The following is a 56,449-nucleotide window of genomic DNA, read 5'->3' on the forward strand; positions in this document are numbered from 1 at the left end:
CCGCGACCAGCGGTGCTCGCCGATGCACGCGTCGCAGGCGGAGCTCGGCGCGGTGTTCTTCGAGACCGGCGGCTGGGAGCGCCCGCACTGGTACGAGTCCAACGCCGGTCTCCTCGAGCGGTACGGCGACGCCGTGATGCCCCGCGAGCACGAGTGGGACGCCCGCTGGTGGAGCCCGATCATCAACGCCGAGCACCTGCGCATGCGCGAGGCCGCGGGCGTCATCGACCTCTCGGCGTTCGAGGTCTTCGACATCGCCGGGCCGGGCGCCCTCGAGACCGTGCAGACCGTCTGCGTGGCCCAGTGCGACGTACCGGTCGGCAAGGTCGTCTACACGCCGGTGCTCGACCCGGGGGGTGGCTTCCGCTCCGACCTCACCGTGATGCGACTCGGGGACCGGCACTTCCGCGTCGTCACGGGTGCGGCGCACGGCCCGGCCGACCGCAAGTGGTTCGGCGACCACGTGCCGGCCGACGGCGTCACCACGCTGACCAACCGCACCGCCGACGTCGTCACACTCGGGCTCTGGGGCCCGCGGTCGCGCGACATCCTCGCCTCGCTCACCTCCGACGACGTGAGCGACGCGGGGTTCGGGTTCCTCACCTGCCGCGACCTCCAGGTCAAGGGCACGCCGGTGCTCGCGTCGCGGATCTCCTACGTGGGCGAGCTCGGCTGGGAGCTGTACGTCGGGGCCGACGACGCCGCCGGACTGTGGGACACCCTCCTCGACGCCGGCGCCGCGCACGGCGCGGTCCCGGTCGGCATCGGCGTCTACGGCACGACCGGCCGCATCGAGAAGAGCTACCGCGCGTTCGGGTTCGAGCTCGACGGCGAGCGCAGCATCGTCGAGGCCGGCATGCAACGACCCAAGGTGAAGGCGGCCGACTTCGTCGGCAGGGCGGCGTACCTGGCCCAACGTGAGAGTGCCCCGGAGACGGTGCTGTGCACGCTGGTCGTCGACGACCACACGTCGGCGTCGGGCATCAAGCGGTACATGCTCGGCGGCGAGCCGGTCCTGACCCGGTCTGGCGAGTCCCTGACCGACGGGCACGGCCACCACCCGTACGTCACGTCGGCCGGCTCCGCGCCCTCGCTCGGCAGGCACCTGCTGCTGGCCTACCTGCCCCCGAGCGAGGCGGTGATCGGCAACGAGCTCGCCGTGTCCTACATGGAGGAGCTCTACCCGGTGACCGTCGGCTCGGTCGACGCGACCCCGCTGCTCGACCCGACCAACGAGCGCATTCGATGAACACCCCCGTTCGCCTCGGGGGACTGTCATGACTTCCGTACTGGTCTGCGTCAAGCGGGTCGTCGACAGCTCCAGCGAGGTGGTGCTGACCGACGACGGCCAGGCCGTCGACGGCCGGTACGCCGGCTTCACGATGAGCGCCCACGAGGAGTGTGCCGTCGAGCTGGCCGTCCAGATCGGCGACGCACGGGTGGTCACCCTCGGTGACGCCGACGCCGTCGAGCAGCTGCGTGCCGCGCTCGCCGTCGGCTGCACCGCGGCGACGCACGTCGTGGCCGACCCGCAGACGTTCGGCCCCGCCGACGTCGCGCGCGAGCTGGCCGCAGTCGTCCGCGAGCACGATCACGACCTCGTCCTGCTCGGCAACGACGCCGCCGACAGCGGGGACTTCCAGGTCGGCATCCGGCTCGCCTACGAGCTCGGCTGGCCGGTGGTCAACGGCGTCGCGACCGTGTCGGTGCAGGACGGCACCATCGTCGCCGACGGCGCCGGACCGAACGGCCACGAGACCTACCGGCTGCCGCTCCCGGCGGTCGTCACCGTGCTCGAGGGCGGGGTGGAGCCGCGCTACCCGACCGTCCCCGGCCGGATGAAGGCCAAGAAGGTGCCGATCGACGAGCGGCAGCCCACCGCCGAGCCCGCCGGGCCGGGCCGGGTGCGCCTGCTGCTGCCGCCCCCGGCGCCCTCCGACGTGCAGGTCCTGGGCAAGGGCGCGGAGGCCGCGCCGGCCGTGGTCGACCTCTTCGAGCGGCTGGGGGTGCTCGCGCGATGATCGTGGTGCTGGTCGAGACCGACCTGTCCGGCGCCGCCGTCGAGGTCTCGCGGGAGGCGGTGACCTTCGCGCGCTCCCTGTCCGACGCGGGCGGCGGCGTGCCGATCGACGCCGTCGTCGTCGGTGAGCCGTCGGCCGCGCTCGTCGACCAGCTCGCGGCGTACGGCGTGCGCGACGTCCACGCGCTCACCGGCGAGGCGTTCGACTCGTTCGCGGGGGCGGCCTGGGCGTCCGGCGTCCTCGGCGTCCGCACCGCCAAGAACGCCGTCGTCGTGATGGCGGCCGGCACCCCGCGCGGCAACGAGGTGATGGCGCACGTCGCCGCCCGCGCCGGGGTCGCGATGGCGGCCAACGTGCTGTCGTTCTCCGGGCTCTCGCCGTTCACGGTCACCCGCCAGGTCGTCGGCGGTGCCGCCCTCGAGGAGATGCGGCTGGCGGATCGCCCGGCCGTGTTCACGGTCGCCGGCCACGCCGTCGAGGCCGCGCCTGCGGCCGCCGCCGGCGGGGCGCACGTCGTCGTCGAGCGACCGGATGTGGACCCCGCCGACCTGGTCGCGCGCGTGGTGTCGACGCAAGCGCCGGAGCCCGACCTGTCGGGCAGCCTGAAGTCCGCGAAGGTCGTCGTCGGGGCGGGCCGCGGCGCCGGCTCGGCCGACGGGTTCGCCGACCTGCTGGAGCTGACCGAGCTGCTCGACGGCTCGCTCGGCGTCTCGCGCGTCGTCACGTCGCTGGGCTGGCGGCCGCACCACGAGCAGGTCGGCCAGACCGGCTCGCGGATCTCGCCCGACCTCTACATCCCCTGCGGCATCAGCGGCGCCATCCAGCACTGGGCCGGCTGCTCGTCGGCCAAGGCGATCCTCGCGATCAACACCGACGCCGAGGCCCCCATGGTCACCAAGGCGACGTACGCCGTGATCGGCGACCTGCACGAGGTCGTGCCCGCGATCAACGCGGAGATCCGGCGCCGCCGGGCCGGCTGAGCGCCCGGGGCGACGCCCGCCGTGTCGAACACCCCCCTTGCGGGAACAAGGGGGGTGTCGACCCTCCCGTGCCGACGCGACCGAAAGGGGGCTCCGCGTGGAGAACGAGGACAGGACCATCGCCATGGCGGCTCGCTCCGACGACAACCCGCCTCCGGCCTGGGAGCCGCGGGCCGTCACCCGGGCCCGCGGTCTCGCGGAGCTCCTGGTGCGCCGGCCCGAGCTGAGCGGCGTCTACTCGCCGGCCGACGTCACGGCCGAGGGCGTGCGCTGGTCGGCCTGAGCCTGGCGGGCCGGCCGCCTACCCTTGGTCCGGTGAGGCCGGGGGAGGACGAGTGACGGGGCGACTGCGTGCCGCAGCGCTCGCGCTCGTGCTGCTCGCGAGCGGGACGGCGACCGCGTGCGACGGCTCGTCGCGCGCCGACGACCAGCCGGCGGACCCGTCGTCCGCCGCGCACACGGCGACGCCGCCCAGCGGCCCGACCCTCGACCCCGAGCACGCGGTCGAGCCCCCCGGGCGCCGTACCGGCGTCGTCGGCTATCCCGACATCGTGGTCACCAGCGCCCGGACGATCGAACCGAGCACGGCGGCCGCGATCCGGGCGGTCCCCGGGGTGCTCGACGTCGCGTCGATCTCCCTCGCCCAGGTCGTCGTGCAGAACCGGGCGCTCCAGGTCGCGGCGGTCGACCCCGCGACGTACCGGAACTACACGCTGCGGGAGGTGGCCGAGAGCCAGGAGGTCTGGCGCCGGGTCGCGGCCGGTGAGCTGGCCGTCGACCCGCGGCTGGTACGCCGGGTGCCCGTCGACGACCACGGGTTCGTCGACCTCGGCAGCACGAAGGCGGCGCCGGCGGTCCACATCGGCGCGCACGCCGAGCAGGCCCCGCTGGTCGATGCGGTCGTCAACGAGACCTGGATCCCCGACCTCGAGATGACCGAAGGCAACGCGCTCCTGATCCGCACCGGCGGCCGCTCGCCCGACACGCTGCGCAGGCCCATCCAGCGCGCGCTCAGCGGGGCGGACGCCTCGGTCCAGATGACCGACGTCGTGGCCCGGGAGGGCCTGGACCCCGACGTCGTGCAGACCGCCGTCGTGGTCGGCACCGTCGCCGACGCGGTCGGCATCTACCGCTACTCGGTGCTGGGCGGCGGCCGGATCGCCCCCGAGCCCGCCTGGGTCGCGTCGCACATCACCACCGAGCAGGTGCCGATCCTGGGGGCCGTCACCTGCAACCGGCTGATCTTCCCGCAGCTGCGGGCCGCCCTGCAGGAGGTCGTCGACCGCGGCCTGGCCGACGAGATCCACCCCGGTGAGTACGCCGGCTGCTACTACCCGCGCTTCATCGCCGGGTCCACCAAGCTCTCCAACCACGCCTTCGGCCTCGCCCTCGACCTCAACGTCCCCGGCAACCAGCGCGGCACGGTCGGCGAGATGGACCGCGGCGTCGTCGCCGCCTTCGAGCACTGGGGCTTCACCTGGGGCGGACGCTGGGGCTACACCGACCCGATGCACTTCGAGATGCGTGAGCTGGTCAATCCCGGCTGACGTTACTGTCGGGTCCCATGCGAGCCGTCCAGGTCGTCCAGCCCACCGGTCCCGCCGACGTCGTCGTCACCGACGTCCCCGAGCCGACACCGAAGGACGGGGAGGTCCTCGTCGACGTGCACCGGGTCGGGATCTCGTTCCCCGACCTGCTGCTGAGCAAGGGGCAGTACCAGCTCCGGCCGGAGCCGCCGTTCACGCTCGGCGTCGACTTCGCCGGCGTGGTCGTGTCGGGGCCCGCGGGGTTCGAGCCGGGTCAGCGGGTCGCCGGCGTCGCGGGCCACGGCAACGCCGCCGAGCGGGTGGCCAGCCCCGCCGACACGACGTTCGCGCTGCCCGACAGCCTGTCCTTCGACGAGGGCGCGGCCCTGCCGATGAACTACCTGACCGCCCAGTTCGCGCTCGCCGAGCGCGGCCGGCTCCGCGAGGGCGAGACCGTGCTCGTGCACGGGGCCGCGGGCGGAGTGGGCACGGCGACGATCCAGGTCGCGAAGGGGTACGGCGCGCGCGCGATCGCCGTCGTCAGCACCAAGGAGAAGGCGGCGATCGCCAGGGCCGCCGGTGCCGACGAGGCCGTGCTGCTCGACGGCTTCAAGGACGCCGCGCTCGAGCTCACCGGCGGACGCGGGGTCGACGTCGTCGTCGACGTGGTCGGGGGCGCGGTCTTCACCGACTCGCTGCGCGCCCTGGCGACCCAGGGCCGCCTGCTGGTGGTCGGGTTCGCGGCCGGGCAGGGCATCCCGGAGGTCAAGGTCAACCGGCTGCTGCTCAACAACGTCGACGTCCGCGGCGTCGGCTGGGGCGCCTTCGCCATGGTGCGCCCCGGCTACATGCAGCAGCAGTGGTCCGCGCTGCTGCCGATGATGGAGTCCGGCGTCGTCAAGCCGCCGATCGGCTCGACGTACGAGCTCGAGGGGTTCGGCCGGGCGCTGATCGACATGGAGGAGCGCCGGACGCTCGGTAAATCGGTGGTGCGGGTGCGGGACTGACCGCTACCAAGGCTGCATGTCGCGTGACCTCGCCGCCGGCACGACGTACCGGGCGCTCGGGTGACCCGATGGAGGCACCGCGGGCGGTCGTGCTGGTCGAGGGGGACAGCGACCGGCACGCCCTGCACACCCTCGCCCGCCGCGTCGGGCGCGACCTCGCGGCCGACGGCGTCGAGGTCGTGGTGCTCGGCGGCATCACGAACATCCGGTCGTTCGCGCTGCGCTACGGGCCGTGCGGGCTCGGCGTACCCCTTGCCGGCCTGTACGACGCGCCCGCCGAGCCCATCGTGCGGCGCGGACTGACCGCGGCCGGCGTCCCGGTCGACGGCTTCTTCCGGTGCACGGCGGACCTCGAGGACGAGCTGATCCGGGCACTCGGCGTCGCGGGCGTCGAAGACGTGATCGCCGCCGCCGGCGAGGCCCGGTCGCTGGAGCTCCTCGCCGGCATGCCCGCCCAGCGGCTGTGGACGCGCGACGCGGTGCTGCGCCGGTTCATGGGGTCGCAGGCCGGGCGCAAGCACCGCTACGCGGCGTTGCTCGTGGAGGCGCTGGAGCCCGACCGGCTGCCCGCCCCGCTCACGGGCGTGCTCCGGCACGCGATCGAGCTGGGGTCGTCTGCCTGACACGCGCGATTCCGCGTCGTCGGGCACACGTGGGTCGGGAGGGTGATCCGCGACGTGGGTTCGCGGGCTAGTGTCGCTCCGTGAGCATTCTCGAGGACGCCCGCGAGGGCATGGACCCCGCCATCCGGCCGCAGGACGACCTGTTCGGTCACGTCAACGGTCGCTGGCTCGAGGAGTCCGAGATCCCGTCCGACCGCTCGAGCTGGGGACCCTTCGTCCAGCTGGCCGAGGTCGCCGAGGAGCAGGTGCACGCGATCATCGAGGACCTCGCGCGGCGCGTCGCCGCGGGCGACGACGTCGACGAGGACGCGCGCAAGATCGGTGACCTCTTCCACTCGTTCATGGACACCGAGACGATCGCCGCCAAGGGCCTCGCGCCGGTGCGGCCGCTGCTGAAGGCGGTCGCCGGCCTGCGCGACGTGCGCGACCTCGCGGCGTTCCTCGGCGAGTTCGAGCGCGCCGGCGGGCACGGCCTCTTCGGCTCCTACGTCGACACCGACAGCAAGAACTCCGACCGCTACCTCTTCAACCTCGTCCAGGGTGGCCTCGGCCTGCCCGACGAGTCCTACTACCGCGACGAGAAGTTCGCCGAGGTCCGGGAGAAGTACGTCGCCTACCTGACCCGACTCTTCACGCTGGCCGGCCACGCCTCGCCGGAGGCCGCGGCGGCCACCGTGCTGGAGATCGACACCAGGCTCGCCGCCGGCCACTGGGAGCGCGCGGAGACCCGCGAGGTCCAGAAGACCTACAACCTGAGGACGAAGGCGGAGCTCGCCGAGATCTGCCCGAGCTTCGACTGGGACGCCTACGTCACCAACCTCGGCGGCAGCGACGAGACGCTGGCCGAGGTGTGCGTGCGGCAGCCGTCGTACTTCACGCACCTCTCGACCGTCCTCGACGAGGTCCCGATCGACGCCTGGCGCGAGTGGCTGCTCTCCCACGTGCTGCGCGCGGCGGCCGGTTACCTGACCGACGACTTCGTCGAGACCAACTTCGACTTCTACGGCCGCACGCTCAACGGCACCCCGGAGCTGCGCGCACGCTGGAAGCGCGGTGTCGCGTTCGTCGAGGGCGCGATCGGCGAGGCCGTCGGCAAGGAGTACGTCGCGCGGCACTTCCCGCCGCGGTCCAAGGCGATGATGGACGAGCTGGTCGCCAACCTGCTCGCCGCCTACCGCCAATCGATCTCCCGCCTCGACTGGATGACCGAGGAGACCAAGCAGCGGGCGTACCAGAAGCTCGACACGTTCCGCCCGAAGATCGGCTACCCGGAGAAGTTCCGCGACTACTCGCGGCTCCAGGTGACCCGCGACGACCTGATCGGCAACGTCGCGGCGGCGTCGGCGTTCGAGACCGACCGCGAGCTCGCGAAGATCGGCGCGCCGGTCGACCGCGACGAGTGGTTCATGCTGCCGCAGACGGTCAACGCCTACTACAACCCGGGCACCAACGAGATCTGCTTCCCCGCGGGCATCCTGCAGAAGCCGTTCTTCTCCGCCGACGCCGAGGACGCCGAGAACTACGGCGGCATCGGCGCCGTCATCGGTCACGAGATCGGTCACGGCTTCGACGACCAGGGCGCGCAGTACGACGGCGCGGGCAACCTCAACGACTGGTGGACGCCCGACGACAAGTCCGCCTTCGAGGTGAAGTCGAAGAAGCTCGTCGAGCAGTACGACGGCTTCGAGCCCCGCAACCTGCCCGGCGAGCGCGTCAACGGCTCCCTCACCGTCGGTGAGAACATCGGCGACCTGGGCGGGCTGACGATCGGCCACACGGCGTACCTCATCGCCCGCGGTGGCGCGGCCTCGGTCGAGGAGCGGCGCCGGCTCTTCATGAACTGGGCCTACTGCTGGCGCACCAAGCGGCGCAAGGAGCTCGACCAGCAGTACCTCACGATCGACCCGCACAGCCCGCCGGAGTTCCGCGCCAACATCGTGCGCAACCTCGACGAGTTCCACGAGGTCTTCGAGACCGCGGCGGGCGACGGCCTCTGGCTCGACCCGGCCGACCGCGTGCGCATCTGGTGATCACGACCGCGACAGTGCCGCCCCGGTCCAGGCCTCGTCGAGCGTGACCTCCTCGATGACGTCCAGGCCCGCCGGGACGTCATCGACCGGCTGGTCACCGCCGTCGACCTCGGCGAGCAGGGTGCCGTCCGGGAGCTCGTCGACGGCGACGTGCCGACCGTCGAGGTGGACGTGGTGTCGCCGCTTGTGCAGCACGGTCGCCGGCAGCCGCGCCAGCACCGCCCACTCGGCGTCGTCGAGGTAGACCGACGTGCACGCGATCCGCTGGGGCCCCGGGCCGAGTCGCACCTTGTGGCCGAGCTTGCGCACGAGGCGCCCGTCCGGCTCGGCGACCTCGCGCAGCCTGATCCGGGTGCCGGTGAGGTAGCGGTCGGTGATCGCGGTCGTCCGCTCGACCCCCGCGGGCAGCGACCTCACCAGGAAGCGGCGTTCGGACTCGACCACGGCGTACTTCATCGGATGCTCCACGCGATCAGTATCGGCGGGAGGGGGCGGGTGTCCCGCACCGATGGGCATGGCGCAGGGACACCCACCCGGGTGTGACCCCTGCCAGCGGCACACCCCGTGTTGTGCGCTGGCGACCCTCAGGAGCGCGCCGACGCGCGGCAGATACGCGGGTCCTGACGATTCCTGTGGAGGGCCGTGACGCGCAGTCGGCAGGCGCTGGTAGACAGGCGGCATGAACACCCCGCGGAATCGCACGCCTCCCCCGCTGCGCTCCCCCGGCGCACGATTCCGCGGGGACCCCGCGTGAGCACCCCTACCGCGACCGACGTACGCCGCAGCGCGGAGGCGCACCTGCGCGCTCTGGTCGGACCCCGGGAGGGGCAGGGCGACGCCGTGCTGCGCGAGGACCAGTGGGCGGCGATCGAGGCCCTCGCGGTGCACCGGCGGCGGGCCCTGGTCGTGCAGAAGACCGGCTGGGGCAAGTCGGCGGTCTACTTCGTGGCGACGCTGCTGCTGCGCGAGCAGGGCGCCGGCCCGACCGTGATCGTGTCGCCCCTGCTCGCGCTGATGCGCAACCAGATCGCGGCGGCCGAGCGGGCGGGCATCCGGGCGGTGACGATCAACTCCACCAACATGGAGGACTGGGAGCCGATCCAGGAGTCGATCCGGGCCGGCGAGGTCGACGTGCTGCTGGTCAGCCCCGAGCGGCTCAACAACCCCGGCTTCCGCGACGAGGTGCTGCCCCGGCTGGCGGCGACCTGCGGCCTGCTGGTCGTCGACGAGGCCCACTGCATCTCCGACTGGGGCCACGACTTCCGCCCCGACTACCGGCGCATCCGCACGCTCCTCGGCGACCTCCCCGACGGCATCCCGGTGCTGGCGACGACCGCGACGGCCAACGCCCGGGTCACCCAGGACGTCGCCGAGCAGATGGGCACCGATGTCCTGGTCCTCCGCGGCTCCCTCGACCGGGAGTCGCTGCGGCTCGGCGTGGTCCGCATGAAGACCCCCGAGCAGCGGCTCGCCTGGCTCGCCGACCACCTCGCCGAGCAGCCCGGCTCCGGCATCGTCTACTGCCTGACGGTCGCCGCCACCCAGGAGGTGGCCGACTACCTCCGCGCGCGCGGCCACGACGTCGCGGCGTACTCCGGCCAGACCGAGACCACCGAGCGGCACGCCCTCGAGCAGGACCTCGCGGCCGGGCGGGTCAAGGCGCTCATCGCGACGAGCGCGCTCGGGATGGGCTTCGACGCGACGCTCGGGTTCGTGGTCAACCTCGGGGCGCCGGCGTCGCCGGTGTCCTACTACCAGCAGGTCGGCCGTGCGGGCCGTGCACTCCCCCCGGATCAGGAGAGCGCCACGGTCGTGCTGCTGCCCGCGATCGAGGACCGCGACATCTGGGCCTACTTCGCGTCGCTCGCCTTCCCGCGCGAGGAGCAGGTGCGCCGCACCCTCGAGGTGCTGGCCGACGAGGGGCGCCCGCTGAGCACGCCCGCGCTCGAGACCTACGTCGACCTCAACCGCAACCGGCTCGAGACGATGCTCAAGGTGCTCGACGTCGACGGTGCCGTCCGTCGGGTGCGCGGTGGCTGGGAGGCGACCGGTCGGGCCTGGACCTACGACGAGGAGCGCTACCGACGGGTCCGCGAGGCGCGAGAGCGCGAGCAGCAGGCGATGCTCGACTACCTCACGACCGACGCCTGCCGGATGCGCTACCTGCGCGAGCAGCTCGACGACCCCGAAGCCACCGACTGCGGGCGCTGCGACAACTGCGGCGGACTGTCCCTCGCCGACGAGGTCTCGGCCGCCGCCGTCGAGGAGGCCCAGGACCGGCTCGCGCGGCCCGGCGTGGTGGTCGAGCCGCGCAAGATGTGGCCCACCGCTCTGACCAACCTGGGAGTCGACCTCAAGGGCAAGATCGGCGAGGGCGCCGAGGAGGGGCGGGCCGTCGCCCGGCTGACCGACCTGGGCTACGGCAACGCGCTGCGCGAGCTGTTCGCGCCGGCGACCCCGGACGGGCCGGTCCCGGTGCCGCTGGTCCGGGCGGTCGTCGAGGTGCTCGCCGACTGGCGGCCGCCGGTCGACGGCATCGTCGTGGTCGAGTCCGCGACCCGGCCGACGCTCACCGCCGACCTGGCCGCCGGACTGTCCCGCTACCTCGAGGTGCCCGTCGTCGGGCGCTGGGCGATCGTCGACCCGGACGTCGCACCCGAGCAGGGGGCGGCCAACTCAGCCCAGCGGATCGCCGCCGTCGGGCGCCGCTTCGACCTGCACGCCGAGGTCCCCGAGGGGGCCCGGATGCTGCTCGTCGACGACCGGGTCGGCACCGGCTGGACGCTCACCCTGGCGGCCCGTGCGGTCCGCTCGGCGGGGGCCGCGGAGGTGCGGCCGCTGGTCCTCGCCGCGACCACCTGACCCCAGCCGACGCCGACCCGCCGAAACTTTCGGGCGGGTCGGCGTCTGGTGGGATCAGTGACCGGCCAACAGGGCCGGGTCGACCGGGTGCTCGATCTTCTTGCGGGGCAGGAAGAACGCCGGGACCAGGACCAGTGCGACCATCACCGTCGCAACCACGAACACGTCGGCGAACGCGTCGGCGAGGCCGGGGACGAACGTGGCCGGGTCGGTCGGGTCGAGGTCGATGGTGCCGTTGGTCAGCAGCACGGAGAAGACCGCGGTGCCGATCGACGCGGCGACCTGCTGGACGATGTTCATCAGCGTCGAGCCGCGCGCGATCGTGTGCTCCTTCAGCGTGGCCAGCGCCGCCGACATGATCGGCATCATCGTGCCGCCCATGCCCAGACCCATGATGAACAGGGCCGCCAGCAGGTAGGTGTAGGAGGTGTCCGCCTCGAGCTGGGTGAACATCGCCATCCCGACCGTGATCACGGCGATGCCGGTGAGCACGATCTTGCCGGGACCGATCTTGTCGGCGAGCATGCCCGCGACCGGCATCGTGAGCATCGCCCCGATGCCCTGCGGCGCCAGCAGCAGGCCGGCGTCCATGGCGTCCTCGCCCCGCACCGACTGGAAGTAGAGCGGGAACAGCAGGCTGGCGCCGAAGAAGGCGATCGCGAACAGCGACATCGCGACCACGGCGATCGTCATCGTCTTGTTGGCGAACAGCCGCAGGTCGACCAGCGGGTGGATGTTCTTGCGGTTGAGCGCCCAGGGGACGAACGCCGCGATCAGCAGGAGGCCGACGACGGCCGGGCCGACCACTTGGGCGGTCCACACGGTCCCGTCCTCCTCCTTCGCCGCGGGGATCGACGAGACGCCGTACAGGAACGCGGCCAGGCCCGGGGAGAGCAGCACCATGCCGAGCCAGTCGAAGGTCTCCGACGGCTCGACGTGGTCCTTCGGGAGCACGACCGAGGCGTAGACGAGCGCGACGATGCCGATCGGCAGGTTGATCAGGAAGATCCAGTGCCAGCTGGCGGAGTCGATCAGCGCGCCGCCGAGGATCGGGCCGAAGATCGGGCCGAGCAGCATCGGGATGCCCATGATCGCCATGACGCGACCCACCCGCTCGGGGCCGGCGGCGCGGGTCAGGATCGTCATGCCGAGCGGCATCAGCATGCCGCCGCCGAGGCCCTGGAGGACGCGGAACGTCACCAGCATCTCGAGCGACGTCGCCGCCGCGCACAGCACGGAGCCGAGCGTGAAGAGCAGCACGGCCAGCATGTAGAGCCGCTTGGTGCCGAACCGGTCGGCGGCCCAGCCGGTCAGCGGGATGACGGTGGCGAGCGCCAGCGTGTAGCCGGTCATCGTCCACGCCACCTGGGCCGAGGTCGCGTCGAACTCGCGCTGGAAGGTCTGCAGCGCGACCGACACGACCGTGATGTCGAGGATCGACATGATGGCGCCGAGCACGACGACGCCCGCGGTCAGCAGGACGCCGCGGTCGAGCTTGTCAGAGCCTCCCGAGGTGGCGGAAGGGGGAGGGGTGGGGGTGGTCTCCGTGGTCACCCATCGAGGCTAGGTGGCGCCGCCGACACAGGCATCCGACTTTCGTCGCGACGGCGCGTGCGCTGCGTCACCGTGGACGCGCCGATCCGCCCCTGATCAGCCCCTGATCAGCCCCGCGATCAGCCCAGCTGGGCCTCGATCGCGCCCACGACCTGCGGGTCGTCGGGCACGACGCCGGGCCGGAACCGGGCCACCACGGCTCCGTCGCCGGAGATCAGGAACTTCTCGAAGTTCCACTGGACGTCGCCGGCCTCGCCCTCGCCGTCGGCCGTCTCCGTCAGCGTCCGGTAGATCTCGTGGCGGTCGTCGCCGTTGACCTCGATCTTCTCGGTCATCGGGAAGGTGACGCCGTACGTCGCGGAGCAGAACTCCTGGATCTCCTCGGCGGACCCGGGCTCCTGCCCCATGAACTGGTTGCAGGGCAGCCCGACGACGGTGAACCCGCGCTCGGCGTACCTCTCCTGCAGCTGCTCCAGGCCGGTGTACTGGGGGGTCAGCCCGCACTTGGAGGCGACGTTGACCAACAGTGCCGGTCGACCGCCGGTGATCTGACCGATGGTCGAAGGGGTGCCGTCGAGGCGCGCGATCGGGGAGTCGAGGAGGCTCATGCCTCCGAGCCTACGGTCCGGTCCACGCCGCGGCAGCCGCGTCGTTCCGGTGGTCGACGTCCTTGTCACGGAGCGCGGGGGTTCCCTACGTTGAGTCGCATGACCGACACGTCTCGGGCAGGTTTGGACGGTCCCGGCAGCGACACGCTGCTGAAGGCGGGGCGCTTCTTCACCCGGTGGGAGGAGACCGACGACGGGCGGGCGGTCTTCCGCGAGGGCGGGCGCGCCGGCGACGTGTTCTACCGCGACCGGTGGAGCCACGACAAGGTCGTGCGCTCGACCCACGGCGTGAACTGCACGGGATCCTGCTCGTGGAAGGTCTACGTCAAGGACGGGATCATCACCTGGGAGAGCCAGGAGACCGACTACCCGTCCGTCGGACCGGACCGTCCCGAGTACGAGCCGCGCGGCTGCCCCCGCGGCGCGGCGTTCTCCTGGTACACCTACTCGCCGACCCGCGTGCGCTACCCCTACGCCCGCGGGGTGCTCGTCGAGATGTTCCGCGAGGCCCGCGACCGGCTCGGCGACTCCGTCGAGGCCTGGGCAGAGATCGTGACGGACCCGGTCAAGCGGAGGAGGTACCAGCAGGCCCGCGGCAAGGGCGGCCTGGTGCGCGTCAGCTGGCGCGACGCGGTCGACATGGTCGCCGCGGCGCACGTGCACACGATCAGGACCCACGGGCCGGACCGCTGCACCGGGTTCTCGCCGATCCCGGCGATGTCGATGGTGTCCCACTGCGTCGGCACCCGCTTCGTCCAGCTCATCGGCGGCGTGATGACGTCGTTCTACGACTGGTACGCCGACCTGCCCGTCGCCAGCCCGCAGGTCTTCGGCGACCAGACCGACGTGCCGGAGTCCGGCGACTGGTGGGACGCGACGTACCTGATGATGTGGGGCTCCAACGTCCCCGTCACCCGGACCCCGGACGCGCACTGGATGGCCGAGGTGCGCTACCGCGGCACCAAGGTCGTCACGGTCAGCCCCGACTACGCCGACAACACCAAGTTCGCCGACGAGTGGATGCCCGCGCAGGCCGGGACCGACGCGGCGCTCGCGATGGCGATGGGCCACGTGATCCTCAAGGAGTTCCTCGTCGACCGGCGCACGCCGTTCTTCGTCGACTACGTGCAGCAGTACACCGACCTGCCGTTCCTGATCCGCCTCGAGGAGCACGAGGAGCAGGGCGGCCTCGTGCCCGGCAGGTTCCTCACCGCGGCCGATCTCGGGGGTGCGGCCGACGAGGACGCGTGGAAGACCGTGCTGATGGACGGCGCCACCGGGCAGCCGGTCGTGCCCAACGGCTCCATGGGATTCCGGTACGCCGAGTCCGGCAGGGGCCGGTGGAACCTCGAGCTCGAGGGCGTCAGCCCGTCGCTCACGCTCGCCGGCGACGACAGCGAGGCCGTGGAGGTGCTGCTGCCGGCCTTCACCGAGGACGACGGCTCCGGCTCCGTCCTCCGGCGCGGCGTGCCGACCCGGGTCGTCGGCGGCCACCGCGTCACCACGGTCTTCGACCTGATGCTCGCCCAGTACGGCGTGGGGCGCACCGTCAACGGGCAGAGCCTGCCCGGCGAGTGGCCGACCGGGTACGACGACGCGAGCACGCCGTACACCCCCGCCTGGCAGGCCGAGCGCACCAGCGTGCCGGCCGAGCAGTGCATCCGCATCGCCCGCGAGTTCGCGCGCAACGCCGAGGACTCCGGCGGCCGCTCGATGATCATCATGGGCGCGGGCATCTGCCAGTGGTTCCACGGCGACGCGACCTACCGCGCGATCCTCTCGCTGCTGATCCTCACCGGCTCGATGGGCCGCAACGGCGGCGGCTGGGCGCACTACGTCGGTCAGGAGAAGTGCCGCCCGATCACCGGCTGGATCTCGCTGGCCAACGGGCTCGACTGGAGCCGGCCGCCGCGGACGATGGCCGGCACGTCGTTCTGGTACATGCACACCGGCCAGTGGCGCACCGACGGCTACTCGGCCGACTCCCTGAACTCCCCGCTCGCCCGGGGGCATCTCGCCGGGAAGCACACCGCCGACGTCATCGCGGAGTCCGCGCGCAAGGGCTGGATGCCCTTCTACCCGCAGTTCGACAAGAGCTCGCTCGACGTCGGCGAGGCCGCGGCGGCGACCGCCGACCCGGCCCAGTACGTGAAGGACGCGCTGGCGGACGGCAGCCTGAAGCCCGCGATCGCCGACATCGACGCGCCGGAGTCCTGGCCGCGCACGCTGGTGCTCTGGCGCTCCAACCTCTTCGGCTCCTCGGCCAAGGGCAACGAGTACTTCCTCAAGAACCTGCTGGGCACCCACTCCAACGTGCTCGGCAGCGAGAACCCGGCCGCCCCGCGTCCCAGCGAGGTGGCCTGGCACGACGAGGCACCCGAGGGCAAGCTCGACCTGCTCGTCTCCGCCGACTTCCGGATGACCTCGACGACGCTGCTCTCCGACGTCGTGCTGCCGGCGGCCACCTGGTACGAGAAGCACGACCTCTCCTCGACCGACATGCACCCCTTCGTGCACGCGTTCAGCCCCGCGATCGACCCTCCGTGGGAGGCGCGCACCGACTTCGAGGCGTTCCACGCGATCGCGCAGCGGCTCTCCGAGCTGTCGGCGAAGCACCTCGGCACGCGCAAGGACCTGGTCAGCGTCCCGCTCCAGCACGACACCCCGGGCGAGACGCCGCGAGACCCGTACGACACGTCGCCGGTCTTCCAGGTCGTCGAGCGCGACTACACGGCGATCGCCGACAAGCTCGCCAGCGTCGGTCCGCTCGCCGACGAGCTCGGATTCACGGTCAAGAACGTCACCTACCGGCTCGAGGAGCAGGTGGCCGGCCTGGCAGGCACCAACGGCGTCATGTCGCACGGCGCGGGCGCCGGCCGGCCGGCGATCGACACCGACAAGAAGCTGGCCGAGGCGATCCTGCGCTTCTCCGGCACGACGAACGGCGCCCTCGCCGTCCAGGGCTTCCACACCCTCGAGGAGCGGGTGGGCACGAGGCTGCACGACCTGGCCGAGGGCTCGGAGGAGAAGCGGATCACCTTCGCCGACACCCAGGCCGCGCCCGTGCCGGTGATCACCTCGCCGGAGTGGTCGGGCTCGGAGACCGGCGGGCGCCGCTACGCGCCGTTCACCGTCAACATCGAGCGGCTCAAGCCGTTCCACACCCTGACCGGCCGGATGCACTTCTACCTCGACCACGACTGGATGACCGACGTCGGCGAGGCGCTCCCGACGTACCGGCCACCGCTCGACATGCAGCGGCTCTTCGGCGAGCCGGCGCTCGGCGCGGACGGGGCGCTGCAGATCACCGTGCGCTACCTGACGCCGCACTCGAAGTGGTCGATCCACTCGGAGTACCAGGACAACCTCTTCATGCTGTCGCTCAGCCGCGGCGGACCGACGGTCTGGATGAGTCCGCAGGACGCGGCCGCGATCGACGTGCACGACAACGACTGGATCGAGTGCGTCAACGAGAACGGCGTGCTGGTGGCCCGGGCGATCCTCAGCCACCGGATGCCGGAGGGCGTCGTCTACGTCTACCACGCCCAGGAGCGCACCATCGACGTCCCGAAGTCCGAGGCGACCGGCCGGCGCGGCGGCATCCACAACTCCGTGACCCGCCTGCTGGTGAAGCCGACGCACCTGATCGGCGGCTACGCCCAGCTGTCCTACACGTTCAACTACCTCGGACCCACCGGCAACCAGCGCGACATGGTGACCACGGTCCGCAAGCGCTCGCAGGAGGTGACCTACTGATGCGCGTCATGGCCCAGATGGGCATGGTGATGAACCTCGACAAGTGCATCGGGTGCCAGACCTGTTCGGTGACGTGCAAGCAGGCGTGGACCAACCGCGCCGGCACCGAGTACGTGTGGTTCAACAACGTCGAGACCCGGCCCGGCCAGGGCTACCCGCGACGCTACGAGGACCAGGAGCAGTGGCGCGGCGGCTGGGAGGTCAACCGGCGCGGCCGGCTGCAGCTCAAGACCGGCGGCCGGCTCAAGCGGCTGCTGTCGATCTTCGCCAGCCCGGTGCAGCCCGAGCTGGAGGACTACTACGAGCCGTGGACCTACGACTACAAGACCCTGGTCGAGGCGCCGCTCGGCGACGACTTCCCGGTCGCGCGGCCCAAGTCGCTGATCACCGGGGAGGACACCAAGGTCACCTGGTCGGCCAACTGGGACGACAACCTCGCCGGCGCCTCGGAGATGGGCCACCTCGACCCGATCGTCCAGCGGATCCGCAAGGAGTCCGAGGACAAGATCAAGTTCGAGTTCGAGCAGACCTTCATGTTCTACCTGCCGCGGATCTGCGAGCACTGCCTCAACCCGTCGTGCATGGCGTCCTGCCCGTCCGGCGCGATCTACAAGCGCGCCGAGGACGGCATCGTGCTCGTCGACCAGGACCGCTGCCGCGGCTGGCGCCAGTGCATCACCGGCTGCCCCTACAAGAAGATCTACTTCAACCACAAGTCCGGCAAGGCCGAGAAGTGCACGTTCTGCTACCCGCGGATCGAGGTCGGCATCCCGACGGTCTGCGCCGAGACGTGCGTCGGCCGGCTGCGCTACCTCGGCCTCTTCCTGTACGACGCGGACGCGGTCACGGCCGCCGCCTCGGTCCCCGACGAAAAGGACCTCTACGAGGCGCAGATGGACCTGCTCCTCGACCCGACCGACCCGGCGGTCGTCGCCGCCGCGCGTGAGCAGGGCATCCCCGAGGACTGGCTGGACGCCGCCCGCCGGTCGCCGGTCTACGCGCTGGCGAAGAAGTACCGGGTCGCGCTGCCGCTGCACCCGGAGTACCGCACGATGCCGATGGTCTGGTACGTCCCGCCGCTCTCCCCGGTCGTCGACCTGCTCGCCGAGCAGGGCCACGACGCCGAGGACCGCGACGTGCTCTTCGGCGCGATCGAGGCGCTGCGGATCCCGATCGAGTACCTCGCCGAGCTCTTCACCGCCGGCGACACCGACGTGGTCGACGGCGTCCTCCGCAAGCTCGCCGCGATGCGCGCCTACATGCGCGGCATCAACCTCGGGCGCGACCCCGACGACTCGATCCCCGCCTCGGTCGGGATGACCGGCGAGGCGATGTACGAGATGTACCGCCTGATGGCGATCGCGAAGTACGACGAGCGCTACGTGATCCCGAAGGCGCACGTCGAGCAGGCCCACGACCTCGAGGAGCTCGGCTGCTCGCTGGACTTCGAGGACGGGCCGGGCACGTACGGCTCGGGCCCGTTCGGCGAGGCCAGCGGCCGGCCGGTCCCGGTGGCCGTCGAGACGTTCCAGGCGCTCAAGCAGCGGCAGACCAGCGACGAGCCCACCGGCGACGAGGAGCTCCGCGGCCGGGTCAACCTCCTCAACTGGGACGGCAACGGCACCCCACCGGGGCTCTTCCCCGAGAAGCGTCAGGAGCCGACGTCATGAGGGCACGGGGTGGTTTCGAGACAGGACTTCGTCCTTCCTCAACCACCGAGACACGGACACGCGTCGTGCGGCAGGCCGCGTCGTACCTCCTGGCCTATCCGGACCAGGCGCTGCTCGACCGGCTCCCCGTCATCCGGGCGGCGCTCGCCGAGCAGCGGGTGACGTCGCTCGACCCCTTCCTCGACCAGGTCGAGCGAACGCCGCTGCGCGAGCTCGAGCGCCAGTACGTCGACGTCTTCGACCTCTCGCGCCGGCACGCGCTCTACCTGTCCTACTGGACCGACGGCGACACCCGCCGCCGGGGCGAGGTGCTGGGTCGGTTCAAGGCGGCCTACCGCGCGTCCGGCTTCTTGGTCGACACGAGCGGCGAGCTGCCCGACTACCTACCGATGGTGCTGGAGTTCGCGGCCGTCGCCGACCCCGACGGCGGCGAGATGCTGCTGCGGGAGTACCGGCCGAGTCTCGAGATGCTCCGGATCGGGCTGGTCGAGGACGGCACGCCGTACGCCGCGGTCGTGGCGGCGGTGTGCGCGACGCTGCCCGGCCCCTCGCCGAAGGACCGGGCCGCGGTGCAGGCGATGGTGAACGGGACGCCGCCCACCGAGACGGTCGGACTCGAGTCGATTGGTCTGGAGCCGATCGGGGGCTACCGGTGAACGTGCTGCTGTGGGGCGTGCTGCCCTATCTCGTGATCGCGACGCTCGTGCTCGGCACGGTCTGGCGCTACCGCTACGACAAGTTCGGCTGGACCACCCGGTCCTCGCAGCTCTACGAGTCCCGGCTGCTGCGCATCGGGTCGCCGCTCTTCCACTTCGGCATCCTCGTGGTGTTCATCGGCCACGTCGGCGGCCTGGTGATCCCCGAGGACTGGACGGAGGCGGTCGGGGTCACCGAGGAGATCTACCACTTCAACGCGCTGCTCTTCGGCGGCATCGCCGGCTTCTGCACGCTCGCCGGCATCGTCATCCTGATCATCCGTCGGCGTACGACGGGCCCGGTGTTCATGGCGACCACCGTCAACGACAAGGTGATGTACGTGCTGCTCGTCGGCGCCATCACCCTCGGCCTGTGGACCACCCTGGTCGCGGTCGGCGCCGGCCACGAGGCCCACAACTACCGCGAGACGGTGTCGCCGTGGTTCCGCTCGATCTGGCGGCTCAACCCCGACGTCGACGCGATGGCCGAGGCGCCGATCCAGTTCCACGTGCACGTCCTGGTCGGGATGCTGCTCTTCGCCGCCTGGCCGTTCACCCGCCTCGTGCACGCGTTCACGGCTCCGGTGCACTACCTGTTCCGTCCCTACATCGTCTACCGGAGCCGCGACGCCCGGGAGCCGGCGCCGACCGGTCGGCCGCGGGCGGGCTGGAGCCCCGTCGGCACGTCCGACCGTGACAGGAGCAGTCGATGACCGACACCACCGGCGGCACGGCGCCCGCCGTACCCGATCTCCGCCGGGGGCAGGGCCGCAACCTCGCGCTCGCCACCCTCGCCTTCACAATCAGCTTCTGGGCGTGGAACATGATCGGCCCGCTCGGGGTCCGGTACGCCGAGCCGATGGGTCTCTCCGCGGGGGAGAAGTCGCTGCTGGTGTCGATCCCCGTACTGGTCGGGTCGCTCGGCCGGATCCTGGTGGGCGCGCTGACCGACCGGTTCGGCGGTCGGCTGATGTTCACGGTGCTCCTCCTCGCGAGCGCGCCGTTCGTGCTGCTGGTGGCGTTCGCGGGCAACCGCGACTCCTACGGGCTGATGCTGCTCTTCGGGTTCTTCCTCGGCATCGCCGGCACGACGTTCGCGGTCGGCATCCCGTTCGTGAACGCCTGGTTCTCGGCCGACCGCCGGGGCTTCGCGACGGGCGTCTTCGGCGCCGGCATGGGCGGGACCGCGCTCTCGGCGTTCTTCACGGCGCGCTTCGTCGACTGGTTCGGCTACACCACCACCCACGTGATCATCGCCGTCGCCCTCGTGGTCGTCGCGTTCCTGGTGTGGACGGCGATGCGGGACTCGCCCGCCTGGTCGCCGAACACCGACCCGGTCGCCCCCAAGCTGGTCGGGGCCTTGAAGCTGCCGATCACCTGGCAGATGTCCTTCCTGTACGCCGTGGCGTTCGGCGGGTTCGTGGCGTTCTCGACCTACCTGCCGACCTACCTCAAGGACGTCTACGAGTTCGACCTCACCGAGGCCGGCACGCGCACCGCCGGCTTCGCGATCGCGGCGGTGATCTGCCGGCCGATCGGCGGCGTGCTCTCCGACCGGATCGGTCCCCGCACGGTCGCGGCCATCTCCTTCGCCGGGGCCGCGGTGCTGGCCGTCGTGGAGACGTTCCAGCCCGAGCCCGAGGTGCCCGCCGGCGTGTCGTTCGTCCTGCTCGCCGCGTTCCTCGGCCTCGGCACCGGCGGCGTCTTCGCATGGGTCGCGACGGCGGCGCCCAGGGAGCGCGTCGGCAGCGTGTCCGGGATCGTCGGCGCCGCCGGCGGCCTGGGCGGGTTCTTCCCGCCGCTGGTGATGGGCGCGACGTACGACGAGGTCGACCACAGCTACACCATCGGCCTGATGCTGCTGTGCGCCACCGCCCTCGTCGCCCTCCTCTACACGCTCTTCGGCATCAGGAGGAGGACGGAGCCTGCCGTCCGCTGACGTCAGCCGCCGTCGACACCGACGAGACCGTTCGCCGCAGTGCGGTCCGGGCCGTCAAGTTCGTCCAGGTCGACGCGCGCGTGGCGCACCGCTCGGTCAGCCGCTCGGCGGTGAGCACCGCGGCAGACGACGACGGATGGGGTTGGGTGGCTTCTTCATGTCCACCACGGTCCCTTCCGCGGGGGCCCTCGCTCCTCAGCCCACGATCCACGCTCCGTCTCCCCCCAGGTCGGAGGACGATGCCGACGGCGACCGGGGCAGGTGGGTGCCGCGGGCTAACGTCGCCCTGTGTCCTTCGTCCCCCTCTCCGGCCCGGCGACGTTCCGAGCGGGCGACCCACCGCGCGCGGGGGTGGTGGAGTTCAGCGACGAGCGGCGCACGGTGGCGCTGCCGATCCGGGCCGCGATCCCGGTGCTCACCCGGGCCCGCAACCGCGAGGACCTGCACCCGACCGTCGGACTGCTGAGCGGAGCCGCGCTGCTCGGCATGCGCCTCGTCGCGGCCGGGAAGTTCGCGCCCGGCCCCGCCGTCGCGGGCGGTACGCCGAGCTGGCGGGTCAGCGGGCTCGACTCCGACGACGAGGACCGCATCGAGATGCTGGCCCGCGCCCAGCGGGAGGACGAGGGGCTGGTGCGCGACCTGATCGACGCGATCGCCGACGCGATGCCGCGGCAGCCGCCGGTCGAGGTGCCGGAGCGGGCGCCGACGAGTCCGCGTCGACCCTCGTTCGAGGAGCGGCTGCAGGCCCGGCTCGCCCGGCACCGGCGCGTGGAGGCCAGCGACCTCCCGCAGCTGGTGCGGCTCTCGATCCGGGTCGAGGCCGACGAGGAGGAGCTCGTCGCGGGCGCCGTACGCCTGGTCCCGCAGGTGCACGACGAGCAGAACGCCCTGCACCTCAGCGACCTCGCCGTGCTGTGGACCCACGGGCCGGAGGAGCACGGGTTCGGCGAGCGGGCCCGCACCCACGCGACGATCGCGCTGCGCGCTGCCGCGGACGCGTGGCCGGTGCTCGACCGGCTGCTTGCGCTGCGGGTGCCCGACCAGATCACCCTCGACACCGACGAGCTCGTGAGCCTGCTCGACGAGGGGGTCGCCGCGCTGCGTGACCGCGACGTCGACGTGATGTGGCCGCGCAGCCTGGGCCGCGACCTGAGCGCGACCGCGACCCTCGACCGGACCGCCACGGGCGGGCCGGGCCCGGTCCGCGAGGAACCGCTCAACGAGCCGCTGCTCGGCACCGAGTCGCTCTTCGCCTTCACGTGGCAGGTCGCGCTGCACGGCGATCCCCTGACCGAGGCGGAGATGGACCAGCTGGCCTCGTCGGCCACGCCCTTGATGAGGCTGCGCGGCAACTGGACGGTCGTCGACCCGTCGATCGCGCGGAAGGCGCGCAAGCGGCTGCTGCGCACGGTCAGGCCCGCCGAGGCGGTCGCGTCGGCGCTCACCGGCACCGTCGAGGTCGCCGAGACCCAGGAGCAGGTCATCGTCGGCGCCAGCCTGCTGAAGGTGCGCGAGCGGCTGCTGACGGCCGCCACCCGGGAGCCCGTCGAGCCGCCGGTCGCCCTGGCCGCGTCGCTGCGCGAGTACCAGCAGCACGGTCTCACCTGGCTGGCCGAGCTCACCTCGCTCGGGCTCGGCGCCTGCCTCGCCGACGACATGGGCCTCGGCAAGACGATCACGCTGATCGCGCTGCACCTGCACCGCCACGAGCGCGGCGCCACCGGGCCGACGCTGGTCGTGTGTCCCGCCAGCCTGCTCGGCAACTGGGAGGACGAGGTACGCCGCTTCGCCCCCGGCACGCCCGTGACCCGCTTCCACGGAAGCGACCGGGAGCTCGACTCGATCGCGGACGGGTTCGTGCTCACGACGTACGGCACCATGCAGCGCGACGCCGAGCGGCTCGCGTCCGTCGCATGGGACCTGGTCGTCGCCGACGAGGCGCAGCACGTGAAGAACCCGCGCACGTCGACCGCCCGCGCGCTGCGCACGATCCCGTGCCGGGCACGGGTCGCGCTCACCGGCACGCCGGTCGAGAACAACCTGACGGAGCTGTGGGCGATCCTCGACTGGGCGATCCCGGGGCTGCTCGGCAGCCGCAACGCCTTCCGCAAGGTGTGGGCCGGCCCCATCGAGTCGGGACGCGAGCCGACGAAGGCCCGGCAGTTCGCCGACCTGATCGGCCCCTTCCTGCTGCGCCGCCGCAAGTCCGACCCCGGCATCGCGCCGGAGCTGCCGGCGAAGACCGAGACCGACCACCGGATCGGGCTGACCCGTGAGCAGGTCGTGCTCTACGAGTCGTTCGTCCGCGACATCATGGAGCGCATCGAGCGCGCCGACGAGGACACGCGGCGCGGACTCGTGCTCAAGCTGCTCACCGGCCTGAAGCAGATCTGCAACCACCCGGCACACTTCCTCAAGCAGTCCGCCGGCAGGCTCTCGGGTCGGTCTCAGAAGATCGACCTGCTCGACGAGCTGCTCGGCACCGTGCTCGCCGAGGACGGCGCGGCGCTGGTCTTCACGCAGTACGTCGCGATGGCCCGTCTGCTGGAGTCGCACCTCGCCCGGGCCGGGATCCCCCACCAGCTCCTCCACGGCGGCACCCCGGTGCGCGAGCGGGAGGCGATGGTGCGGCGCTTCCAGGAGGGCGACGTGCCGGTGTTCCTGCTCTCCCTCAAGGCGGGCGGCACCGGCCTCAACCTCACCCGTGCCGACCACGTCATCCACGTCGACCGCTGGTGGAACCCCGCCGTCGAGGAGCAGGCGACCGACCGCGCCTACCGGATCGGGCAGACCCGGCCGGTGCAGGTGCACCGGATCATCACCCGCGGCACGATCGAGGAGCGGATCGCCGAGATGCTCGGTCGCAAGCGGGCGCTGGCCGACGCGGTGCTCGGCCGCGGCGAGGCCGCGCTCACCGAGCTCAGCAACGACGAGCTGCGCGACCTCGTCACCCTCAGCCCCGACGCCGCGGAGGAGTGATGACGGCCGTCCTGCATCCCCGGGTCCCGGCGCGCCGCGGCGGCGCCCGGGCCACGACCTGGTGGGGCAAGGCCTGGGTGCGCGCCGTCGAGGAGGCGGCGTACGCCGACGCCGACCTCAAGGCGGCCCGCACCCTGGCGCGCGGCGGCCACGTCGGGCAGATCGCGACCGAGCCGGGGCGCTACGTCGCGTCGGTCGACGACCCCCGCGGCCTCTGGACCGTCGACGGCACGCTGCCGGTGCTCGACGACGCCGGACTCGCCGCCCTGGTCGAGACGGTCGCGGCCGAAGCCGGCCGGGTCGCGTCACTGCTGGCCGGCGATCTCCCGCACGACCTGGTCGAGCAGGCGGAGGAGGCCGGGGTGGAGCTGCTGCCGAGCGGGTTCGAGCTGGGCTCGGCCTGCGGGTGCGACCACTGGGCCGACCCGTGCGTCCACGCCCTGGCGGTGCTCCACCAGCTGGCGTGGCTGGTCGACGCCGACCCGCTCGTGCTCCTCCAGCTGCGCGGCCTGCCCCGCGACGAGCTGCTCGCGCGTCTGCACGCCCGCCAGACCTCGTCCGCCCGGCCCGACGACATCGACCGAGACCTGGACCTGGCCGTCGAGGCCGCGCTCTACGCCGCCCGGATCCTCCATGACGCCGACCCGCCCGAAAGTTTCGGGCGGGTCAGCGGAGAAGCGCCCCCAGCGCCATCGTCGTGAGCACCTCGCGCAGCTGCGGATCGGGCAGGAGGCCGCTGTGCGGAGTGGAGTTGATCAGCCCGAACGCCGCGTGCGCCTTCGCCCGCGCGGTGGAGAGGTCGAGCGCGGGATCGAGCAGGCGCAGCTGGGCGGCCCACAGATCGACGTACTCCCGCTGCAGGTGGCGCACCTGCTCGCGCGCGTCGTCGGGGAGCGACTCCCAGTCGCGGTCCTGCACGACGATCAGCGGCCGGTGCCGCAGCGCGAAGTCGACGTGCCAGTCGACGAGGGCGACGAGCGCGGCGCCGGGAGCGTCGGCGTCGGCGACGCGCTTGCCGCCGACGCGCAGCAGCTCCTCGCTGATCGAGACGAGCATCTCGGCGAGCATCGCCTGCTTGGACTCGAAGTGCTTGTAGAGCGCCGGTCCGGAGATGCCGCACGCCGCGCCGAGGTCGGCGACCGAGACACCGTGGTAGCCGCGCGCCGCGAACAGCTCGGCCGCGGTGTCGAGGATCTGACTGCGTCGATCCGGGGGGCGGCTCATGCCGCCAAGGTTAGCGGTCGTTAACTCGATGACGGGTGTGACTCAGGCGTCGGGCTGCTGGCCCTGCTCCTGCTCGGCGATCTGCCGGCGTACGTCGTCCATGTCGAGGTCCTTGACCGCGGTGATGACCTGCTCGAGCGCCGGCGCGGGGAGGGCGCCGGGCTGGGAGAAGACGAGGATGCCGTCGCGGAACGCCATCAGCGTGGGGATCGAGGTGATCTGGGCGGCGGCCGCCAGCGACTGCTCGGCCTCGGTGTCGACCTTGCCGAACACCACGTCGGCGTGCTGCGCGGAGGCGGCCTCGAAGACCGGTGCGAACTGGCGGCACGGGCCGCACCAGGACGCCCAGAAGTCGACGAGCACGATGTCGTTGTCGACGACGGTCTGCTCGAACGTGTCGGCGGTCAGCGCTACGGCGGTCATGTCTGCCCAACGGTCCGGGCGGTCGCGTTGTTCCGTCGCATGGATACCCGGTTCACCGGGAATGCGGTCGCTTCTGGGGCAATGCAACGCCCGAGAAGTGCAGGAACACCCGGTGCACCGGGTATCCCGGCACCGGCCGATGGACCCCCAGGTTAATGATCGCTAACCTAGGCCGGGTGAGCCACATGAAGGAGCTGGTGGAGGAGCTGCGCGAGCGGCTGGCGGCCACCCGGCTGGGCGGCAGCGAGGCGGCCAGGCGCAAGCACACGGACCGGGGCAAGCTGCTCGTCCGCGACCGGGTGGACCGGCTGCTCGACCCGGGCAGCCCGTTCCTCGAGCTGAGCCCGCTGGCGGCCTACGAGATGTACGGCGACCCTGGGTCCAACAGCGTGCCGAGCGCGGGTGTCGTCACCGGCATCGGCCGGGTGAGCGGCCGCGAGGTCGTCGTCGTCGCCAACGACGCGACGGTCAAGGGCGGCACCTACTACCCGATGACGGTCAAGAAGCACCTGCGCGCGCAGACCGTCGCGAGCGACAACCACCTGCCGTGCGTCTACCTGGTCGACTCGGGTGGGGCCTTCCTGCCGATGCAGGACGAGGTGTTCCCGGACCGCGAGCACTTCGGCCGGATCTTCTTCAACCAGGCGAACCTCTCCGCACGCGGCATCCCGCAGATCGCCAGCGTGATGGGCTCGTGCACCGCCGGCGGCGCCTACGTGCCCGCGATGTCCGACGAGACCGTGATCGTGCGCAACCAGGGCACGATCTTCCTCGGAGGCCCGCCGCTGGTGAAGGCCGCCACGGGCGAGGTCGTCACCGCCGAGGAGCTCGGCGGCGGCGACGTGCACGCGCGCACCTCCGGCGTCGTCGACCACCTCGCCGAGGACGACGCCCACGCGCTCGCCATCGTCCGCAGCATCGTCGGCACCCTCGAACGCCGGCACGAGGGCGCGCCGTATGAGATCGCGCCCGTCGAGGAGCCACACGACGACCCGAGCACGCTCTACGACGCCGTCCCCGCCGACACGCGCACGCCGTACGACGTCCGCGAGGTGATCCGCCGGATCGTCGACGGCAGCCGCTTCCACGAGTTCAAGAAGCTGTACGGCGAGACGCTGGTGACCGGCTTCGCGCACGTCTGGGGCCACCCGGTCGGCATCGTCGCCAACAACGGCATCCTCTTCAGCGAGTCCGCGCTCAAGGGCGCGCACTTCATCGAGCTGTGCAACCAGCGCGGCATCCCGCTGGTGTTCCTGCAGAACATCACCGGATTCATGGTCGGCAGGGAGTACGAGAACGGCGGCATCGCCAAGGACGGCGCCAAGCTCGTCACCGCCGTCGCCTGCTCGGTCGTCCCGAAGTTCACCATCGTCATCGGCGGCTCGTTCGGCGCCGGCAACTACGGCATGTGCGGCCGCGCCTACGACCCGCGCTTCCTCTGGATGTGGCCCAACGCCCGGATCTCGGTGATGGGCGGTGAGCAGGCGGCGTCCGTGCTCGCCACCGTGGCCGGCAAGCGCGACGACGAGGACCTCAAGGCCCCCATCCGCGAGCAGTACGAGACCCAGGGCTCGCCCTACTACGCCACCGCCCGCCTGTGGGACGACGGGATCATCGACCCCGCCGACACCCGCCGCGTCCTCGGCATGGGCCTCGCGGCCGCCGCCAACGCGCCCGTGCCGGAGCCCAGCTACGGAATCTTCAGGATGTGACGATGTTCGACCACGTCTTCATCGCCAACCGCGGCGAGATCGCCGCCCGGATCGCCCGGACCTGCCACCGACTCGGCCTCACCTCGACCGCCAGTTCCGGCGACTACCTCGACCCCGACGCCCAGGTCGCGCAGGCGCTGGCGGCCGGTGCCGACGCGGTGCACCCCGGCTACGGCTTCCTCTCCGAGAACCCCGGCTTCGCCCGCGCCGTCACCGCGGCCGGCCTCGCCTGGATCGGCCCGCCGCCCGAGGCCATGGAGGCGATGGCCCGCAAGGACCACGCGCGCGAGATCGCGGTCGCCGCCGGCGTACCTGTGGTGCCACGCGGCGAGGACGCCGGCTTCCCGGTGCTGGTGAAGGCGGCGTCCGGCGGCGGCGGCAAGGGCATGCGCATCGTCAGGGACGAGGGGGATCTCGAGGAGGCCAGGGCCGCAGCGGCGCGCGAGGCCCGCAGCGCCTTCGGCGACGACACCCTGCTCGTCGAGAAGTACGTCGAGCGCGGCCGCCACATCGAGGTCCAGGTCATGGCCGACGCCCACGGCAGCGTGATCCACCTCTGGGAGCGTGACTGCTCGACGCAGCGACGCCACCAGAAGGTGCTGGAGGAGGCGCCGGCGCCGACCATCACGCCCGCGGTCCGCGCGCTCGTCACCGACAGCGCCGTCGCGCTCGCCCGGCAGGTCGGCTACCGCAACGCCGGCACGGTCGAGTTCCTGCTCGACGACAGCACCGGCGAGGCCTACTTCCTCGAGATGAACACCCGCCTCCAGGTCGAGCACCCCGTCACCGAGGCGATCACGGGTCTCGACCTTGTCGAGCTGCAGCTCCGCGTCGCCGCCGGCGAGCCTCTCCCGGTCGGCCAGGACGACGTCACCGTCACCGGCCATGCGATCGAGGCGCGGGTGTACGCCGAGGACTCGTTCGGCGGCTTCCTGCCCCAGGCCGGCACCGCCACGCTCGTCCGCTGGCCCGGGTCGTCCGCTTCACACGCACCTCTGGCTAGCCGAGAGGCGGACGACCCGATCCGGGTCGACCACGCCCTCGAGAGCGGCCAGGTCGTCAGCACGTCGTACGACCCCATGCTCGGCAAGGTGATCGCCCGCGGCGCGACGCGCGAGGAGGCGCGGACCGCGCTGGTCGACGCGCTCGACGACACCGCGATCCTCGGGCTGACCACCAACACCGGGTTCCTGCGTGCGCTGGTGGCCAGCGACGAGTTCCGCGACGCGACGATCGACACCGCATGGCTGGACCGCAACGACGTGCCCGCGCCGGACCCCGGCCCGGCGCGCCTGGCCGCGGCGTGGGAGGTGCACCTGGCCCGGCGCGAGGAGGAGGGCCCGTTCCGCTCGGACGGATTCCGGCTCGGCGCCGATCCGGCGCCGGTCGTCATCGACCTCGACGAGCGGGTCACGCTCGCCGGGCCGGAGCCGCACGACCGTCCGGTGGCCGACGTCGGCACCGACCACGTCGAGATCGTGCTCCGGGGTCAGCGCTTCGTCTTCCGGCGGCCCGACGTGTTCGGCGACCACGCCCTCGACCTGGGCGACGGCGCGATCACCGCGCCGATGCCGGGCACCGTGCTCGACGTACGCGTCGCCGACGGCGACCGGGTCGAGTCCGGCCAGGTGCTCGTCGTCCTCGAGGCGATGAAGATGGAGCTGGCGCTGAAGGCGCCGTTCGACGGCACCGTCACCGGCCTCGCCGCCGGCACCGGCGCGCAGGTCGCCCTCGGCGCCACGCTCCTGGAGGTGGAGAAGGACGATGACTGACCTGCCGATGACGGTCCGCGCCGACGGGCTCCCCGAGCGCGTCACCATCTACGAGGTCGGCCCGCGCGACGGCCTCCAGAACGAGCAGGCCCTGGTGCCGACCGGCGTGAAGGCCGAGTTCGTCCAGCGGCTGACGGCCGCCGGGCTGCCGATCGTCGAGGCGACCAGCTTCGTGCACCCGAGGTGGGTGCCCCAGCTCGCCGACGCCGCGGACCTCATGGAGCTCCTCGGCGAGGCCGGTCGCGACTGCCCGGTGCTGGTGCCCAACGAGCGCGGCCTCGACCGTGCCCTCGAGCTCGGCGCCCGCCACATCGCGATCTTCGGCTCCGCGACCGAGACCTTCGCGCAGAAGAACCTCAACCGCAGCCTCGACGAGCAGTTCGCCATGTTCGAGCCGACGGTACGCCGCGCCCGCGACGCCGGCCTCGACGTGCGCGCCTACGTCTCCATGTGCTTCGGCGACCCGTGGGAGGGTGCGGTGCCGATCGACCAGGTGGTCGACGTCGGCAAGCGGCTCTTCGACCTCGGCGCCAGCCAGCTCAGCCTCGGCGACACCGTCGGCGTCGGCACCGCCGGACACGTCGCGGCGCTGCTGACCGCCTTCCAGCAGGCCGGGATGGGCACCGACCACCTCGCGATGCACTTCCACGACACCTACGGACAGGCCCTCGCGAACACGTACGCCGCGCTGCGGGCCGGCGTCACGACGTACGACGCGAGCGCGGGCGGGCTCGGTGGTTGCCCGTACGCGAAGAGCGCCACCGGCAACCTGGCCACCGAGGACCTCGTGTGGATGCTGCGCGGCCTCGGCGTCGAGACCGGGGTCGACCTCGGGCAGGTCGTCGCGACCAGCGTGTGGATGGCCGGCCACCTCGGACGGCCCAGCCCGTCGGCCGTGGTCCGGGCACTGGCAGAATCCCCTTCATGACGAGGAGGGTCTACCTGCACGTCGGTGCGCCCAAGACCGGAACGACGTACCTGCAGGACCGGCTCTCGCTCAACTCCCGGTCGCTCGCGGCGCACGACATCCACTTCCCGGGCGGCCCGACGGTCAGCCCGGCGCTGTTCAACTTCCGGGCCGCGCTCGATCTGCTCGGGCAGGACTGGGGCGGACCCGCCGGGCACGCCGAGGGCGGCTGGTCGGCCATGGTCCGCAAGGTCAGGCGTCGCTCCGGGACGGTCGTGATCAGCCACGAGGTCCTCGCGCCCGCCACCTCCGACCAGGTCGCCCGCGCGATGCGGGACCTGGCCGGCTCCGAGATCCATGTCGTCTACACCGTGCGTGACCTGGCGCGGCAGGTGCCGGCTGCCTGGCAGGAGAGCATCAAGCAGGGCCGGGCGTGGACCTACGAGAAGTTCCTCGAGCGGATGACGCAGAACAAGACGTGGTTCAGCCGGGCCTTCGACCTGCCGCGCGTGCTCGGCACCTGGGGCGCGGGTCTGCCGCCCGAGCGGGTGCACGTCGTGACCGTGCCGCAGTCCGGCGACGAGCGCCGGCACGGCGACCCGCTGTGGAAGCGGATGTGCGAGGTGCTGGGCATCGACCTCGCCTGGGCACCACTCGACAGCGACCGCTCCAACCGGTCCCTCGGCCGCTCGGAGACGCAGGTGATCCGCCAGCTCAACAAGCGGATGAAGCGCGCGACGCGCCACGAGGGCGCCTACGACGAGCTGATCCGCAACCTGCTCGACCAGGGCGAGCTGGTGCGGCGCGAGTCCGCCGCCGTACGCCTGCCGCCCGACCACTTCGACTGGGCCGAGGAGCGGGCCGAGCGCTGGATCGAGTGGATCCAAGGCAGCGGCGTCCACCTCGTCGGCGACGTCGAGGAGCTGCGCCCGGTGCGACCCGACCCCGACGAGCGCTACCGCCACCCCGACCGGGTCGGCCGCAAGCGCCAGCTCGACACCGCGCTCAACGCCCTGGCCGCGATGACCAGGGAGGCCGCGCGCCGGCCGGATCCCGACCGGACCCTGGCCTCGCGGGTGCGCACCCAGGCCGAGCGGCTGCGCGAGCGGTGACCGCCGACGCCGACCCCGGCGGCCTGCGGCGTGCCTGGGGCTGGCACGCTCACCTGCGGGACGGCGGGGCCACTCCGTGGCGTGTCTGGGAGGGCGCCGGAGAGCCGGGCGGTCGCTACCTCCCGGGTGCCCAGCAGCTCGAGCTGCTGCGCCGGCTGAACGCCGCGGGGGACGTGCCGGCCGACCTGGCGGCGCGGGTGCTCGAGGCCAGCGCGCCCGGGCGCGGGCGCCCCGACCTCGAGCTCAGCGGCGCGGTCGAGCCGCGGGCCTTCGGCCCCGCACCGATCGATCCCGCCGACCTGCCCGACGAGGAGCTGCTCCGCGTGCTCGCCGGCCTGCTCGCCGAGGACGTCCTGGCCGCGGGGCTCCCCGAGTCGCCACGGCCCCGCGCGATCCGGCCGTGGCGACAGCGCTACCGCATGGTCGGCGACCCCGTGCTCGCCGACCCGCGCCGCGAGGACCTGACCGCGCGCGGCCGCCCCCCGGGCGGCCGCGGCTCCGTCGTGCTGGTGCTCGGCAGCGACCTCGGGGAGATGCTCGTCCACGAGTGGACCGCCCGCAGCCTCGGGTACGGCGCGCCGCCCTTCCGCGAATGGGTCGGCCGGGCGGTCCGCGACACCGTGCCCCAGCGCGTCGACCTCGCCCGCACGGCCGCGGTCTGGCGCGAACGCGTCGGCGCCCCGCGCGTGCGCATCGTGCTCGACCTCGGCGCCGTGCCCCGGCTGGTGCGGGTCCGCCGGGCGCCGGCCGCAGCGCTGCCGCTCACCGCGGACGCCATCGAGCTGGCCCGCCGGGTCGGGCAGGTGCTCGGGCTGCTCGTCGCACCCCCGGTGCGCCGCGACCTGCTGCGCCGCACGCTGGTGCCGCGGCTCGCGACCTCCCCCGGCCCGGCGCTGGTGCTGCCGGCGCGGCACGTCGAGCGCGCGCACGGGCAGGCGACCCGGATGCGCGATGCGCTGCTGCGCGCTGGATACGCTGTCCACGGCGACCCGGACGGTCTCCTGCCCACCGAGCGCCCCGGTGTCCCGGAGCCGTCGGACGCCGGCGCGCTGGCGCTGGGGATGCGCCTGCTGCTGGAGCAGCCGGAGAAGAGAGGTACTGCGTGAGCACCCGGGTCCTCCTGCACGTCGGCACCCCGAAGACCGGCACGTCGTACCTGCAGGACGTGCTCTTCCGCAACCGGCGGCGGCTCGCGAGGTCCGGCATCCTCTACCCGGCCGACCGCTTCGACGCCCACTTCCTCGCGGCCCTCGACCTGATGCGGATGCCGTGGGGCGGTCTCGAGGCCGAGGCGGTCGGCGCATGGGACCGGCTCGCCGGGCAGGTGCGCCGACACCGCGGCACCGCGATCATCAGCCACGAGATCCTCGCGACCGCCTCGCGCTCCCAGGCGGGTCGGGCGCTCACCTCGCTCGGCCACGGGGACGGCAGCGAGGTCCATCTCGTGATCTCCGCGCGAGACCTCGTGCGCCAGATCCCCGCTGAGTGGCAGGAGAACGTCAAGCACCGCGCGGCGCTGCCCTACCGCGCGTTCCTCGAGCAGGTCACGGACCCGGCGCGCGACACCCGCATCTCCTCGTGGTTCTGGGGCGTCCAGGAGCTCCCCGACATCCTCGACCGGTGGGGCCACGACCTGCCGCCCGAGCGCATCCACGTCGTCACGGTCCCGCCCGCGGGCGGGCCGCAGCAGCTGCTGTGGAAGCGGTTCAGCGTGGTCCTCGGCCTCGACGGCCTGGACCTCGACCTCGAGGCGGAGCGCGCCAACCCGTCGCTCGGCGTCCCGGAGACCACCCTGGTGCGTCGCATCAACCGGGCCGCCAACCAGGAGCTGGACCCGGCCGACTACCGGCCGCTGGTCCGCGAGCTGCTCGCCCACCACACCCTGTCGCAGCGCACCTCCTCGCCGCGGCTGGCGCTGCCGCCCGACCTGCACCCGTGGGTCGGCGAGGTCACCGCGTCGTGGATCGCCGAGATCGAGAAGCGCGGGTACGACGTGGTCGGCGACCTGCACGACCTCGTCGGCGCTCCGCCCACGACCGACTACGTCAGCCCCGACCAGCCCGACGAGGCCCAGGTGGCCGAGGCTGCGGTCGACGCGATCAAGGCGGTGCTGCTCGAGACGGCGCGGCTGCGGCACGTCGAGGCCGGCCTGCGCGCCGAGCTGCTCGACACCCAGAGGGCGCTGGAGCGCTCCTACCTGCGCCCGACCTACCGCTGGCGCGAGCGCAGCGTGCGCCGCCTGCAGGAGGGCAGGCTCGGGCGCGGGCTGCTCAAGGCCTACCGGCGGGCGCGGGGGCGGAGCTCGGAGCCGGCGTAGTCGCCGATCCGCCAGGTGTCGAAGCCGTCGACGCCCATGCCGACCACGCCGCCGACGATCGGCACCTTGCGGGTGAACGCCACGGCGGCACGCTTGCCGCCCACCTTGGCGACCAGCTCGGCGGTCACCTCCGCGGCGAGCACCCGATGGGTGTCGGGGTCGTGCGCGGGCGCGGTCGCCAGCGCCATCGGCGGCGCCGGGATCTTCCGGTCGCGCACGAGGGCGTCGACCCTGGCCTCGCCGAGGAGGCAGGCGAGCACGGCGTCCTGGACCCGTGGGTCGTCGAGGTCGTAGCCGCGCAGGTGGGCGATCGCCGACACCATCCGGGTCTGGATCAGCGCCAGCCCGGTGATGTTGGTCGGCACCGTGACGACCGCGGTCAGCGCGCCGCCGACGCTGGTCAGCAGTCCCTGGGCGCCGGCGTAGCGGACGTGGTCGTCCACGATCGCGTCGAGCGCGCGGCGCGCGTGGCCCTCCGCGTCGCGGAGCCGGCGCTCGGCCGCGACCGCCGCCGGGGCCAGCGGTCCGATGCCGTGGATCGCGCGATCGAGCGCCTCGCGGACGAAGCTCGCGTTGAGGTCGGGCGCGAGCGCGGGCAGCCGCGGCACGACGTACCGCCCCGCCAGCCTGCTCACGCTCTCCCTGCCCGCCACGCCCCCGATGGTACGGACCGCTACCGTGCCGGTGTGCCACCTGTCGAGCCACCGCCGTCGCGCTGGTCCTTCGGCGATCCGGCCGCGTACGACCCGCTCGACGACCTGGTGGGCATCGGCGCCGACCTCGAGCCCGGCACGCTGCTCGCGGCCTACCGACGCGGGCTCTTCCCGATGCCGTCGGGTACGCCGGGGGACCCCATGTACTGGTTCAGCCCGGTGCGCCGCGGGGTGCTGCCGCTGGAGGGGCTGGTGGTGTCGCGGTCGCTGCGGCGCTCGTGCCGCGGCTTCGAGATCCGCGTCGACTCGGCGTTCGCCGAGGTCGTCGACGCCTGCGCCGACCCCGAGCGGCCGCAGGGCTGGATCGACGCGGAGGTCCGGGCGGCGTACCTGCGCCTGCACGAGCTCGGCTGGGCGCACTCGGTCGAGGCATGGCGCGACGGCCGACTCGCCGGCGGGCTGTACGGCGTCGCGATCGGCGGCCTCTTCGCCGGTGAGTCGATGTTCCACCGCGAGCGGGACGCGTCGAAGGTCGCGCTCGTCGGGCTGGTCGACCTGCTGGGGGGCGCGGACGCGGAGGTGCGCCTCCTCGACGTGCAGTGGGTGACCCCGCACCTGGCGTCGCTCGGCGTGGTCGAGATCGGCCGGGCGGCGTACCTTTGGCGACTGACGCGCGCGCTGCAGCTGCCGCTGCCGGCCCGGTGGCAGTGAGGGTCAGACCACCTGCGGCTCCTGGCCGGTCTCGCTGACCATCGGCCGCCCGGCGGCCTCCCAGTCGAGCATGCCGCCCGCCAGGTTGACCGCGTCGTAGCCCTGCTGCTGGAGCCACGCCACGGCCTGCGCGGAGCGGCCGCCGATCTTGCACACCACCAGCGTCTGGCCCGCCGGCAGCTCGTCGAGACGCACCGGGAGCAGCGACATCGGGATGTGGACCGCGCCCTCGATGTGCCCGTAGTCCCACTCGACGGGCTCGCGGACGTCGAGGACGACCAGCCCCTCGGGCAGCGGATCGGGCACGTTGTCGATCGAGACGGTGGGAATCATTTGAGTAGCTTGCTCATCCTTCGGTCGGCCAGCGGCTTGCCGCCGGTCTGGCAGGTGGGGCAGTACTGCAGGCTGGAGTCCGCGAACGACACCTCGCGGACGGTGTCGCCGCAGACCGGGCACTGCTTGCCGGTGCGGCCGTGGACCGCGAGGTGGGACTTCTTCTCGCCCTTCAGCTCACTCGCCGCCAGGCCGCGGGACCGGTCGACGGCGTCGCCGAGCGTGGTGCGCAGGGCGTCGTACAGGACCTGGATCTCGTCGGTGGTGAGGTGGCCCGCGGGCTTGAACGGCGACATCCGCGCGGCGTGCAGGATCTCGTCGGAGTAGGCGTTGCCGATGCCGGCGATCGTGCCCTGGTGCCGCAGCACCCCCTTGAGCTGCTTGCCGCCCTCCTTCTTCAGGATCTCCTTCAATCGGTCGATCGTGAAGTCGTCGGTCAGCGGGTCGGGCCCGAGGCTGGCGATGCCGGGCACGTCCTGGGGGTCGCGGACGGCGTACGCCGCCAGGCTCTTGCGCGTGCCCGCCTCGGTGATGTCGAGCCCGGAGTCGTCGTCGAGCACCACCCGCACGGCGAGGGTGGACTTGGTGCTGGGCTTGGGCGGGATCGTCGGCACCTCGTCGCGCCAGCGCACCCAGCCGGCGCGGGCGAGGTGGAGCACGAGGTGGAGGCCGGATGCCTCCATGTCGAGGAACTTGCCGTGGCGGGTGACGTCGTCGACCAGCGTGCCCTCGAGCGCGGAGAGCGGCGGGTCGAACGTCTTGAGCGCGCTGAACTGCGCCACGTGGATCTTCGCGATCGCGTGGCCGTCGAGCCGGCCCCGCAGGTCGAGGGCCAGCGCTTCCACCTCGGGCAGCTCGGGCACGAGCCGAGTCTAGGGAGCCGGGGGAACCGGTGACAGCCTCAGGTGCCGAGGAGCATCATGGAGGCGTGGCCACCGTCCGCCCGCTCCCGGAGCTGGGGTCGATCTACCTCGACGCCCGCGGGGCCGAGCGCGCGCTCCGGGTCAGCTGGCACCACGAGTCCGGCCTGGTCGTGCTCTCGTTGTGGCGCGACAACGTGTGCGCCGGCTCCTTCCGGCTGGCGATCGACGAGGTGCCGGCCCTGATCGAGCTGCTGCGCGCCGGCCTGGTGCGCTCCTACGACGACGCCCGCGGCCGCCTGGGCGAGGTCGAGCCCGGGGCGGCCGCGTCCGCCTGAGCCGCGCCTCCGTGGTGGCCCGGCCGATGTAACGGTGGTTTGTGGGATCTTCCGCCCCGTTATGACGGGGGACCAGATCCCACCACACCGCGTTACAGCTGGCGCCGCGTCGACGAGGCCGGAAATCTAACGAATCTGCTAGACCGCCGGATATCGTGCGAGCGTGGACCCGGTCCGGAACCCGTACGCGCCCGGCGCCGGCCAGCGACCGCCCGAGCTGGCGGGGCGCGACCGGGAGCTCGAGCAGTTCGAGGTGACCCTGGAGCGGGTCGCGGCGGGGCGGCCCGAGCGCAGCATGGTGCTCTCCGGGCTCCGCGGCGTGGGCAAGACCGTGCTGCTCAACGCGCTGCGCGGCCAGGCGGTACGCCGGGCGTGGGGGACCGGCAAGATCGAGGCGCGCCCCGACCAGAGCATCCGGATCCCGGTCGCGCAGGCGGTGCACGCCGCGGTGCGCGAGGTCGCCCACCGGCACCGCGACCCCGACCGGGTCGACGCGGTGGCCGGCGTCGTCAAGAGCTTCGCGCTGAGGACCACGGTGGACGACCGCCGTGCCGCCTCGAGGGGAGGAGCGCGCTGGACCCCGCCCGTCGACGTCACCGCGGCCAAGGGGCGCGCGGACTCGGGCGACCTCGAGCTCGACCTGGTCGAGCTGCTCACCGACGTCGCGACCCTGGCGGGCGACCTCGGCGTCGGCCTCGCGCTCTTCGTCGACGAGATGCAGGACGTCGCCACCCCGGAGCTCGCCGCGCTGTGCGGCGCCTGCCACGAGATCAGCCAGCAGGGCGCGCCGCTCATCGTGGTCGGCGCCGGCCTGCCGCACCTCCCGGTCGCGCTCGCCGCGTCCAAGTCGTACGCCGAGCGCCTCTTCCGCTACGTCGCGGTCGACCGGCTCCCGCGCGAGATGGCCGACCGCGCCTGGCGGGTGCCGGCGGCCACCGAGGGGGCGGACTTCGAGCAAGGGGCGCTCGACGAGCTCTACCGGCTCACCGACGGCTACCCCTACTTCGTGCAGGCCTACGGCAAGGTGACGTGGGACGCCGCCGTCGGCTCGCCGATCCGCGCCGCCGACGTGCACGCCGCCGCACCGGAGGCGGAGGCCGAGCTCGCCGTCGGGTTCTTCGGCGCGCGCTTCGACCGGGCCACTCCGGCCGAGCGCGACTACATGTCCGCGATGGCCGACCTCGGCGCCGAGCACGGTGACGCCGCGGTCGCGACGGCCGACATCGCCGGACACCTGGGCCGCAAGCCCCAGTCCCTCTCGCCGGCGCGCGACGGGCTGATCAAGAAGGGCCTCGTCTACGCCGCCGAGCGGGGGAGCGTGGCGTTCACCGTGCCGCACTTCGGCAGGTTCCTCAGGAGTCGGTGACCAGGCGGAAGAATGAGCGTCGTGAGACCCGAGGTCGTCGCCCACCGCGGCGCGAGCCACGACAACGCCGAGCACACGCTGCGCGCCTACGTCGCGGCCCTCGACGCCGGTGCGGAGGCGCTCGAGTGCGACGTGCGGCTCACCGCCGACGGACACCTCGTCTGCGTGCACGACCGCGACCTGCGGCGTACGTCGGCCAGCCGCGCCCTGGTCTCCAACAGCGAGCTCGCCGAGCTCGACGCGCTCGACTTCCACTCCTGGAAGAACCCCTGGGCCGACCTCGACGACGAGGCGCCGGACCCCGACGAGCGGCTCGACCGGGTGCTCACGTTGCGCATGCTGCTCGAGACCGTCGCCGACTACGAGCGGCCGGTGGAGATCGCGATCGAGACCAAGCACCCGACGCGGTACGGCGGCCTGGTCGAGCGCCGCCTCGTCGAGCAGCTCCGCCACTTCGGCTGGGACCGGGCGGGGTCGCCGGTGCGCGTCATGAGCTTCTCGTGGACCGCGCTGCAGCGCGTGCAGCGGCTGGCCCCCGACCTGCGGCTGGTGATGCTCGTCGAGCACGCGCGCAACTGGTCGCTGCTGCGGCGGCTCGTGGGTCGCGACTGGCTGGTCGGGCCGGGCATCGCGGAGCTGACCGCGCACCCGGGGCTCGGCCGACGCATCACCGCTGCGGGCCACGACCTGCACGTGTGGACCGTCAACACCGAGGCCCAGCTGGACCTGTGCCTCGAGCTCGGCGTGCGGGCGGTGATCACCGACCGCCCGGCGTTCGTGCTCGACCTGCTCGACCGGCGGGAGGCGGGCGAAGGCTAGGTTCATGGGCATGGCCAAGAAGTCCCGCACCAAGTCACGCCCCCAGACGACCGCGCCCGGGGAGGTCGGCCCCCGCCAGCCCTGCCCCTGTGGCTCGGGCAAGCGCTACAAGGCCTGCCACGGCGCTCCCGGCGGCGCCGACGTCTACGTCGCGCGCCCGTTCGAGGGCCTGGCCTCGGAGTGCGACATCGTCGCGATGCGCGAGCTGGTGCCCGCCGCGACCGCGCGGCTGACGCTGCGGGCCGACCCCCAGCGGGTGGTGAGGCTCTGCACGCTGCTGCCCATGGCCGCCCCGGCGATGGTGCGCGACAGCGGCGAGATCTGGCTGGGGCTGCAGGTGCAGCACCAGTTCGGGGACCCCGCACGCGACCTCGGAGCCGTGCTGGAGGCGGCCCTGGAGGGCGCGCTGGAGGAGGGCGCCGGCGTCGTGGGCCTCACCGACCCGCCGGGACCGGGGGCGCGGCTCCAGGACCTCGTCGACGACGGCCCGCTGACGATCGAGGTGCACGAGGGCTTCGACTTCTGGTTCTCCGACGTCGACGGCGAGGAGCGGGCCGCCGCGGCCGCCGCGCTCGAGCAGGCCAACGCCTCGGCCAACCCGACCGCGCGGCTGACGAGCGTCGAGGCGGCGTACTGGACGAACGTCGGCACCAAGGAGCACCTGCGCTGGGTGATGCCCGAGCCCGAGGACCGGCTGCTCGACGCGCTCGCGCGCCTGCACACCGCCGGCAAGGACGTGCTGGTCGACGACTCGCGCTTCGTCGGCATGTTCCGCACCCACGGCCTGCTGGCGCCGGTGTGGGACCTGCCCGTCGGCACGGGGCCCGAGGCGCTGGAGGAGCCCGCGGAGCGGTTCGCCGCCGATCTCGCCGCGGCGCTCGAGGACGCCGCCGAGCTCACCGCCGAGGAGCGGGCCGCCAGGTCGGGACTGGCCAACCGACAGGTCACGCTCCGGTAGCCCGGGTTTTGTTACCCCCGGGTTGGGAAGGCTGCGGCGGGCCGCGTAGGCTCACCGAGCCCGGTCGTTGGCGCATCCCCCGTCGCCGACGACCGGGCCTGCCATCTCCCGACCGAGCTAGTCCGGGAAGCGCTCGTCGGCGATCTCGCCCAGCGCCTCGCCGAAGGCCGGCATCTCCTCGGCGAGCTGCTCGATCTCCCCGCCCGTGAAGTGCACCATGTCGAGCCCGGTCAGCGCGACGATGGACGCCGTGCGCAGCGAGTGCTTGACCAGCGCGGTCTCGCCCACGACGTCACCGGGGCCGAGCCGGGCGACCTCGTGGCCGTTGCGGCGTACGGCGGCCGCGCCGTCCAGGATGACGTAGGCCTTGTCGGCGGGGGTCTCCTGCCAGATCGGCGACCACCCCTCCGGCACGTGCACGTGGGTGCCGACTGCGCAGATCTGCGCGATCTCCCGCGGGCTGAAGCGGTCGAAGAAGGAGTCGGCCATCGATCGATGCCCGCCTTTCGGGTCGATCCTCCCGGCCCGGTGCGCGGGAGGGCTACCCTGCACAACGCGCGACCCAGGATTCCGTTCCGGTCGGTCAGTCGGTCGGCAGCGGCTCCCGGGCCACCGGGCAGCTCATGCAGCGGGGTCCGCCCCGACCCGAGCCGAGCTCGGAGCCGGCGATGCGCACGACCTCGATGCCGGCCGCCTCGAGCCGCGCGTTGGTCTCGACGTTGCGCTCGTAGGCCACGGCGACCCGAGGTGCGATCGCCAGCGTGTTGTTGCCGTCGTCCCACTGCTCCCGCTCGGCGGTGACCGGGTCGAGACCGGTGTCGATCTGGTGGAGCGTGTCGATGCCCATCGCCTTCGCGGCCGCGACCAGGAACGGTTCGGCGCCGGCGACGTCGAGCGCGCCGGGCTCCCCGCCGGCCGTCACGGCGTACGCCTGCAGCGAGTCGGCGACGTTGGGGTACATCACGATCTTGTCGACGTCGACCATCGTGCACACCGTGTCGAGGTGCATCGTGGCGCGCTCCTGGGTGATGGGTACGGCGAGCACCGTGTGCGCCAGGTCGTCCGCGAACACCTGCCGGGCGAAGCGCTCCACACCCGCCGGCGTGGTGCGCTCGCCGACGCCGACCGCGATCACGCCGGGCGCCAGCAGCAGGACGTCGCCGCCCTCGACGTGCTCGTTGCGCCAGCCGTGGATGGTGCTCGTGCCGCGGAAGCGCGGGTGCTCGGTGTAGATCAGCTCGGTCAGCTGGGTCTCCCTCGCGCGCGCCGGCATCGCCAGCGACGTCACCGCCGCCCGGTCGTGCACCCACACCGAGGAGTCCCGCGTGAAGAGCAGGTTGGGCAGCGGGTCGACGAGGAAGTCGTCGTGCGCGAGCAGCGAGGTCACCAGCCCGAACCCGCCGCGCACCTCGTCGTTCCGGATGCCCGCCGTCAGGTAGCCGGTGAGCTCCCCCGGCGACGCCCGGCCCAGGAATCCCGCGAGGTGGTCGCGCAGCGTGTCGCCGAGGTGCAGCCCCGCGAGCGCGGTCGTGATCGCGCTCTCGCGGGCCGCGTCGTTCGCGAGGGCCTCGGTGAGCAGGTCGGTCAGGTAGAGCACCTCGACCCCGTGGCCGCGCAGCGCCTCCGCGAACGCGTCGTGCTCCTCCTGGGCGCGGGCCACCCAGGGGATCCCGTCGAAGAGCAGCCGGTCGTTGTTGCGGGGCGTCAGCCGCCGCAGCTCGTTGCCGGGCCGGTGGAGCAGGACGGTGCGGAGACGACCGACCTCGCTGTCGGCGCCATGTGTGGTCATGGCCCCGACTCTAGGTCAGGAGCTCGTACGCGGTGAGCGCCGCCAGCAGCAGGCAGACCCCCGCGCCGACGTAGTGCAGGACGTGCAGCTTCACGAACCGCTGGAGCTGCCGGCCGGCGACCACCGCCAGCCCGCTCACGACCAGCAGCGCACCGAGTGCGCCCACGAACACCGCGACGGGCTCCTCGTACTTCGCGACCAGCGAGATCGTCAGCAGCTGGGAGAGGTCGCCCCACTCGGCCGCGAAGAGGACCAGGAAGCTCGCGACCACCGCCTGGAGGCCGTGCACGTCCCTGGTCTCGATCTCGCTGCCCTCGTTGGCCTGGTGGCTGCGGCCCTCCCGGATGAGGATGAACGCGCCGGCCAGGAACATCAGCCCCGCCGCGGCCCGCACGACGTCCTCGGGCAGGAACGAGACCGCGTGTCCCAGCAGCACCGCGACCGTCGTCTGCACGGCGAAGGCGAGGCCGACCCCGATCCAGACGAGGACGGGCCGGTACTTCGTCGCGAGCACGAGCGTCGCCAGGAACGTCTTGTCCGGCAGCTCGACGACGAAGATCGCGAGGAAGGTCAGGCCGATGACGACCGGGTCCATCAGTCTCCTGTCGAGGTGGTGACGGTGTGGTCGAGGAACGCACGACACAGGTGCTGCGCCTCGGTGAGCACGTCGTTGACGGGGCGGCCGAGGGCCGCGGCGGCGCGGGCGACGTCGTCGTACTCCGGCTGTGCGTTGACCACGAGGCCGTGGTGTCGCGCCACCTTCACGGCGATGGCCTCGCCGCCCACGCGGATCGAGAGCATCTCGCGGTCGAGCGCGTGCTTGCTGAGCGGCTGCTCGCGCAGCCCGATCGTGGTCGTCTGCCGGAAGATCTCGGCCCGCACCGCCGCGGCGCGCTCGTGGTCGACGAGGGCGCTGAGCGTGTGGGCGGGCCGGCCCTTCTTCATCAGGATCGGCGTCAGCCAGGCGTCGGAGGCGCCGGTCTCGAGCAGCGCGGCGAGCACCGACGGCCAGACCCGCGGGTCGAGGTCGTCGACGTTGCACTCGAGCAGCAGCGGCGCCTCGGCGGCCGAGGAGGGACGAAGTCCCGTCCCAGGACCACCGACGAAGATCCGGACCACGTTGGCGTGCCCCTCGGGGTCGCGCCCGCCCGCGCCGACGCCGATCCGCTCGACGACCATCGGCGGCTGCGGCGCGTACGCCGTGGCGAGCGTCGTGAGCAGCGCGGCACCGGTCGGGGTGCAGCGCTCCATCGCCACGGCGCCGGCGTACGTCGGCACGCCGCGCAGCAGCTCCGCCACGGCGGGCGGCGGGACCGGCAGGACGCCGTGGGAGGTCTCGACGGTGCCGGAGCCGACCGCGACCGGGGAGACGGTGACCGCAGTGGCGCCGACGTGCACGAACCCCGCGGCCACGCCCACGACGTCGGCGATCGCGTCGAGCGCGCCCACCTCGTGGAAGTGCACCTGGTCGGGGGTCGCGCCGTGCACGGTCGCCTCGGCGACCGCGAGCCGCTCGAACGCGGCGAGGGCGAGGTCCCGCACGGGCGCGTCGAGGCTGCCGTGGCCGAGCAGCTCGCGGATGTGGTGCCAGGTGCGGTGGACCGAGGAGTCGGTGACGTCGACGTGCACGCGGGTCGCGGCGAGTCCGGCCCGGCGTACCTCCTCGACGCGGAGCGCCACGGGCTCGGGCGCGACGGCGTCGACGGCGTGCTGGAGCACCTCGACCGGCACCCCGGCGCCGACCAGGGCGCCGAGCAGCATGTCGCCGCTCGCGCCCGCGGACGCGTCGATCCAGACGGTGGTCATGGGGTCCTCACCGGGCCGCCTCGGCGTCGCCCGGGGCCCGGGTGCTCATCGGGGCACGCTCTGCCGGGCGACGCGCGCCGCGTGCACGCCGGCGCCGTACCCGTTGTCGATGTTGACGACCGCGATCCCGGGGGCGCAGGAGTTGAGCATCGCGAGCAGCGCGGCGACCCCGCCGAGCGAGGAGCCGTAGCCGACGCTGGTGGGGACGGCGACGATCGGTACGCCGGTCAGCCCGCCGACCACCGACGGCAGCGCACCCTCCATGCCGGCGACCACCACCAGGCAGTCGGCCGCCTCCAGGCGGTCGCGCACGGCGAGCAGCCGGTGGAGGCCGGCGACGCCGACGTCGTCGATGCGGTCGACCCCGGCGCCGTGGACCGCGACGCTGAGGGCGGCCTCGGCCGCGACGGGCGCGTCGGAGGTGCCGGCGCTGACCACGGCGACCGTGCCGTGCGCGACCGGGAGCGGGCCGAGCGTGGCGGCGCGGGCCACCAGGTCGACCTCGGCGTCGGGGAGCGCGTGGGCGAGGACCTCGAGCGTCTCGTCGCTCAGCCGGGTCGCGAGGATCGCGCGGTCCGGATGCCGCTCGTGCAGGGTCCCCAGGATCGCGACGACCTGGTCGGGGGACTTGCCCGCGCCGTACACGACCTCGGGGTCACCGGTCCGCGCCGCGCGGTCGACGTCGACGCGTGCGAAGCCGAGGTCGGCGATGCGGGGGTCCCCTGGGTCGGCGCTGCGGTCCACGAGAGGAACCTACTCGGCCGTTGCCAGCGTCGGTGGCCGGGTGTTGGCTGACGGGTGGGGTCGCACGAGCGAGGAGCGGGAAGATGCCGAAGTTCGAGAAGTACGCCCAGGGGACGCCGAGCTACGTCGAGCTCGTCACGCCCGACCAGGCCGCCGCGAAGGAGTTCTACGGTCCCCTGTTCGGGTGGGAGCTGGAGGACGTCCCGATGGGGGAGGACGACTACTACGTCGCGGTGCGCAAGGAGGGCGACGCGGTCGCGGGCATCAGCTGGCCGATGCCGGGGCTGGAGGACCACCCGGCGTTCTGGTGCGTCTACCTCACCGTCGACGACGTGGACGCGGTGACGGCGCGGGTGGCCGGCGCCGGCGGACGCGTCGACGCCGAGCCGTTCGACGTGATGGACATGGGCCGGATGTCCGCGATCGCCGACCCGACCGGTGCCCGGGTCAACCTGTGGCAGCCCGGCACGTCGATCGGCACCGAGCGGGCCAACGAGCCCGGCACGCCGGTCTGGAACGAGGTGGTGACGCCCGACGTCCCCGCGGCCACCAGGTTCTACAGCGACGTCCTCGGGGTCACGTGGGAGAAGCAGTCGATGGAGGACGGCGGGGCGTACACCTGCCTGGTCGTCGACGGCCGCCCGGTGGGCGGCGCGATGGTGCCACCGATGGAGGGTGTCCCACCGCACTGGAACGTCTACTTCGACGTGGGCGACGTCGATGCGACGGTCGAGAGGGCCGTCGGCCTCGGCGGCACCGTGCTCGCCCCGGCGTTCGACGTCCCGGGTGTCGGCCGGATGGCGGTGCTCGCCGACCCCCAGGGCGGCGCGTTCAGCCTGATGGCGACCTGACGTCGCGGTCGCGGAACGGGTCGGCGGGGTAGACACCCAGGATCTTCACGTCGGTGGTGAAGAAGGCGAGCTCGTCGAGCGCGCGCCTCACCCCGAGGTCGTCGGGGTGCCCGTCGACCTCCGCGAGGAACTGCGTCGCCGTGAACTCCCCGCCGACCATGTAGCTCTCGAGCTTGGTCATGTTGACGCCGTTGGTGGCGAAGCCGCCGAGGGCCTTGTAGAGCGCGGCGGGGAGGTTCTTGACGTTGAAGATGAAGCTCGTCACGACCGGCCCGTTGCCGGCCGGGGCCTCGACGAGGTCGCGCGAGAGGACGACGAAGCGGGTGGTGTTGTGCTCCTCGTCCTCGACGTCCTCGGCGAGGATCTCCAGGCCGTAGATCTCCGCGGCCAGCGGCGGGGAGATCGACGCCATCGTCGGGTCGCCGAACTCCGCGACCTCGCGCGCGGCGCCGGCCGTGTCACCCGAGATGACCGGCTTGAACCCGTGCTCGCGGATGATCCGGCGGCACTGGCCGAGCGCGTGCACGTGGCTGTGGACGGTCTCGATCCGGTCGATGGCCGTCCCCGGCATGGCCATCAGGCAGAAGCGGATGCGCAGGAAGTGCTCGGCGATGATGTGCAGCCCCGAGCCGGGCAGGAAGTGGTGGATGTCGGCCACCCGTCCGGCGATCGAGTTGTCGATCGGGATCAGCGCCAGGTCGGCGCTGGGCTGCTTCCCGGGGCCGGCCTCGACGGCGGCGAAGACGTCCTCGAACGACGCGCACGGCACCGCCTCCCAGTCGGGATAGTGCTCCATGCACACCTGGTGGGAGTTCGCGCCGGGTTCGCCCTGGTAGGCGATGCGTCGGGTCACCGCGTCATGCTCCCACGGGCGGTCTAGGGTCGGAGACGTGGAGGCTCTGTCCGTCGTCGCGCTCGCCCTGGCCGCGGCCGCACTCGCGCTGACGCTGCAGGCGCGCCGTACGACGAGGTCCGGCGACGACGTCGACGCGCTGCCCGAGGACGTCGTCGGGCTGCGCCAGGAGGTCGCCGCGCTCCGCCGGGAGGGCAGCGACGCGCTGCGCCACCTCGCCGTGGTCCGCTACGACGCGTTCGACGACATGGGGGGCCACCTATCCTGGTCGGTCGCCCTGCTCGACGACGCCGGCAACGGCGTCGTGCTCACCTCGATCCACGGACGCAGCGACGCGCGCACCTACGCCAAGAACATCAGCGGCTGGACGTGCGAGCAGCAGCTCTCACCCGAAGAGCTCGAGGCGATCGAGCGCGCACGGCCGTGAGCGCCCCGCTGCTCCGGGTGCGTGGGCTGACGAAGACCTTCGGCGAGGTCGTCGTCCTCGACGGGGTCGACCTGGACGTCGCACCCGGCAGCGCCGTCGCACTCCGGGGGCGCAACGGCGCCGGCAAGTCGACGCTGCTGCGCTGTGCCACCGGGGCGGAGGAGGCGAGTGCCGGCACCGTGGAGCTCGACGGCATCGACGTGGACGAGCGCTCGGTGCACGTCCGGCGCAGCGTGGCGATCGTCACCGACGACCTCGACTTCTTCCCGGACCTCAGCGTGATCGAGCATCTCGACCTGCTGGCCCGGGCGCACGGCGTCGACGACGCCGAGGCTCTCGTCGACGCCGTCCTGGAGGACGTGCGGTTGGTCGACCAGGCCGCCCAGCTGCCCGGAACCCTCTCGTCCGGGCAACGCCGCCGGCTGGCGCTCGCGAGCGCGTTCGTGCGTCCGCGCCGGCTGCTGGTGCTCGACGAGCCCGAGGCGCGCCTCGACCGGGCCGGACTCGGCTGGCTGGTCGAGCGCCTGCGCCGGGAGAAGGCCGACGGCCTGGGCATCCTGCTCGCCAGCCACGACCCCGACCTCGTCGCGGCGGTCGCCGACGACGTGCTCGACCTCGACGCGTGAGCGCGGAGGTCCGCGAGCTCCGTCGCCAGATCCGGGAGTGGCGGCGGGGCCGCGCCACCAGGAGTCTCGTCGAGGCGATCGGTGACGCGTACGTCGCGATCTTCTCCGCTCTCGTGATCGGCGCGATGGCGGGCAATGTGCTGATCAACCTGCGGGTCGTGACGGCCGACGCCTGCACCTCCACGGACTGCGCCGATGCGCGAGGCGCGCTCGGGTGGCTGCTCGGCCTGCTGGGCGTGGCCGCGGTGCTGGCCGTCGCCCGGCTGCTGGGCCCGGTGCTCGCCGCGCCGGCCGTCGGCAGCTGGCTGCTCGCCACGCCGCTCGACCGGGTCGCACTGCTGCGCGGCCGGCTGCTCGGCACCGCCGCGGTCGCCGCGGTGGCCGGGGCGCTCCCCGCCGCCGTCGGTGGTCTGCTCGCCGGGTTCCCGGTCGCCGCCGTCGCCTGGTCGGCGGTCCTCGCGGCACTCCTGTGCGTGCTGCTCGTCGCCGCCGCCGCCCGTGCCCAGTCGACCGCCGGCGCGACGATCCGGGTGCTCGCCCGAGCCCTCGGGGTCCTGCTCTGGGCCGGGCTCGCCGCGGTGGCCGCCGGGCTCGCCCCCGGCTCGCTCGACAGCCCCGCGCCCGCCGGACTCGCGCTCGCGGCGGCGGTCGTCGCGGTCGCGGCGGCGGTCGCGGTCGTCGGCGCCCTCCGCGCGCTTCCCCGGATCCCCCGGCGCCGGCTCACCGACGGGGGTGCGCTGCTGCCGGGCCTGTCCGGGGCGCTGTCGGGGCTCGACCTCACCCTGCTCTTCGACATCCTGCTCGCACGTCACTGGCGCGTGCACAGCTCGGTGCGGGTGGTGCGCGGGCGCGGGGCGGGACCCACCGCACTGGTGTGGCGGGAAGTGGTCCGGCTCCGACGCAACGCCACCCTGCTGGCGCTGCTGGCCGGCGCGCTCGTCCTGCCCTACGTCGCCGTCCCGCTCGGCATCGGGCACGTGCTCGTCGTGGTCGTGACACTGACCGGCTTCGTCTTCGGTGTCGGCCTCTTCGCGGGTCTCCGGGTTCTTTCGCGCACGCCGAGTCTGCTCCGCTGCTTCCCGCAGCCCGCCTCGGCCGTGCGCCTGGCGTGTCTGTGCGTGCCCGCCGGGGTGTTGGTCCTCTGGGGACTGGCGACGGCGCCGGCCCTGCACGCCGCGGTCGGCGGCGCCTGGACCGACGCCCTGCTGGTGGCCCTGGCGAGCGGCGTGACGGTCGCGGTCGCCGCGGTGCGCTGGACGTCGAGCCGGCCGCCCGACTACCGACTGCCGCTGATCACCTCGCCGATGGGGGCGGTGCCCACCTCGCTCTACGGCAGTGTGCTGCGGGGCTTCGACGTCCTCCTCCTGGGCACGATCCCCCTGCTCGCCGCGCCGACGGAGGTCGGGGCGGCGTGGTCGGTGGGCCTCTGCGGGGCGGTGCTGACTTTCCTCGTGTCGCGACGCTGACCGAGCGGTCCTCCTACGATCCGTCCATGAACCCGTTGCGGTCGCTGGCCGTCCGGCTCGGGGCCCAGCCGTGGCTGCCGCGCTACGCGCGGCTGATCGTGGGCACCGACAAGCTGCTCCAGCGGCTGTCGCGCGGACGCCTGACGATCATGCTGGCCACCGGGCTGCACGAGCTGGTGCTGCAGGTGCCGGGCCGCCGGACGGGGGTCCTGCGCACCACCCCGCTGCTCACCGTGCCGTACGACGGGGGCTGGCTGATCGTCGGCTCCAACTGGGGCGCGCCGCAGCCGCCCGCCTGGGTCGCCAACCTGCGTGTCGCCCCGGACCCGACGATCACCTACCGCGGCCGCACCCTCGCCGTCGACGCCCGCGAGCTCGCCGGGCCCGAACGCGACGAGTCGTGGGAGGTCGCCGTCGCCGGCTGGCCCAACTACGCGACGTACGCCGAGCGCACCGACCGCGAGCTGCCGCTCTTCCTGCTGACCCCGCGCTGACCGGTCCTCAGCGCGGCACGCGCACCAGCAGCCGCCCGTGCACGCAGTTCATCCGCAGCTCCTTGCCCGGGCCGATGGAGTCGCCGTCGAGCTGGCGCGGGGTGTCGGTGCTCGCGCGGACGACGATGGTGTGGCCGGTCATCCGGTTGACCAGCTCGTCCGTGCGCGGGCGGCGGGCGAGCACCCGGTAGGCGAGCGGGATCCAGGAGAAGAACCTGCGCGGGTGCAGCATGACGACGTCGAGCACGCCGTCGTCGATGGCGGCGTCGGGCAGCAGCGGCATGCCGGCCTGCAGGAAGCCGACGTTGCCCACCACGATCGTGCGGGCCCGGTGCCTGGTGAACGGTGCCCCGTCGACGGAGACCTCCACACGGACCGCCGGGAACATCAGCGACTTGAGCGCCGAGAGCACGTAGGCGACCCAGCCGATGCGCTTCTTGATGTCCTCGTTGACGCCCTCCATGATCGCCGCGTCGAAGCCCATGCCGGCCATCACCATGAAGTGGGTGTCCTCGAAGCCGTCGCCGGACACCTCGACCAGGTCGATCGCGCGGTCCTGGCCGTTGAGGGCGACGTCGATCGCCGCACGGATGTAGAGCGGGATGTCGAGGTTGCGGGCGAGCAGGTTGCCGGTGCCGGCCGGGACGATGCCGACGGGGATGCCGGTGCCGGCCAGCTCCGCGCACACCTCCCGGACGGTCCCGTCGCCGCCGCAGACCAGCACCAGGTCGGCGCCCCCGACGGACGCCGCCTCGGCCATGCCGGTGCCGGGGTCCTCGACCGTCGTGTACTGCCAGGTCGGGGTGGACCACCCCGCCTCGACGGCCATCGCGGTCACGATCGACTTGAACTGGCCGACGTCCTCGACCTTGATCGGGTTGAGGATCACCGCGAGCCGCTTCTCGGAGCTGTACACCTCCGGCAGCGGCTCGATCGTCGCCGCATGGCTGCGCGGCAGGGGGGTGTAGACGCCGATCGCGAGCAGCACGAACCCCGCGCCGAGCAGGACGCCCCCGACGACGTCGGAGGGGTAGTGGCGGCCGAGCAGCACCCGGTCCAGGCAGACGACCACGACGACGAGCACGGCCCCGGCGTGCGCGAGGCGGCGCACGTTGCGGCGGCGGACCAGCATCCCGACGAGCACCATCACGACGCCTGCCAAGGCGGTGATGGACGAGGCGTGGCCCGACGGGTAGGCGCCGTTGTGCAGCAGCGCCTCGGCGCTCTGCCACGGCGGCCGGTCGCGGTTGACGAGCCCCTTGGTCAGCGTGGTGGTCAGAGAGGTCGCGAGCATCACGCCGACGGTGAAGAACGCCGCGCGGTGGTAGCGCCTCAGCAGGACCAGGGTCAGCACGAACGTGTACGCCGTCATCGCGATCGTCCCGGTCACGACCTCGATCACCCGGAGCACGTCGTGCAGCCAGCCGACGTCGGTCGCCCAGGCTTGCGAGCCCTCGCCGCGGTCGTCGATCCGGACCAGCCACGCAGCGTCGTCGACCACGGCGAGCATCAGCAGGCCGAACAGCACGAAGCACAGGGCGGCCCAGCTCAGCACGATGGCGCGGGGGCGGTCGAGCACGTCGGTCCTTCGGATCGGGGTCGGGCTGCTTCGAAGTATGCCGGTCGACCCGTTCCTCCCCAGCGACCGCTATCTCGCGAGCGTGGCTCTCGCCACCCGGATAGCCTTGCCACGTGACCCCACCCCACGAATTCGCTCGCTGCGCTCCCGAGGACGCGGGGACACCGGAATGATCGACCCCCGCCTCCTCCGTGAAGACCCCGACCGCGTGCGCGTCGCCCAGGCCAAGCGCGGGCTGTCCGACGAGGTCGTGGATCGCGCGCTGTCCGCCGACCGGGCTCGGCGGGCGGCGATCTCGGCGTTCGAGGAGCGGCGGGCCGAGCAGAAGCAGCTCGGCAAGCAGGTCGCGCGGGCGCAGGGTGACGAGAAGCAGGAGCTGCTGGCCCGCACCAAGGTCCTCGCCGCCGAGGTCAAGGCGGCGGAGGCCGCGCAGGTCGAGGCCGAGGCCGCCTGGCACGACGCGATCACGGGCATCCCCAACCTGGCCGCCGAGGAGACCCCGGCCGGGGGCGAGGACGACTTCGTCGTGCTCGAGACCGTCGGCACCCCGCGCGACTTCGCCGCCGAGGGGTTCGAGCCGCGCGACCACGTCGAGCTGGGCCGGATGCTGGGTGCCATCGACCTCGACCGCGGGGCCAAGGTGTCGGGATCCCGCTTCTACTTCCTCACCGGCGTCGGCGCCGAGCTCGAGCTCGCGCTCCTCAACCTCGCGATGGAGCAGGCCCGCGAGGTCGGCTTCACCCAGGTGATCGCGCCGTCGATGGTCAAGCCGCGGGCGATGGAGGGCACCGGCTTCCTCGGCCAGGCCGCCGACGACGTCTACCGCATCGAGGGCCAGGACATGTACCTCGTGGGCACCTCGGAGGTCCCGATGGCGGCCTACCACTCCGACGAGATCCTCGACGGCGCCGACCTGCCGCTGCGCTACGCGGCGTTCAGCCCCTGCTTCCGCAAGGAGGCGGGCTCGCACGGCAAGGACACCAAGGGCATCATCCGGGTGCACTGGTTCGACAAGGTCGAGATGTTCGTCTACACCACGACCGAGGACTCCTACGCCGAGCACCAGCGGCTGCTCGAGTGGGAGAGGCAGTTCCTCGACAAGCTCGAGCTCGCCTACCGCGTCATCGACGTCGCCGCCGGCGACCTCGGCCTGTCGGCGGTCCGCAAGTTCGACTGCGAGGCGTGGATCCCCACCCAGGGCAGGTACCGCGAGCTCACCTCGACCTCCAACTGCACCGAGTTCCAGACCCGGCGGCTCGACACCCGCGGGCGGTTCCCCGACGGCGTCGCTCCGATCTCGACGCTCAACGGCACGCTCTGCGCGATGACCCGGACGATCGTCGCGATCCTGGAGACCCACCAGCAGGCCGACGGGTCGGTGCGGGTCCCCAAGGCGCTGCAGAAGTGGCTCGGTCGCGACGTGCTGGAGCCGGTCCGCCCGTGAGCACCCCGCACGCCTGGCGGCCGAGACTGGTCGCCCTCGACATCGACGGCACGATCCTGAAGTGGGTCGAGGGCGCCGGCATGACCCACGAGGAGGTCTCGCCGGCCGTCAAGGACGCCGTACGCCGCGCCCTCGACGCAGGCGCCCACGTGGTCCTCGCCAGCGGTCGCTCACCGCACGGCATGACCTCGGTCGCGGACCTGCTCGAGCTGCACGACGAGCAGCGCGACCGCCTCTGGATCGTGGCGTCCAACGGTGCGGTCGTCCTTCGCTACCCGCCCATCGAGGTGGTCCACGAGGAGACCTTCGACGCACGGCCGGCCGTCGAGGCGATCCTCGCGCGGCAGCCGTCGGCGATCGTCGCGGTCGAGGAGCGCGGCGTCGGCTACCGCGTCACCCGGGCGTTCCCCGACGGCGAGCTCTCCGGCGACATGATCGTGACCGACGTCGACGAGCTGCTCGCAGCCGAGGTCAGCCGCGTGATCATCCGCGACCCGGAGTCGACCGCCGACGAGTTCGTGAAGCTTGCCGAAGAGCTCGGCCTCCACGGCACCAACTACGTCGTCGGCTGGACCGCGTGGCTCGACCTCGCCCCGGTCGGCGTCTCCAAGGCGTCCGGCCTGGCGTACGTCGCGCGCGAGCTCGGCGTCGACGTGGCCGACACCCTCGCGGTCGGCGACGGGCGCAACGACCTCGAGATGTTCGAGTGGGCCGGACGCTCGGTCGCGATGGGCCAGGCGATCCAGGTCGTGCTCGACGCCGCCGACGACGTGACCGCCAGCGTCTACGAGGACGGTCTCGCGACCGAGCTCGACCGGTGGTACGACACCACCCCACGACGTTCGTCGGCTCCCCCGCTTCGCACCTCCGACGAACAACGCCGAGAGGACCCCGACCCGTGAGCCTGCCGCAGCTGGTCACCACGGAGCGGCTGCGGCTGCCGCTCTGGACGGCCGACGACGTCGCCGCGATCCGCGCCGGGGGGCGCCGCGAGGGCTGGCACCCCGACTACCCCCGCCGCGACGACGCCGACGCGGCGGGGCTGTGGCGCCAGGGCGACACCTGGTCGCCGCGGCACATCGTCCGCGGCGTGACGGCGCTCGGCTCGATCGGGTTCTTCGGCCCGCCGGAGCCCGGCGCCGACGGCGTGCCCGAGGTCGAGGTCGGCTACGGCCTCGTCGACGAGGCGCACGGCTACGGCTTCGCGACCGAGGCGCTCCAGGGTCTGCTCGCCGAGGCCGACGCGGCGGGCGTCCGCGTGCGGGCCAGCGTCGAGCCCGCCAACAGGCCCAGCATCCGGGTGCTTGCGAAGTGCGGCTTCACCGAGCTGCGCGGCGCCAACGAGGACGGCGAGCTGGTCATGGCTCGCCCGTTGCCGTGAATCCACGGGCCGTGAGGCCGAAGCTCGTCGCCACCGACCTCGACGGCACCCTCGTGCGCAGCGACGGCACCGTCTCGGCGTACACCGCCGACGTGCTGGCCCGGGTCGAGGCCCTGGGCGTGCCGGTGGTGTTCGTGACCGGCCGGCCGCTGCGGTGGACCGAGGAGGTCTTCGAGCACGTCGGCGAGCACGGTCTCGCGGTGGTCTCGAACGGCGCACTGGTGTGGGACGTCCGCCGGCACCGACCGTCGCTCGAGAGACCGATCGAGCCCGAGCTCGGCCTCGAGGTGTGCCGGCTGCTGCGTGCCGCGCTGCCCGACACGGCGTTCGCGGTCGAGACCGTGGAGGGGATCGATCTCGAGCAGCACTTCGACGAGCGGCCGCCGGTGCCCCCGGGCTCCCGCCGCGGGCCGATCGAGGAGCTCTTCGACCGCCCGGCGCTCAAGCTGCTCGCGCGCCACGAGGAGCTCACCCCGCAGGAGTTCTGGGACCTCGCCGAGGAGGCGGTCGGCGGCCGCCTGGTGATCACGTGGTCCTCGACGACCGCCCTGCTCGAGATCAGCGCGCCCGGCGTGACCAAGGCCTCGACCCTCGAGCTGCTGTGCGCCGACCTCGGCGTCGGCGCGGCCGACGTCGTCGCCTTCGGCGACATGCCCAACGACCTGCCGATGCTGGCGTGGGCCGGCGCGTCGTACGCCATGGCCGACGCGCACCCGACCGTCCTCGACGCGGCGACCCACCGCGCACCGTCGAACGACGACGACGGCGTCGCCCGGGTGCTGACTGGTCTCTTCGGGCTGTGATCTGTTGAGATGACCACCGTGTCCCGCACGATGTCCCGCACCGCGCCCCGCCTCCGACCGGTCGTCGCCGCGCTCCTCCTGGCTCCGGCCGGCGTGGTGTCGCTCGTCGCCGCACCGGCGGTGGCCGCGTGCCCCCCGGATCGGGCGACGCTGGCCGAGCACGCCAAGGACGCCAACGGCGTCTTCACCGGGACCATCGAGGAGCGGTCCGCCGCCGGCCGGACCGTGACGTACGTCGTGCAGACCGATCGGGTCTACAAGGGCGTCGTCGCGGAGTCGCCCGTCGAGGTCACCACCGACGCCCGGCGCGGCCGGTGTGGCAAGCCGGGGCTGCGGACCGGCGCGGCGTACGTCTTCTTCGTCGCCCGCGACGGCGACGCGCTGACCACCGACAGTCGCAGCGGCACGGCGCGGGCCACCGACGAGCTCGTCGGGCAGGTCGAGCAGCTGTTCGGCGACGGGCGCCCGGCCATCGAGCCGGAGCCCGCCCCGGTGGCGTTCACCACGGTCGCCGGCGAGCCGGACGAGATCCGGCGCGTCGCCGCCCCCGGCGCCGCCCTGGTCATCGTCGGCCTGCTCGGGCTGGTGCTGGTGGCCTGGCGGGCGCGGCGCGCTTAGACGCGTCTAGAGGTACATCCCGCCCGACTCGCCGGGAGTCTGCGGCGGGCCGTCGCCGCCCGGCTGCGCCGGCCCCGGCCGGCCCACGCCGGGCGGGAGGCCGCGGCGGATCTGCTCGAACTGGGCTCGGGCGGCCATCTGCTGGGCGTAGATGGCGGTCTGGATGCCGTGGAAGAGCCCCTCGAGCCAGCCGACCAGCTGGGCCTGGGCGATGCGCAGCTCGGCGTCGGAGGGGGTGGCGTCCTCGGTGAACGGCAGCGACAGCCGCTCGAGCTCCTCGATGAGCTCCGGGGCGAGCCCCTCCTCGAGCTCCTTGATCGAGGCGGAGTGGATCTCCTTGAGGCGCTGTCGGCTGGCGTCGTCGAGCGGCGCCGAGCGCACCTCCTCGAGGAGCTGGCGGATCATGCTGCCGATCCGCATCACCTTCGCCGGCTGCTCGACCAGCTCGGTCACCGACGGCTCGTTGTCGTCGCCGTCCCCGGACGAGGAGACCGCAGCGGCCGGCATGGCGGCCACCGGTTGCCCGTCGGGTCCGATGATGACGACCTGCTGCTCGGGCTGCTGGTCCTGATCGCTCATGCCCTCACCGTAGCGGTGCGGGCGAACGGGTCAGACCGTGAGCAGGATCTTGCCGCTGTGCTCGCCGGACTCCATGAAGGCATGTGCCGCGGCCGCCTCGCCCAGGGGGAAGGATCGGCCGACGATCGGCCGCACCAGCCCCTCGGCCACCAGCGGCCACACGTGCTCGACGACCGACGCGCAGATCGCGGCCTTCTCCTCCGCCGGTCGCGGCCGCAGCAGGGTGCCGATGACGGCGCCGTTGCGTGACATCAGCCGGCCGATGTCGAGCTCGGCCTTCGTGCCGCCCTGCATGCCGATGATCACCAGTCGGCCCTGCCGGCCGAGGGCGTCGACGTTGCGCCCGAGGTACGTCGCGCCCATGTTGTCGAGGATCACGTCGGCACCGCGGCCGTCGGTGGCGTCCTTCACGGCCGCCACGAAGTCCTGCTGGCGGTAGTCGATCGTCACGTCGGCACCGAGCGCCGCACACGCCGCCAGCTTCTCGGGCGTCCCCGCGGTGGTCAGCACCCGGGCGCCGAGCTGGTGGGCGAGCTGGATCGCGAACGATCCGATGCCGCCCGCTCCGCCGTGCACGAGCAGCGTCTCCTGCGGCTGGAGTCCGGCCACCATGAACACGTTGGACCAGACCGTGCACGCGACCTCCGGCAGCGCGGCGGCCGTGACGAGGTCGATCCCGTCCGGGACCGGCATCACCTGCCCGGCGGGGACGGCCACCTGCTCGGCGTACCCGCCGCCCGCGAGCAGCGCGCACCCGCTGTCGCCGACCGACCACTCGGTCACCCCCTCGCCGATCGCCGAGACCGTGCCGCTGACCTCCATCCCGATCACGTCCGACGCTCCCGGGGGCGGTGCGTAGACGCCCTTGCGCTGCAGCAGGTCGGCCCGGTTCAACCCGGATGCGGCGACGTCCAGCACCACCTCGCCGGGGCCGGGCGCGGGGTCCGGGATCTCGGCGACGGACAGGACCTCGGGGCCACCGGGCTCGGTGGCGATCACGGCGCGCATGCGCCCACCCTAGGGTTCAGACCTCGTCGTAGATCTCGCCGGTGTGGTCGACGGCGGAGTCGTCCGGGATCTCGTCGTCCACGTCGTCGGGGTCCGGGGCGTCGGCCGGTCGGTCCCAGCCCTCGGCGAGCCGCTGGGCGCGCGCGGCGAGCTGCTCCAGCCGCTCGGGGTCGGCGCCGCTGGAGCCCGCCGCGAACCCCAGCAGGTACGCCGTGATCGGCGCGGC

General features: G+C 72.9%; 55 protein-coding genes (2 of these 55 cut by a window edge). 37 read left to right on the forward strand and 18 right to left on the reverse strand.

What is annotated here, in order from left to right:
- The 8 genes from PZ894_RS13485 to PZ894_RS13520 all read left to right on the forward strand — a co-directional run.
- On the forward strand, window positions 1-1,249 hold the 3' end of the coding sequence (locus tag PZ894_RS13485) for an FAD-dependent oxidoreductase (protein WP_275745505.1). 1,262 nt of this gene lie to the left of the window's left edge; 1,249 of the gene's 2,511 nt are visible here — the last part of the coding sequence; the start codon falls outside the window, past its left edge; it ends in the stop codon at window positions 1,247-1,249.
- 28 nt (window positions 1,250-1,277) lie between these two features.
- A complete protein-coding gene (locus PZ894_RS13490; protein WP_275745507.1) occupies window positions 1,278-2,021 on the forward strand; it encodes a hypothetical protein in 744 nt (247 codons plus the stop codon).
- Window positions 2,018-3,001, forward strand: coding sequence for an electron transfer flavoprotein subunit alpha/FixB family protein (locus PZ894_RS13495; protein ID WP_275745509.1), 984 nt, complete (start codon window positions 2,018-2,020; stop codon window positions 2,999-3,001). Before PZ894_RS13490 ends, PZ894_RS13495 begins: the two co-directional genes overlap by 4 nt.
- Before the next feature lie 97 nt (window positions 3,002-3,098).
- Window positions 3,099-3,284: a hypothetical protein gene (locus PZ894_RS13500; protein ID WP_275745511.1), complete on the forward strand. Its 186-nt coding sequence runs from the start codon at window positions 3,099-3,101 to the stop codon at window positions 3,282-3,284.
- Between the two features lie 52 nt (window positions 3,285-3,336).
- Complete coding sequence (locus PZ894_RS13505; protein WP_275745513.1) at window positions 3,337-4,548, forward strand: M15 family metallopeptidase; 1,212 nt, start codon at window positions 3,337-3,339, stop codon at window positions 4,546-4,548.
- Window positions 4,549-4,565: 17 nt separating this feature from the next.
- Entirely contained in the window at window positions 4,566-5,534 is a 969-nt protein-coding gene (locus PZ894_RS13510) for an NADPH:quinone oxidoreductase family protein (RefSeq protein ID WP_275745514.1), read from the forward strand.
- Window positions 5,535-5,602: 68 nt separating this feature from the next.
- The gene (locus PZ894_RS13515; protein WP_275745515.1) at window positions 5,603-6,157 is read left to right on the forward strand and encodes a TOPRIM nucleotidyl transferase/hydrolase domain-containing protein; all 555 of its coding nucleotides are present in this window, start codon (window positions 5,603-5,605) and stop codon (window positions 6,155-6,157) included.
- Between the two features lie 80 nt (window positions 6,158-6,237).
- Window positions 6,238-8,187 carry a M13-type metalloendopeptidase gene (locus PZ894_RS13520; protein ID WP_275745517.1) on the forward strand — a complete coding sequence of 650 codons (1,950 nt, stop codon included), beginning with the start codon at window positions 6,238-6,240 and terminating at the stop codon, window positions 8,185-8,187.
- Here the strand turns inward: PZ894_RS13520 and PZ894_RS13525 are convergent, their stop codons facing one another.
- The gene (locus tag PZ894_RS13525) at window positions 8,188-8,655 is read right to left on the reverse strand and encodes a hypothetical protein (RefSeq protein WP_275745519.1); all 468 of its coding nucleotides are present in this window, start codon (window positions 8,653-8,655) and stop codon (window positions 8,188-8,190) included. It abuts the gene before it with no gap.
- 282 nt (window positions 8,656-8,937) lie between these two features.
- Between PZ894_RS13525 and PZ894_RS13530 the strand changes: the two genes are divergently transcribed.
- On the forward strand, window positions 8,938-11,049 hold the full coding sequence (locus PZ894_RS13530; RefSeq protein ID WP_275745521.1) for a DEAD/DEAH box helicase: 2,112 nt from the start codon (window positions 8,938-8,940) through the stop codon (window positions 11,047-11,049).
- A 54-nt stretch (window positions 11,050-11,103) separates the two neighbouring features.
- On the opposite strand, the gene PZ894_RS13535 is transcribed toward PZ894_RS13530, so the two are convergent.
- Both PZ894_RS13535 and PZ894_RS13540 read right to left on the reverse strand, forming a co-directional pair.
- The gene (locus PZ894_RS13535) at window positions 11,104-12,603 is read right to left on the reverse strand and encodes a DHA2 family efflux MFS transporter permease subunit (protein WP_275745523.1); all 1,500 of its coding nucleotides are present in this window, start codon (window positions 12,601-12,603) and stop codon (window positions 11,104-11,106) included.
- A 119-nt stretch (window positions 12,604-12,722) separates the two neighbouring features.
- Window positions 12,723-13,211: a glutathione peroxidase gene (locus PZ894_RS13540; RefSeq protein WP_275745524.1), complete on the reverse strand. Its 489-nt coding sequence runs from the start codon at window positions 13,209-13,211 to the stop codon at window positions 12,723-12,725.
- 99 nt (window positions 13,212-13,310) lie between these two features.
- Here PZ894_RS13540 and PZ894_RS13545 point away from each other — a divergent pair, with 99 nt between their 5' ends.
- From PZ894_RS13545 to PZ894_RS13575, 7 genes are all read left to right on the forward strand, one after another.
- Window positions 13,311-16,967, forward strand: a complete 3,657-nt coding sequence (locus tag PZ894_RS13545; protein ID WP_275745525.1) for a nitrate reductase subunit alpha — start codon at window positions 13,311-13,313, stop codon at window positions 16,965-16,967.
- Window positions 16,967-18,637 carry a nitrate reductase subunit beta gene (narH, locus tag PZ894_RS13550; protein ID WP_275745527.1) on the forward strand — a complete coding sequence of 557 codons (1,671 nt, stop codon included), beginning with the start codon at window positions 16,967-16,969 and terminating at the stop codon, window positions 18,635-18,637. Before PZ894_RS13545 ends, narH begins: the two co-directional genes overlap by 1 nt.
- A gap of 65 nt (window positions 18,638-18,702) precedes the next feature.
- The gene (gene narJ / locus PZ894_RS13555) at window positions 18,703-19,293 is read left to right on the forward strand and encodes a nitrate reductase molybdenum cofactor assembly chaperone (RefSeq protein ID WP_275745529.1); all 591 of its coding nucleotides are present in this window, start codon (window positions 18,703-18,705) and stop codon (window positions 19,291-19,293) included.
- Complete coding sequence (gene narI / locus PZ894_RS13560; RefSeq protein ID WP_275745530.1) at window positions 19,290-20,045, forward strand: respiratory nitrate reductase subunit gamma; 756 nt, start codon at window positions 19,290-19,292, stop codon at window positions 20,043-20,045. The genes narJ and narI overlap by 4 nt, the downstream gene beginning before the upstream one ends.
- The gene (locus PZ894_RS13565) at window positions 20,042-21,271 is read left to right on the forward strand and encodes an MFS transporter (RefSeq protein WP_275745531.1); all 1,230 of its coding nucleotides are present in this window, start codon (window positions 20,042-20,044) and stop codon (window positions 21,269-21,271) included. Before narI ends, PZ894_RS13565 begins: the two co-directional genes overlap by 4 nt.
- A gap of 288 nt (window positions 21,272-21,559) precedes the next feature.
- Window positions 21,560-24,250, forward strand: a complete 2,691-nt coding sequence (locus PZ894_RS13570) for a DEAD/DEAH box helicase (RefSeq protein WP_275745533.1) — start codon at window positions 21,560-21,562, stop codon at window positions 24,248-24,250.
- On the forward strand, window positions 24,250-24,951 hold the full coding sequence (locus PZ894_RS13575; protein WP_275745534.1) for a hypothetical protein: 702 nt from the start codon (window positions 24,250-24,252) through the stop codon (window positions 24,949-24,951). Before PZ894_RS13570 ends, PZ894_RS13575 begins: the two co-directional genes overlap by 1 nt.
- Here PZ894_RS13575 and PZ894_RS13580 read toward each other — a convergent pair.
- The gene (locus PZ894_RS13580) at window positions 24,917-25,474 is read right to left on the reverse strand and encodes a TetR/AcrR family transcriptional regulator (protein WP_275745536.1); all 558 of its coding nucleotides are present in this window, start codon (window positions 25,472-25,474) and stop codon (window positions 24,917-24,919) included. The two genes, PZ894_RS13575 and PZ894_RS13580, sit on opposite strands and share 35 nt — an antisense overlap.
- A 42-nt stretch (window positions 25,475-25,516) precedes the next feature.
- Window positions 25,517-25,897: a thioredoxin gene (gene trxA / locus PZ894_RS13585; protein ID WP_275745538.1), complete on the reverse strand. Its 381-nt coding sequence runs from the start codon at window positions 25,895-25,897 to the stop codon at window positions 25,517-25,519.
- A gap of 185 nt (window positions 25,898-26,082) precedes the next feature.
- On the opposite strand from trxA, the gene PZ894_RS13590 reads away from it, so the two are divergent.
- From PZ894_RS13590 to PZ894_RS13615, 6 genes are read left to right on the forward strand one after another with little or no spacing between them, the layout of a single operon-like run.
- Window positions 26,083-27,609 carry a carboxyl transferase domain-containing protein gene (locus tag PZ894_RS13590; RefSeq protein WP_275745775.1) on the forward strand — a complete coding sequence of 509 codons (1,527 nt, stop codon included), beginning with the start codon at window positions 26,083-26,085 and terminating at the stop codon, window positions 27,607-27,609.
- A gap of 2 nt (window positions 27,610-27,611) precedes the next feature.
- Window positions 27,612-29,381: a biotin carboxylase N-terminal domain-containing protein gene (locus PZ894_RS13595; RefSeq protein ID WP_275745539.1), complete on the forward strand. Its 1,770-nt coding sequence runs from the start codon at window positions 27,612-27,614 to the stop codon at window positions 29,379-29,381.
- Window positions 29,374-30,309, forward strand: coding sequence for a hydroxymethylglutaryl-CoA lyase (locus PZ894_RS13600; protein WP_275745541.1), 936 nt, complete (start codon window positions 29,374-29,376; stop codon window positions 30,307-30,309). The genes PZ894_RS13595 and PZ894_RS13600 overlap by 8 nt, the downstream gene beginning before the upstream one ends.
- The gene (locus PZ894_RS13605; protein WP_275745543.1) at window positions 30,306-31,400 is read left to right on the forward strand and encodes a hypothetical protein; all 1,095 of its coding nucleotides are present in this window, start codon (window positions 30,306-30,308) and stop codon (window positions 31,398-31,400) included. Before PZ894_RS13600 ends, PZ894_RS13605 begins: the two co-directional genes overlap by 4 nt.
- Entirely contained in the window at window positions 31,397-32,506 is a 1,110-nt protein-coding gene (locus PZ894_RS13610) for a hypothetical protein (protein WP_275745544.1), read from the forward strand. The genes PZ894_RS13605 and PZ894_RS13610 overlap by 4 nt, the downstream gene beginning before the upstream one ends.
- Window positions 32,503-33,717 carry a hypothetical protein gene (locus tag PZ894_RS13615; RefSeq protein ID WP_275745545.1) on the forward strand — a complete coding sequence of 405 codons (1,215 nt, stop codon included), beginning with the start codon at window positions 32,503-32,505 and terminating at the stop codon, window positions 33,715-33,717. Before PZ894_RS13610 ends, PZ894_RS13615 begins: the two co-directional genes overlap by 4 nt.
- On the opposite strand, the gene PZ894_RS13620 is transcribed toward PZ894_RS13615, so the two are convergent.
- On the reverse strand, window positions 33,678-34,370 hold the full coding sequence (locus PZ894_RS13620; RefSeq protein ID WP_275745546.1) for an EcsC family protein: 693 nt from the start codon (window positions 34,368-34,370) through the stop codon (window positions 33,678-33,680). The two genes, PZ894_RS13615 and PZ894_RS13620, sit on opposite strands and share 40 nt — an antisense overlap.
- 33 nt (window positions 34,371-34,403) lie before the next feature.
- Between PZ894_RS13620 and aat the strand changes: the two genes are divergently transcribed.
- A complete protein-coding gene (aat, locus tag PZ894_RS13625) occupies window positions 34,404-35,081 on the forward strand; it encodes a leucyl/phenylalanyl-tRNA--protein transferase (protein ID WP_345799153.1) in 678 nt (225 codons plus the stop codon).
- Between the two features lie 3 nt (window positions 35,082-35,084).
- Here the strand turns inward: aat and PZ894_RS13630 are convergent, their stop codons facing one another.
- Both PZ894_RS13630 and PZ894_RS13635 read right to left on the reverse strand, forming a co-directional pair.
- Entirely contained in the window at window positions 35,085-35,414 is a 330-nt protein-coding gene (locus tag PZ894_RS13630; protein WP_275745547.1) for a rhodanese-like domain-containing protein, read from the reverse strand.
- Window positions 35,411-36,277, reverse strand: a complete 867-nt coding sequence (locus PZ894_RS13635; protein ID WP_275745548.1) for a DNA-formamidopyrimidine glycosylase family protein — start codon at window positions 36,275-36,277, stop codon at window positions 35,411-35,413. Before PZ894_RS13635 ends, PZ894_RS13630 begins: the two co-directional genes overlap by 4 nt.
- Before the next feature lie 65 nt (window positions 36,278-36,342).
- On the opposite strand from PZ894_RS13635, the gene PZ894_RS13640 reads away from it, so the two are divergent.
- The 4 genes from PZ894_RS13640 (at window position 36,343) to PZ894_RS13655 (ending at window position 39,755) form a co-directional block, all read left to right on the forward strand.
- A complete protein-coding gene (locus tag PZ894_RS13640) occupies window positions 36,343-36,612 on the forward strand; it encodes a hypothetical protein (protein ID WP_275745549.1) in 270 nt (89 codons plus the stop codon).
- Window positions 36,613-36,775: 163 nt separating this feature from the next.
- On the forward strand, window positions 36,776-37,978 hold the full coding sequence (locus tag PZ894_RS13645) for an ATP-binding protein (protein WP_275745550.1): 1,203 nt from the start codon (window positions 36,776-36,778) through the stop codon (window positions 37,976-37,978).
- A gap of 12 nt (window positions 37,979-37,990) precedes the next feature.
- Complete coding sequence (locus PZ894_RS13650; RefSeq protein ID WP_275745551.1) at window positions 37,991-38,797, forward strand: glycerophosphodiester phosphodiesterase family protein; 807 nt, start codon at window positions 37,991-37,993, stop codon at window positions 38,795-38,797.
- A 10-nt stretch (window positions 38,798-38,807) separates the two neighbouring features.
- Window positions 38,808-39,755 (forward strand): DUF5926 family protein, encoded by a 948-nt coding sequence (locus tag PZ894_RS13655; RefSeq protein WP_275745553.1) that lies wholly within the window; start codon window positions 38,808-38,810, stop codon window positions 39,753-39,755.
- Between the two features lie 117 nt (window positions 39,756-39,872).
- Here PZ894_RS13655 and PZ894_RS13660 read toward each other — a convergent pair whose 3' ends face one another.
- From PZ894_RS13660 to larB, 5 genes are all read right to left on the reverse strand, one after another.
- Complete coding sequence (locus tag PZ894_RS13660; protein ID WP_275745555.1) at window positions 39,873-40,244, reverse strand: cyclic nucleotide-binding domain-containing protein; 372 nt, start codon at window positions 40,242-40,244, stop codon at window positions 39,873-39,875.
- Between the two features lie 94 nt (window positions 40,245-40,338).
- Window positions 40,339-41,544: an arginine deiminase gene (locus tag PZ894_RS13665; protein ID WP_275745556.1), complete on the reverse strand. Its 1,206-nt coding sequence runs from the start codon at window positions 41,542-41,544 to the stop codon at window positions 40,339-40,341.
- A 10-nt stretch (window positions 41,545-41,554) separates the two neighbouring features.
- Window positions 41,555-42,139 (reverse strand): TMEM165/GDT1 family protein, encoded by a 585-nt coding sequence (locus PZ894_RS13670; protein ID WP_275745557.1) that lies wholly within the window; start codon window positions 42,137-42,139, stop codon window positions 41,555-41,557.
- Complete coding sequence (gene larC, locus PZ894_RS13675; protein ID WP_275745558.1) at window positions 42,139-43,350, reverse strand: nickel pincer cofactor biosynthesis protein LarC; 1,212 nt, start codon at window positions 43,348-43,350, stop codon at window positions 42,139-42,141. Before larC ends, PZ894_RS13670 begins: the two co-directional genes overlap by 1 nt.
- A 45-nt stretch (window positions 43,351-43,395) precedes the next feature.
- The gene (gene larB / locus PZ894_RS13680; RefSeq protein WP_275745559.1) at window positions 43,396-44,094 is read right to left on the reverse strand and encodes a nickel pincer cofactor biosynthesis protein LarB; all 699 of its coding nucleotides are present in this window, start codon (window positions 44,092-44,094) and stop codon (window positions 43,396-43,398) included.
- An 83-nt stretch (window positions 44,095-44,177) separates the two neighbouring features.
- On the opposite strand from larB, the gene PZ894_RS13685 reads away from it, so the two are divergent.
- Window positions 44,178-44,945, forward strand: a complete 768-nt coding sequence (locus PZ894_RS13685; RefSeq protein WP_275745561.1) for a VOC family protein — start codon at window positions 44,178-44,180, stop codon at window positions 44,943-44,945.
- On the opposite strand, the gene PZ894_RS13690 is transcribed toward PZ894_RS13685, so the two are convergent.
- A complete protein-coding gene (locus PZ894_RS13690) occupies window positions 44,926-45,798 on the reverse strand; it encodes a prephenate dehydratase (protein WP_275745563.1) in 873 nt (290 codons plus the stop codon). The two genes, PZ894_RS13685 and PZ894_RS13690, sit on opposite strands and share 20 nt — an antisense overlap.
- 37 nt (window positions 45,799-45,835) lie before the next feature.
- On the opposite strand from PZ894_RS13690, the gene PZ894_RS13695 reads away from it, so the two are divergent.
- Genes PZ894_RS13695 through PZ894_RS13710 form a run of 4 tightly spaced genes read left to right on the forward strand, consistent with a single transcriptional unit; the run spans window position 45,836 to window position 48,811 of the window.
- Window positions 45,836-46,225, forward strand: a complete 390-nt coding sequence (locus PZ894_RS13695) for a DUF4446 family protein (protein WP_275745564.1) — start codon at window positions 45,836-45,838, stop codon at window positions 46,223-46,225.
- Window positions 46,222-46,851 (forward strand): ABC transporter ATP-binding protein, encoded by a 630-nt coding sequence (locus PZ894_RS13700; RefSeq protein WP_275745565.1) that lies wholly within the window; start codon window positions 46,222-46,224, stop codon window positions 46,849-46,851. The genes PZ894_RS13695 and PZ894_RS13700 overlap by 4 nt, the downstream gene beginning before the upstream one ends.
- Window positions 46,848-48,317 (forward strand): DUF6297 family protein, encoded by a 1,470-nt coding sequence (locus PZ894_RS13705; protein ID WP_275745567.1) that lies wholly within the window; start codon window positions 46,848-46,850, stop codon window positions 48,315-48,317. Before PZ894_RS13700 ends, PZ894_RS13705 begins: the two co-directional genes overlap by 4 nt.
- 26 nt (window positions 48,318-48,343) lie before the next feature.
- Window positions 48,344-48,811: a nitroreductase family deazaflavin-dependent oxidoreductase gene (locus tag PZ894_RS13710; RefSeq protein WP_275745568.1), complete on the forward strand. Its 468-nt coding sequence runs from the start codon at window positions 48,344-48,346 to the stop codon at window positions 48,809-48,811.
- 7 nt (window positions 48,812-48,818) lie between these two features.
- Here PZ894_RS13710 and PZ894_RS13715 read toward each other — a convergent pair whose 3' ends face one another.
- A complete protein-coding gene (locus tag PZ894_RS13715; protein WP_275745570.1) occupies window positions 48,819-50,390 on the reverse strand; it encodes a diacylglycerol kinase family protein in 1,572 nt (523 codons plus the stop codon).
- A 169-nt stretch (window positions 50,391-50,559) separates the two neighbouring features.
- Here PZ894_RS13715 and serS point away from each other — a divergent pair, with 169 nt between their 5' ends.
- The 5 genes from serS to PZ894_RS13740 are packed head-to-tail and all read left to right on the forward strand — an operon-like array spanning window position 50,560 to window position 54,636.
- A complete protein-coding gene (serS, locus tag PZ894_RS13720; RefSeq protein WP_275745572.1) occupies window positions 50,560-51,834 on the forward strand; it encodes a serine--tRNA ligase in 1,275 nt (424 codons plus the stop codon).
- Window positions 51,831-52,736, forward strand: coding sequence for an HAD family hydrolase (locus PZ894_RS13725; RefSeq protein WP_275745573.1), 906 nt, complete (start codon window positions 51,831-51,833; stop codon window positions 52,734-52,736). The genes serS and PZ894_RS13725 overlap by 4 nt, the downstream gene beginning before the upstream one ends.
- Entirely contained in the window at window positions 52,733-53,215 is a 483-nt protein-coding gene (locus PZ894_RS13730; protein WP_275745575.1) for a GNAT family N-acetyltransferase, read from the forward strand. Before PZ894_RS13725 ends, PZ894_RS13730 begins: the two co-directional genes overlap by 4 nt.
- A gap of 11 nt (window positions 53,216-53,226) precedes the next feature.
- A complete protein-coding gene (locus PZ894_RS13735; protein ID WP_275745576.1) occupies window positions 53,227-54,018 on the forward strand; it encodes a Cof-type HAD-IIB family hydrolase in 792 nt (263 codons plus the stop codon).
- 9 nt (window positions 54,019-54,027) lie between these two features.
- Window positions 54,028-54,636 carry a hypothetical protein gene (locus PZ894_RS13740; protein WP_275745578.1) on the forward strand — a complete coding sequence of 203 codons (609 nt, stop codon included), beginning with the start codon at window positions 54,028-54,030 and terminating at the stop codon, window positions 54,634-54,636.
- Between the two features lie 6 nt (window positions 54,637-54,642).
- Here the strand turns inward: PZ894_RS13740 and PZ894_RS13745 are convergent, their stop codons facing one another.
- The 3 genes in view from PZ894_RS13745 to PZ894_RS13755 are tightly spaced (at most 30 nt apart) and all read right to left on the reverse strand, a layout consistent with a single transcriptional unit that may run on beyond the window.
- Window positions 54,643-55,215 (reverse strand): bacterial proteasome activator family protein, encoded by a 573-nt coding sequence (locus PZ894_RS13745; protein WP_275745580.1) that lies wholly within the window; start codon window positions 55,213-55,215, stop codon window positions 54,643-54,645.
- A gap of 30 nt (window positions 55,216-55,245) precedes the next feature.
- The gene (locus PZ894_RS13750) at window positions 55,246-56,223 is read right to left on the reverse strand and encodes an NAD(P)H-quinone oxidoreductase (RefSeq protein ID WP_275745582.1); all 978 of its coding nucleotides are present in this window, start codon (window positions 56,221-56,223) and stop codon (window positions 55,246-55,248) included.
- 16 nt (window positions 56,224-56,239) lie between these two features.
- Window positions 56,240-56,449: the 3' portion of a DUF6457 domain-containing protein gene (locus PZ894_RS13755; RefSeq protein WP_275745584.1), read on the reverse strand. The gene runs 117 nt beyond the window's last position; 210 of the gene's 327 nt are visible here — the last part of the coding sequence; its start codon lies beyond the right edge, outside the window; its stop codon occupies window positions 56,240-56,242.

The organism is Nocardioides sp. YIM 152315 (assembly GCF_029210375.1).
Lineage (GTDB): Bacteria > Actinomycetota > Actinomycetes > Propionibacteriales > Nocardioidaceae > Nocardioides.

Bases quoted from the DNA above. Each gene is read 5' to 3' on its own strand.
- PZ894_RS13490 (WP_275745507.1), top strand. From the start codon at position 1,278: ATGACTTCCGTACTGGTCTGCGTCAAGCGGGTCGTCGACAGCTCCAGC.
- PZ894_RS13495 (WP_275745509.1), top strand. From the start codon at position 2,018: ATGATCGTGGTGCTGGTCGAGACCGACCTGTCCGGCGCCGCCGTCGAG.
- PZ894_RS13510 (WP_275745514.1), top strand. From the start codon at position 4,566: ATGCGAGCCGTCCAGGTCGTCCAGCCCACCGGTCCCGCCGACGTCGTC.
- PZ894_RS13515 (WP_275745515.1), top strand. From the start codon at position 5,603: ATGGAGGCACCGCGGGCGGTCGTGCTGGTCGAGGGGGACAGCGACCGG.
- PZ894_RS13540 (WP_275745524.1), bottom strand. From the start codon at position 13,211: ATGAGCCTCCTCGACTCCCCGATCGCGCGCCTCGACGGCACCCCTTCG.
- PZ894_RS13545 (WP_275745525.1), top strand. From the start codon at position 13,311: ATGACCGACACGTCTCGGGCAGGTTTGGACGGTCCCGGCAGCGACACG.
- narH (WP_275745527.1), top strand. From the start codon at position 16,967: ATGCGCGTCATGGCCCAGATGGGCATGGTGATGAACCTCGACAAGTGC.
- PZ894_RS13565 (WP_275745531.1), top strand. From the start codon at position 20,042: ATGACCGACACCACCGGCGGCACGGCGCCCGCCGTACCCGATCTCCGC.
- PZ894_RS13575 (WP_275745534.1), top strand. From the start codon at position 24,250: ATGACGGCCGTCCTGCATCCCCGGGTCCCGGCGCGCCGCGGCGGCGCC.
- PZ894_RS13580 (WP_275745536.1), bottom strand. From the start codon at position 25,474: ATGAGCCGCCCCCCGGATCGACGCAGTCAGATCCTCGACACCGCGGCC.
- trxA (WP_275745538.1), bottom strand. From the start codon at position 25,897: ATGACCGCCGTAGCGCTGACCGCCGACACGTTCGAGCAGACCGTCGTC.
- PZ894_RS13590 (WP_275745775.1), top strand. From the start codon at position 26,083: ATGAAGGAGCTGGTGGAGGAGCTGCGCGAGCGGCTGGCGGCCACCCGG.
- PZ894_RS13595 (WP_275745539.1), top strand. From the start codon at position 27,612: ATGTTCGACCACGTCTTCATCGCCAACCGCGGCGAGATCGCCGCCCGG.
- PZ894_RS13600 (WP_275745541.1), top strand. From the start codon at position 29,374: ATGACTGACCTGCCGATGACGGTCCGCGCCGACGGGCTCCCCGAGCGC.
- PZ894_RS13605 (WP_275745543.1), top strand. From the start codon at position 30,306: ATGACGAGGAGGGTCTACCTGCACGTCGGTGCGCCCAAGACCGGAACG.
- PZ894_RS13630 (WP_275745547.1), bottom strand. From the start codon at position 35,414: ATGATTCCCACCGTCTCGATCGACAACGTGCCCGATCCGCTGCCCGAG.
- PZ894_RS13650 (WP_275745551.1), top strand. From the start codon at position 37,991: ATGAGCGTCGTGAGACCCGAGGTCGTCGCCCACCGCGGCGCGAGCCAC.
- PZ894_RS13655 (WP_275745553.1), top strand. From the start codon at position 38,808: ATGGCCAAGAAGTCCCGCACCAAGTCACGCCCCCAGACGACCGCGCCC.
- PZ894_RS13660 (WP_275745555.1), bottom strand. From the start codon at position 40,244: ATGGCCGACTCCTTCTTCGACCGCTTCAGCCCGCGGGAGATCGCGCAG.
- PZ894_RS13665 (WP_275745556.1), bottom strand. From the start codon at position 41,544: ATGACCACACATGGCGCCGACAGCGAGGTCGGTCGTCTCCGCACCGTC.
- PZ894_RS13670 (WP_275745557.1), bottom strand. From the start codon at position 42,139: ATGGACCCGGTCGTCATCGGCCTGACCTTCCTCGCGATCTTCGTCGTC.
- larC (WP_275745558.1), bottom strand. From the start codon at position 43,350: ATGACCACCGTCTGGATCGACGCGTCCGCGGGCGCGAGCGGCGACATG.
- PZ894_RS13685 (WP_275745561.1), top strand. From the start codon at position 44,178: ATGCCGAAGTTCGAGAAGTACGCCCAGGGGACGCCGAGCTACGTCGAG.
- PZ894_RS13710 (WP_275745568.1), top strand. From the start codon at position 48,344: ATGAACCCGTTGCGGTCGCTGGCCGTCCGGCTCGGGGCCCAGCCGTGG.
- serS (WP_275745572.1), top strand. From the start codon at position 50,560: ATGATCGACCCCCGCCTCCTCCGTGAAGACCCCGACCGCGTGCGCGTC.
- PZ894_RS13740 (WP_275745578.1), top strand. From the start codon at position 54,028: ATGACCACCGTGTCCCGCACGATGTCCCGCACCGCGCCCCGCCTCCGA.
- PZ894_RS13745 (WP_275745580.1), bottom strand. From the start codon at position 55,215: ATGAGCGATCAGGACCAGCAGCCCGAGCAGCAGGTCGTCATCATCGGA.
- PZ894_RS13750 (WP_275745582.1), bottom strand. From the start codon at position 56,223: ATGCGCGCCGTGATCGCCACCGAGCCCGGTGGCCCCGAGGTCCTGTCC.